The organism is Agromyces sp. S2-1-8, assembly GCF_021129215.1.
Classification (GTDB): Bacteria; Actinomycetota; Actinomycetes; order Actinomycetales; family Microbacteriaceae; genus Agromyces; species Agromyces chromiiresistens.
Genome location: NZ_JAJOLP010000001.1, coordinates 2792653 through 2849765, shown reverse-complemented (window position 1 = coordinate 2849765; position 57113 = coordinate 2792653). Strand labels below are relative to the sequence as shown.

Sequence of the window (57113 nt, the reverse complement as noted above, 5' to 3'; positions counted from 1 at the left end):
GCCGCGCTCCGCGAGCTCGGTGCCGAGATCGCGATCGGGCACGACGCCGCGAACCTCGGCGACGCCGAGGCGGTCGTCGTGACCGGCGCGCTCTGGCAGGACAACCCCGAGTACCAGCTGGCCCTCGAGCGCGGGCTGCCCGTGCTGCACCGCTCGCAGGCGCTCGCCTGGCTGATCTCGGGCCAGCGCCTCGTGTCGGTCGCCGGCGCCCACGGCAAGACCACGTCGACCGGCATGATCGTCACCGGCCTCCTCGCGCTCGGGGCCGATCCGAGCTTCGTGAACGGCGGCGTCATCGACGGGCTGGGCGTCTCGTCGTCCGCAGGCGAGGGCGAGCTCTTCGTCGTCGAGGCCGACGAGTCCGACGGCTCGTTCCTCCTCTACGACACCGCCGTCGCGCTCATCACGAACGTCGATCCCGACCACCTCGACCACTACGGCTCGCGCGAGGCGTTCGAGCAGGCGTTCGTCGACTTCGCCGACCGCGCCTCGGAGTTCGTCGTGATCTCCTCCGACGACGCCGGTGCGCAGCGCGTGCACGAGCGGCTCGGCCACGCGAACGTCGTCACGTTCGGCGAGGCGGCGGATGCCTCGGTGCGGGTGCACTCGATCGAGACCGACGGCCCGGTGGCCTTCGTCATCGCCTACGACGGTGTCGACTACGCGGCGAGGCTGCGCATCCCGGGCAAGCACAACGCGATCAACGCCGCAGGCGCGTTCGCCGTGCTCGTCGGGCTGGGCTTCGAGCCGGCCGCCGCGCTCGAGGGCATCTCCCGCTTCACCGGCACCGGTCGCCGCTTCGAACTCCACGGCACCGTGGGCGGCGTGAGCGTCTACGACGACTACGCGCACCACCCGACGGAGGTCGCGGCGGCACTGGCCGCGGCGCGCACCGTCGTCGGCGACGGACGCATCATCGCCGTGCACCAGCCGCACACCTACAGCCGCACCCAGGCCTTCGCGAAGGAGTTCGCCGAGGTGCTCGAGGAGTTCGCCGACGAGACCGTCGTGCTCGACGTGTACGGTGCCCGCGAGGATCCGGTGCCCGGGGTGACGGGCGCACTCGTGAGCGAGCGGTTCGCCGATCCCGAGAAGGTCGCGTTCATCGCCGACTGGCAGGCGGCCGCCGACCACACGGCGAAGATCGCCCGCGACGGCGACTTCGTCATCACCCTCGGCTGCGGTGACGTCTACCGCATCGTGCCGCAGCTGCTCGGATCGCTCGAGCGGGAGCGCGGGTGACGGCGGGCCGCGCGTGAAGCGGCCGCAGGGCTTCGACGGACGCACGCCGCGGCGCCCGAGGCGAACGCCGGCGCCCGAGCCGCGGGGCGGTGCGGACGCCCCCGCGGCGGGAGCCGATCCGCTCGGCGCCGTACGAGCGCCCGCGCCCGCCGGCGCGGCCGGTCCGTCGCTCCGCTACGGCGGGAGGGACGCAGCCGACCGCGTCACGACCGAGCCGATCGTCGTGGTCGAACCTTCCGTGACGATTCCCGTGGGCGGTGCCGTCCGAGCACCGGGCGCCGCGGCGCCCGAGGTCGAACCCGGGCCGGCTGCCGCGACGGCGGACCATACCGGCGATCGGCCGGCCGATGCGAAGTCGGCCAGGCGCGCACTCGCGGCCGCCGAGCGCGAACGCCGGCGTTACGAGAAGCAGGAGGTGCGCCGGTTCACGAAGCGGTCGCGCCGTCGTCGGCTCACCTGGTGGATCGCGGGCGGAGCGGTCGCGGCCGTGACCGTCGGCATCGTCGCGGGCGCGTACTCGCCGCTCATGGCGTTGCGCGAGGTGCGCGTCGAAGGAGCCTCGCGCATCCCCGCCGACTCGATCGCGGCCGCGTTCGACGGCCAGCTCGGCACCCCGCTGACCCTCATCACGGGCGAACAGGTGCATGCGGCACTCGCGGACTTCCGGCTCATCGAGACGTACTCGGTCGAGACGATCCCGCCCGGCACGCTCGTGGTGCGGATCGTCGAGCGCACGCCGGTCGGCGTCATCGAGGCGAAGGGCGGCGGTCTCGAGCTCGTGGACGCGGCCGGGGTCGTCATCGACCGGCCGGCCGAGCGTCCCGACGGGCAGCCGCTCATCGAGGTCGACGGGGGCGTCGGCTCCGAGGGCTTCAAGGCCGTCGCCGCGGTCGTGCGGAGCCTCCCCGCCGAGGTCCGCAGCCAGCTCGTCGGCGCCTCGGCGGAAACTCCCGACGACGTGCGGCTCGAGCTCGCGGGCGGGGTGCCGGTCGTCTGGGGCGGCGCGAACGACTCCGGTCTCAAGGCCGACGTGCTCGCGACGCTCATGAAGGCGGCGCCGCCCGACACGGTGCCCGGCTACGACGTCTCGTCGCCGGAGGCTCCGATCACGGGTTGACGCGGGGCGCCGGAGGGTTCGCGAGGGGCCCGGGCGACCATCTCGACGGTCGGATCGCGACACGCCGGGCTCGCCTTGCTCGACGCGCCCGCGCGGCGACCTACCGTCGTCTCAGGAATTGCATACTCAGCAAAACTTTAACCTTCGACTAGAGGTTCAGGGTTCAGAGTTCGCACGGAAGGCCGGACATGTCGACAAACCAGAACTACCTCGCCGTTATCAAGGTGGTCGGTATCGGCGGCGGCGGCGTCAACGCCGTCAACCGCATGATCGAACTCGGCCTGCGCGGAGTCGAATTCATCGCGATCAACACCGACGCACAGGCGCTGCTCATGAGCGACGCCGACGTCAAGCTCGACGTCGGCCGCGACCTGACGCGGGGTCTCGGCGCCGGCGCCGACCCCGAGGTCGGCCGTCGCGCCGCCGAGGACCACGCGGAGGAGATCGAGGAGGCGCTCGCGGGCGCCGACATGGTCTTCGTCACCGCGGGCGAGGGCGGCGGCACCGGCACGGGGGGTGCCCCGGTCGTCGCGCGCATCGCCAAGTCGATCGGCGCGCTCACCATCGGTGTCGTCACGAAGCCCTTCGGCTTCGAAGGCAAGCGGCGCCAGACGCAGGCCGAGCAGGGCGTCGCGCGCCTGAAGGAAGAGGTCGACACCCTCATCGTGGTGCCGAACGACCGTCTGCTCGAGATCAGCGACCGGGGCATCTCGATGCTCGAGGCGTTCTCGACCGCCGACCAGGTGCTCCTCGCCGGTGTGCAGGGCATCACCGACCTGATCACGACGCCCGGCCTCATCAACCTCGACTTCGCCGACGTCAAGTCGGTCATGCAGGGGGCCGGCTCGGCCCTCATGGGCATCGGCTCGTCGAGAGGCGCCGACCGCGCGATCAAGGCCGCCGAACTCGCGGTCGCGAGTCCGCTGCTCGAGGCGTCGATCGACGGAGCGCACGGTGTGCTGCTCTCGATCCAGGGCGGCTCGAACCTCGGCATCTTCGAGATCAACGACGCCGCCCGCCTCGTGCAGGAGGCCGTGCACCCCGAGGCGAACATCATCTTCGGCGCCGTCATCGACGACACCCTCGGCGACGAGGTGCGCGTGACCGTCATCGCCGCCGGCTTCGACGGCGGTGAGCCCAATGCCAAGCCCGTCGAGGCGCGCCGCTCGAACTTCGTGCCGGCGGCGGCCGCGGCGGTCGGCGTGCCGGTCGCGGCCGGCGGGGCGGCCCTCGGCGAGTCGCTGAGCGATGAAGCGGCCGACGTCATCGCGGAGATCGACATCGACGAACTCGTGGAGACCGCCAATTGGGGCGAGGCGTCGACGTCGACCGCCGACCAGATCGTGACCGACCCGGCATTCGACGACGGAGACGACGACCTCGACATCCCCGACTTCCTGAAGTGAGCGGAGCTTCTCGAGTGCGCGCGGCACGGACGGGCCGGGGGCGAGCCGCGTGAGCGGGCTCGGTTTCCGGCTCGCCGCCGTGCAGGCGGCGATCTCGGACGCCGCGGCCGACGCCGGCCGCGAGGCATCCGAGATCACGACCATCGTGGTCACGAAGTTCCAGCCCGCCTCGCTCGTGCGCGATCTCGCGACCCTCGGCGTGCGCGACGTGGGGGAGAACCGCCACCAGGAGGCTCAGGCGAAGGCCGCCGAGCTCGCGGAGCTCGGCCTGCACTGGCACTTCATCGGCCAGCTGCAGAGCAAGAAGGCACGGCAGGTCCGCACCTACGCGTCGGCCATACACTCGATCGACCGGCGTGCGCTCGTCGACGTGCTGCGCTCCGACGAGACCTCCGTCGACTGCTTCGTGCAGGTGAACCTCACGGATGATCCGGGCCGCGGCGGCGTCGCCCCGGCGGAGCTCGAGGCGCTCGTCGAGCACGTGCTCGAGACCCCCGGCCTCGTGCTGCGCGGGTTGATGGCGGTGGCGCCGCTCGACGAGCCGGCACGGCCCGCCTTCGCCCGCGTCCGCGAGCTCTCCGAGCGCGTCGTGCGCCTCGCGCCCGACGCGACCGACCTGTCCATGGGGATGAGCCACGATTTCCGCGACGCGATCTTGGAGGGTGCGACACACCTCCGGATCGGAACGGCAATCACCGGGAACCGGCCGACCGCCGGTTAGCCTCGAAGAGACGGAACACAGACGGAGGCATCGATGTCGAACCCGCTCAAGAAGACCATGGTCTACCTCGGACTCGCCGATGAGGAGCTCGAGGAGGAGGCGCCGCACGCCGCCGCCTCGCCGGGCCCCGCAGCTGCGGCTCCCGCCCCGGTCGTCCACGCGGCGCCCGCACCGGCGCCGAAGATCGGGGCTGCAGTCACGCCGCTCCGTAAGCACCACGTACAGCCGAGCACCCCGCAGGTGGAGATGAACGAGATCCTGACCGTGCACCCGCGCCAGTACCGTGACGCGCAGGTGATCGCCGAGTCCTTCCGCGAGGGAGTCCCCGTGATCATCAACCTCTCGCAGATGTCCGACGGCGACGCCCGTCGGCTCATCGACTTCGCCAGCGGCCTCTCGCAGGGTCTCTACGGCAAGATCGAGCGCGTCACGAGCAAGGTGTTCCTGCTGTCGCCGTCGCACGTCGTCGTCTCGGGCGAGAGCGGCGACGCCGAGGGCGACGTCGACGCGTCGTTCTTCACGCACGCGTAGCCGTCGGTGGGCGCGCTCTCGATCGTCTGGAACGTCCTCTACGCACTGCTGCTCATCTACTTCTTCGTGATGTGGGGGCGGTTCGTGCTCGATCTCGTGCGGACGTTCAACCGCTCCTGGCGGCCACGCGGGTTCTGGCTCGTGGTGGTCGAGGCCGTGTATTCCGTCACCGATCCGCCGGTCAGGTTCTTCCGCCGTGTCATCCCGCCGATCCGCATCGGCCAGGTCGCACTCGATCTCGGGTGGAGCCTGGCCATGCTGGTCGTCATCGTCGCCATGACCGTCGTGTCGTGGCTGGCCGCGGCGTCCGCCGTCGGCTGAGCATCTCCTGCGAGCGTGACCGGTGAAGTCGAACGCGGCTCACGACTCGCAGTCGGTGTTTGCTACCGTTAGCAGAACGTGATCGAACCGTTCGACAGATTTGAGGGTGGGAAGCCATGGCGCTAACTCCGGAAGATGTGGTCAACAAGCGCTTCCAGGCGACGAAGTTCCGGGAGGGCTACGACCAGGACGAGGTCGACGACTTCCTCGATGAGGTGGTCGTCGAGCTGCGCCGGCTGAACCAGGAGAACGACGAGCTTCGCCAGCGCGTCGCCGCCGCCGAGGCTCGCGCCGCCGAGGCCGCGAGTGCCCCGGCCCCGGCCGCTCCCGCGCCCGCCGCCGTCTACACGGAGCCCGCCGCACCGCCGCCCACGGTCGCCGTGCCGACGCAGCCGGCAGCGCCGCAGTCCGAGCTCGACGAGCAGACGTCGACGACGAACCTGCTCCAGCTCGCCCGCCGCCTCCACGAGGAGCACGTGCGCGAGGGCATCGAGAAGCGCGATGCGCTCATCGCCGAGGGTCACGCGACCGCGGCGCGCGTCGTCGCCGAGGCCGAAGCCAAGCAGCGTCAGCAGATGGGCATCCTCGACCAGGAGCGCGTGGCGCTCGAGAAGCGCGTCGACGAGTTGCGCACGTTCGAACGCGACTACCGCGCCAAGCTGAAGAGCTACATCGAGGGTCAGCTGCGCGAGCTCGACACCGCCGCCCCGGTGCAGGTGTCGGGCAACCAGGGCTTCTCGGCCCCCGCCGAGCAGCCTGCTCCGACCTTCCAGGGCTTTGGCGGCTGAGCGGGCCGCGAAGGTCGGCACCACCACCGCCCTGCTGGTCCTGGCCGGCGCCGCACTCGCGGCGTACGGCCTCGACCAGTTGAGCAAGTTCCTCGTCGTCTCGAACCTCACCGAAGGCGAGGTCGTGCCGGTGCTGGGCTCCGTGCTCCAGTGGCAGTTCGTGCGGAACCCCGGCGCGGCGTTCTCGCTCGCGAGCGGCATGACCTGGATCTTCACGATCCTCGCAGCGACCGTCATCACGTTCATCATCTGGTTCTCCCGCCGTATCCGCTCCGTCGCGTGGGCGCTCGTGTTCGGGCTCCTGCTCGGCGGGGTGCTCGGCAACCTGACCGACCGGCTCTTCCGAGAGCCGAGCTTCGGGCTCGGGCACGTGATCGACTTCATCTCGACGCCATGGCTGCTGCCGGCGATCTACAACGTCGCCGACATGGCGATCGTGTCGAGCATGGTGCTGTTCATGATCCTCACCATCCGCGGTGTCGGGCTCGACGGCACGCGCGAGACGCGCGCGCCGAAGACCGACCGGGCGGATGCCTCCGGAACGACCGCGCTCGACGGCGACGCTCCGTCGGGCGAGACCACGGCCGCGGGCGACGCCGACGGGCCGCGTGCGGCCGCCGTCGCCGAGGCCTGATGGAACATCGCTCGCTGCCCGTGCCCGACGGGCTCGACGCCACGAGGGTCGACGCCGGCCTCGCGAAGCTGCTCGGCTTCTCCCGCACGCTGGCGGCGGAGATCGCGGAGTCCGGCGGCGTGCTCCTCGACGGCGTCGTCGTCGGCAAGTCCGATCGCCTGCGCGCCGGCAGCTGGCTCGAGGTGAGCTGGGAGCCGCCGCGCACCCTCGCCGTCGAACCGATCGCGGTTCCCGAGCTCGGCATCGTGCACGACGACGACGATCTCGTCGTCGTCGACAAGCCGGCGGGCGTCGCCGCGCACCCCTCGCTCGGCTGGAACGGCCCGACGGTCGTCGGCGCGCTGGCCGCGGCCGGGTTCCGCATCTCGACGTCGGGCGCGCCCGAACGACAGGGTGTGGTGCACCGCCTCGATGCCGGGACGAGCGGCCTCATGGTCGTGGCGAAGTCCGAGCGCGCCTACACGGAGCTCAAGCGGCAGTTCCACGACCGCGAGGTCGAGAAGATCTACCACACGGTCGTGCAGGGGCACCCCGACCCGCTCGCCGGCACGATCGACGCGCCGGTCGGTCGCCACCCGCGGTCGGAGTGGAAGTTCGCCGTGACCGCCGACGGCAAGCACGCCGTCACGCACTACGAGACGATCGAGGCGTTCCCGTACGCCTCGCTCCTCGAGGTGCACCTCGAGACCGGCCGAACGCACCAGATCCGCGTGCACATGGCGGCGCAGCGCCACCCCTGCGCGGGCGACGCGATGTACGGTGCCGACCCGACGCTCTCGGCACGTCTCGGACTCACGCGGCAGTGGCTGCACGCGCACGAGCTCTCGCTCACGCACCCGGGCACGGGGGAGTGGACGACGTTTTCCTCCGCCTACCCGGCCGACCTCGCGCACGCGCTCGACGTGCTCCGCGGCGACTGACCTCCGACCCGCGAACGACACGCCGACGAGCGTCACCGGGTCGCCGTACACTCGAAGCACCGACCCAGATCCACCCCGATGAGGAGCCCCGTGGCCGCCGATTCATTCGTCCATCTGCACGTGCATTCCGAGTACTCGATGCTCGACGGCGCAGCTCGAGTGGGTGAGCTGATCAAGGCGGCCCAGGGGTACGAGATGCCGGCGGTGGCGGTCACCGACCACGGCAACGTGTTCGGCGCCTACGACTTCTGGAAGCAGGCGACCGACGCCGGCATCAAGCCGATCATCGGCACCGAGGCGTACCTGACGCCCGGCACCCATCGCAGCGACAAGACCCGCATCCGTTGGGGCAACGGCGGCGGCGACGACGTCTCCGGCTCGGGCGCCTACACGCACATGACCCTCCTGTCGGAGACGACCGAGGGCATGCACAACCTCTTCCGCCTCTCGAGCCGCGCGTCGATCGAGGGGTACTACTTCAAGCCGCGCATGGACCGCGAGCTCCTGCAGACCTACTCGAAGGGGCTCATCGCGACGACCGGCTGCCCCTCCGGCGAGGTGCAGACGCGCCTCAGGCTCGGACAGTACGACGAGGCGGTCAAGGCGGCGGCCGAGTTCCGCGACATCTTCGGGGCCGACAACTTCTTCTGCGAGATCATGGACCACGGCCTCGGCATCGAGAAGCGCATCATGACCGACCTGCTGCGCCTCGCGAAAGACCTGGGCCTGCCGCTCGTCGCGACGAACGACCTCCATTACACGCATGCGCACGACGCCAAGAGCCACGCTGCGCTGCTGTGCGTGCAGTCGGGCTCGACGCTCGACGACCCCAACCGGTTCAAGTTCGACGCCGACGACTTCTACCTGAAGACCGCGGCCGAGATGCGACAGATCTTCCGCGACCACCCCGAGGCGTGCGACAACACGCTCGCGATCGCCGAGCGCTGCGACGTGCAGTTCAACACGAGCGCGAACTACATGCCGCGATTCCCGGTGCCCGAGGGCGAGAACGAAGAGAGCTGGTTCGTGAAGGAGGTCGAGAAGGGCCTCCACCTCCGGTACCCGAACGGCATCCCGGCCGACGTGCGCAAGCAGGCCGACTACGAGGTCGGCGTCATCAGCCAGATGGGTTTCCCGGGCTACTTCCTCGTCGTCGCCGACTTCATCAACTGGTCGAAGGAGCACGGCATCCGGGTCGGACCGGGCCGAGGGTCGGGCGCAGGTTCGATGGCGGCCTACGCGATGAAGATCACCGACCTCGACCCGCTGCAGCACGGTCTCATCTTCGAGCGCTTCCTGAACCCCGACCGCGTCTCGATGCCCGACTTCGACGTCGACTTCGACGAGCGTCGTCGCGGCGAGGTCATCAAGTACGTGACCGAGAAGTACGGCGAAGAGCGGGTCGCGCAGATCGTCACGTACGGCACGATCAAGGCGAAGCAGGCGCTGAAGGACTCGGGGCGCGTGCTCGGCTTCCCGTTCTCGATGGGCGAGAAGCTCACGAAGGCGATGCCGCCCGCGGTCATGGGCAAGGACATTCCGCTCACCGGCATCTTCGACAAGAACCACCCGCGCTACAAAGAGGCGGGCGACATCCGCGCGATCGTCGAGACCGACCCCGAGGCCAAGACCGTCTTCGAGACGGCGCTCGGCATCGAGAACCTGAAGCGCCAGTGGGGCGTGCACGCGGCCGGCGTGATCATGTCGAGCGACCCGCTCATCGACATCATCCCGATCATGAAGCGCGAGCAGGACGGGCAGATCGTCACGCAGTTCGACTACCCGGCGTGCGAGTCGCTCGGCCTCATCAAGATGGACTTCCTGGGGCTGCGCAACCTCACGATCATCGACGACGCGCTCGACAACATCGAGGCGAACCGCGGCTTCCGGCCGGTGCTCGAAGACCTCGCCCTCGACGACCCCGAGGCCTACGCCCTCCTCTCGCGGGGCGACACGCTCGGGGTGTTCCAGCTCGACGGCGGGCCGATGCGTTCGCTCCTGCGCCTCATGAAGCCCGACAACTTCGAGGACATCTCCGCCGTCATCGCGCTCTACCGCCCGGGCCCGATGGGAGCGAACTCGCACACGAACTACGCGCTGCGCAAGAACGGCCTGCAGGAGATCACGCCGATCCACCCCGAGTTCGCCGAGTCGCTGAAGGACATCCTCGACACGAGCTACGGCCTCATCATCTACCAGGAGCAGGTGATGGCGATCGCCCAGCGGGTCGCCGGGTTCTCGCTCGGCCAGGCCGACATCCTTCGGCGCGCGATGGGCAAGAAGAAGAAGTCCGAGCTCGACAAGCAGTACGAGGGCTTCTCGGCGGGCATGAAGTCGAACGGGTACTCCGATGAGGCGATCGGCAAGCTGTGGGAGATCCTGCTGCCGTTCTCCGACTACGCGTTCAACAAGGCCCACTCGGCGGCGTACGGCGTGCTCAGCTACTGGACGGCGTACCTCAAGGCCCACTTCCCGGCCGAGTACATGGCGGCCCTCCTCACGAGCGTCGGCGACGCCCGCGACAAGCTCGCCCTCTACCTCAACGAGTGCCGCCGCATGGGCATCAAGGTGCTCCCGCCCGACGTGAACGAATCGATCGGATTCTTCGCCGCCGTCGGCGACGACATCCGCTTCGGCCTCGGTGCGGTGCGGAACGTCGGCTTCAACGTCGTCGACGCGATCCGCGGCGCCCGTGAGAAGGAGGGGCGGTTCGAGTCGTTCCACGACTTCCTGAAGAAGGTGCCGATCCCCGTCGCGAACAAGCGCACGGTCGAGTCGCTCGTGAAGGCGGGGGCCTTCGATTCGCTCGGCCACACGCGTCGCTCGCTCGTCGAGATCCACGAGGGCGCCGTCGAGTCGGCCGTGAAGGAGAAGCGCGCCGAGGAGAACGGCGACGTCGGGTTCGACTTCGACAGCCTCTTCGACGAGCACGAGAAGGAGGCCGCGCCCTCGCTGGTCCCCGACCGGCCCGAATGGACGAAGAAGGACAAGCTCGCCTTCGAGCGCGAGATGCTCGGGCTCTACGTGTCCGACCATCCGCTGGCCGGCCTCGAGGTGCCGCTCGCCAAGCACGCCTCGACGACGATCACCGACCTCATGGGATCCGACTCCACGCAGGACGGCGACACGGTCACCGTCGCGGGCCTCGTCACGAGCGTGCAGCACCGTATCGCCAAGGCCTCGGGCAACCAGTACGGCATGATCCAGGTCGAGGACTTCTCGGGCGAGATCACCGTCATGTTCATGGGCAAGGCCTACCAGGAGTTCGCACCGGGCCTGCAGGCCGACACGATCGCCGTGGTACGGGGCCGGGTCAGCATGCGCGACGACGGCATGAACCTGCACGCCTTCAGCGTCTTCACGCCCGACCTCGGCCAGGGCGAAGAGAGCGGCCCGGTCATGATCTCGCTGCCCGACCAGCGGGCGACGACCGAGACGATCACCGCCCTCGGCGAGGTGCTGAGCCGGCATCGAGGCGATACCGAGGTGCGGCTGAAGCTCGTGCGCGGGCGGTCCGCACGCGTCTTCGAGCTGCCGTACCCGGTGAACGTGAGCGCCGACTTCTACGGCGAGCTCAAGAGCCTGCTCGGCCCGAACTGCCTCGTGTGACGCCGGCCCGCCGGGCGGCGGGCGCCGCTCGGTAGGCTTGAGCCACCATGCTGCGAACGATCGACCTCCGCGCGACCCGCCCATCGACGAGCGAACTGCTCGCGCTCGTGCCCCGGGCGGCGACCGACGTGTCGGCCGCGCTCGAGCCCGCGCGCGCCCTCATCGAGGCCGTCCGAGCGCATGGCGAGTCGGCGCTCCTGGAGCAGGCCGAGCGCTTCGACCGGGTGACTCCGCCGTACGTGCGAGTGCCCGCCGACGAGCTCGCAGCTGCGCGCGACGGCCTCGCGCCCGAGATCCGGGCCGCGGCCGAACGCACGATCGAGCGGGTGCGCGCCGCGAGCTCCGCCCAGGTGCCCGCCGCCCGGCGCACCGAGCTCGGTGCGGGCGCCGTCATCGAGCAGCGCTGGCAACCGGTCGGCAGGGTCGGCCTGTACGTGCCGGGCGGCAAGGCCGTCTACCCTTCGAGCGTCGTCATGAACGTCGTGCCCGCACAGGCGGCCGGCGTCGCATCGATCGCGCTCGCCTCGCCGCCGCAGGCGGAGTTCGGCGGGCGCGTGCACCCGACGATCGCGGGCGTCGCCGCCCTGCTCGGCATCACCGAGGTCTACGCGATGGGCGGCGCCGGCGCGATCGGTGCCTTCGCGTACGGCGTGCCCGCCCTCGGGCTCGAGCCGGTGCAGCTCGTCACCGGGCCCGGCAACGTCTACGTCGCGGCGGCCAAGCGGGTCGTCCACGGGGTCACCGGCATCGACGCGGAAGCGGGACCGACCGACATCCTCGTCATCGCCGATGATGCGGCTGACGCCGATTTCGTGGCCGCCGACCTCATCAGCCAGGCGGAACACGACGAGCTCGCCGCTGCGGTGCTCGTGACCGATTCGCCCGCGTTCGCCGAGCGGGTGCTCGACCGGCTCGCGGCGCGATCGGCCGCGACGAAGCACGGCGACCGCGTGCACCAGTCGCTCACCGGCGCGCAGTCGGCGCTCGTCCTCGTCGACGACCTCGAGCAGGCGGCGGCGTTCGCGAACGCCTTCGGGCCCGAGCACCTCGAGATCCAGGTCCGCGACGCCGACGCCGTGCTCGCCCGCATCGAGAACGCGGGTGCGATCTTCATCGGCCCCTACTCGCCGGTGAGCCTCGGCGACTACGCCGCCGGCTCGAACCACGTGCTGCCGACCGGCGGTCAGGCCCGTTTCGCGGCGGGATTGTCGGCCGCGACCTTCCTGCGTCCGCAGCAGGTCGTGCGCTACGACGAGGCCGCGCTGCGCGAGGTCGCCCCGGTGATCGCCGCCCTCTCGACCGAGGAGGACCTGCCTGCTCACGGCGAGGCCGTGGCGGCTCGCTTCGACGCGGAGTGAGGCGCCCGCGCGCCGCTAGGCTGGGGTCACCATGTACTGTCCCTTCTGCCGCCACCCCGATTCGCGCGTCATCGACTCCCGCACGAGCGACGACGGACTGTCGATCCGCCGCCGCAGGCAGTGCCCCGAGTGCGGGCGTCGGTTCTCGACGACCGAGACGGCGAGCCTCGTCGTCATGAAGCGCTCGGGTGTCGTCGAGCCGTTCAGCCGCGAGAAGGTCGTGCTGGGCGTCAAGAAGGCGTGCCAGGGTCGCCCGGTGACCGATTCCGACCTCGCGGTGCTCGCGCAGAAGGTCGAGGAGACGATCCGTTCGACCGGTGCGTCGCAGATCGAGGCGAACGACATCGGCCTCGCCATCCTTCCGCCGCTCCGCGAGCTCGACGAGGTGGCGTACCTGCGCTTCGCGAGCGTCTACCAGGCGTTCGAGTCGCTCGACGACTTCGAGGCGGCGATCGAGCAGTTGCGCGAGGAGCACGGCCGGTTGCCCGCCCGGCCGGTCGAGTGACGTCGCCGTGCCTCGCGACGGGTACCCTGAATCCGGCATGTATCGACTCCTCTTCTCCCTCTTCCTCACGAAGCTCGACCCCGAAGACGCGCACCACCTCGCGTTCAGCGTGATCCGGGGCCTGCCGACGCTCGGCCTCGGACGGCTCGTCGAGCGGTTCACCGCCCCCGACCCGTCACTCGCGGTCGAGACGCTCGGGCTCCGATTCCCGTCGCCGTTCGGCGTGGCCGCGGGTTTCGACAAGGACGCTCGCGCGGTCATCGGTCTCGGCCAGCTCGGCTTCGGGCATGTCGAGGTCGGCACGATCACGGCGATCGCGCAACCGGGCAACGAGCGGCCGCGCCTCTTCCGGCTGGTGAAGGACCGGGCGCTCATCAACCGCATGGGGTTCAACAACGGCGGGGCGGATGCTGCGGCCGGTCGCCTCTCGCGGCTGTCGCGCCGCTCGCACCGGCCCGTGCTCGGTGTCAACATCGGCAAGAGCCGGGTGACCGCCGTCGAGGACGCCGTGGGCGACTACGTGCGCAGCGCGAAGCTGCTCGCCCCGTACGCCGACTACCTCGTGGTCAACGTGAGCTCTCCGAACACACCCGGCCTCCGTGGGCTGCAGGAGCTCGACGCCCTCGCACCGCTCCTCGAGACCGTGCGCGAGGCCGCGGGAACCACCCCGCTCCTCGTGAAGATCGCGCCCGACCTCGCCGACTCGGAGGTGGAGCGCATCTGCGAGCTCGTCGTGCGGCTCGGCCTCGACGGCATCATCGCCACGAACACGACGATCTCCCGCGAGGGACTCACGACCGAGGCATCCGCGATCGAAGCCATCGGTGCCGGCGGCCTCTCGGGTGCCCCGCTCGCCGCCCGCTCGCTCGAGGTGCTGCGCGTCGTGCGCCGCAGCGTGCCCGACGACCTGTGCGTGATCTCGGTCGGCGGCGTCGAGACGGCCGCCGATGTGCAGGACCGGCTCGACGCAGGTGCGACGCTCGTGCAGGGGTACTCGGCCTTCATCTACCGCGGGCCCTTGTGGGCGCGGCAGGTCAACCGCGGACTCGCGTCGTTCCGGCGGTCTCGCGACCGGGCGGTCGCCCGCTAGCGCTCCGACCAGGTGTGCGCGACGAGCGGAGCGCTCAGACGACGCCGACCTCGGCGAGCCGATCGGCGATCGTCGAGCCGTCGCTCGCCGAGACCCATGGCACGTCGGTGCCGTGCTCCTCGGCCTTGGTGCGTCCGCCGGCGAGCACGGCCTCACCGGTCGAGAGCCGGCGGATCGCGATCGCGGCGACGCGATCGGGATGCTCGGCGGCGAAGCGGGCGTAGAGCTCCTCGTCGTGCTGGCCGTCGTCGCCGATGAGCAGCCAGCGCACGTTCGGGAACTCCTCGGCGAGGCGACGGAGATTCTCGGCCTTGTGCTCGCGGCCGCTGCGGAACCAGCGATCGTGAGTCGGGCCCCAGTCGGTCAGGAGCAGCGGGCCGGCGGGGAACAGGTTGCGCGAGAGGAAGCGCGTGAGGGTGGGTGCGACGTTCCACGCGCCCGTCGACAGGTAGATGACGGGGGAGCCGGGGTGCGAGCGGGCGAGCCGCTCGAACAGGACGGCCATGCCGGGCGTGGGGATGCGTGCGTGCTCGTCGAGCACGAACGTGTTCCAAGCGGCGACGAGCGGGCGGGGGAGCGCCGTCACCATGACGGTGTCGTCGACATCGGAGATGATGCCGAAGTCGACGTCGGGACCGACGATGCGGATCGGCGCCTCGACGGGCTCGGCGCCCTCGGTGCTGAGGGTGGCACGGTGCCAGCCGGGCGCGAGCGACGCCGGCACGGTCGTGTCGACGACGCCGCCGCGGTCGGCGAGCACCTCGATGCGCTGGCCGCCGACGTCGATGACGACCGGAACGTCGCCGACCGGCACGCTCGTGAAGCTGCGCCAGCCCCGGATGCCCTGTTCGCCGCGCTTGCGGCGGCGCTTCGAGCGTTCGTCGGCGGCCACCGGCTTCGACAGCAGCACGCGGCAGAACACGCGCACCCATTCGGTCGAGCCGTATCCCGTGTACGGCACGACGGTCGGCACATGCCCGCGACGACGGGCGCCGCGGGAGCGCACGTCGTGGAACCAGTCCTCGATGCGCGCGGCGCGATGCCGGACCTGGCGCTCTCGAGAACCGTGCGGGGTGGGGGAGCTCGCCGGCATCCACTCAGTCTGTCATGCACGGGGGACACGTCGCGAAACGGCGGGTGCACGCCCGGGCGTTCGACGCCCGGTAGAGTGGTCCGAGCAACTGAGGAGGTTCCGTGCCGAACATCGACCTGATCCTCGGGGCCGATCCGAGCCGGAGGCGCTCGGTCCGCACCGAGCCGACGCAGCGTCGGTCCAGCCAGCGCCTCGACGCGCTGCTCGATGCTGCCGCCGAGATCGTCGACGAATCGGGGTTCGAGCGCCTGACGACCCAGATGGTCGCCGAGCGCGCAGGCGCCTCGATCGGCACGGTGTACCGCTACTTCCCCGACCGCGTCGCCGTGCTCTACGCGCTGCGCGAGCGCTCGGTGCACCGGTTCCGCGAGCGGGTCGCTGACGAGATGGCGCGCACGACGCTCGAGTCGTGGTGGACGGTCGTCGACGTCGCGCTCGACGTCAGCGCCAAGATGTACGCCGGCGAGCCCGGGTTCAGCGTCGTGCACGCCGCGCAGCGCGAGCTCGCCGAAGGCGATGTCGAGCCCGAGTTCGCGCACCGCATGGCCCGGCTCATCGAGGCCGAGTTCGGCGGCGAGGGCGACCAGGCGGAGCTGCGGTTCCGCCTCGGGGTGGCGATGGAGATCGGCGACGCCCTCATCAGCCGTGCGTACGAGCGATCGGTCGACGGCGACGAGCGGTACCTCGCCGAGGCGAAGCGTCTCGTGCACGACTACCTCGCCGAGCACCTCGGACGGGCCCTCTCCGCGTCCTCAGCCGCCTGACGACTCGCGGGGCGCCCCGTTGCGCTCCGGGCGCGATCGGTGTTTGGCTTGAAGCTGCACATGGCAGCGAACGCCGACGACGGGATTGAGCCAGCATGATCGAGTTCCGCGGCGTGTCCAAGCGCTTCCCCGACGGCACGCTCGCCGTCTCGGACGTCGACATCGTCATTCCGCCGCGCAAGACGACGGTGCTGGTCGGCTCGTCGGGGTCGGGCAAGACCACGCTCCTGCGCATGATCAACCGCATGGTCGACCCGACCGGCGGCCAGGTGCTCATCGACGGCACGGATGTCGCGACCGTCGATCCGGTCGTGCTGCGACGCGGCATCGGCTACGTGATGCAGAACTCCGGGCTGCTGCCGCATCGCAAGGTGATCGACAACGTGGCGACCGTGCCGCTCCTCCGCGGCGTCCGCAAGCGCGAGGCGCACGCGCGGGCGCTCGAACTGCTCGACACCGTCGGCCTCGACCGTTCGCTCGCCGACAAGTACCCGAGCCAGCTCTCGGGCGGTCAGCAGCAGCGCGTCGGCGTCGCCCGCGGGCTCGCGGTCGACCCGAACATCCTCCTCATGGACGAACCGTTCGGAGCGGTCGACCCGATCGTCCGTTCGGAGCTGCAGCAGGAACTGCTCCGCCTGCAGGGCGAACTGGGCAAGACGGTCGTGTTCGTCACCCACGACATCGACGAGGCCTTCCTCCTCGGCGACCAGGTCGTGATCATGCAGCAGGGCGGACACATCTCGCAGGCCGCGTCACCCGCGGAGATCCTCGCGAACCCGGCCGACGACTTCGTCGCCGACTTCGTCGGGGCGAACCGGGGCAAGCGCGTGCTGCACGTGACCGAGGTCGACGGTCGGCGCGTGGTCGTCGACGACGACGGGCGTGCGGCGGGAGTGCTCGCCTCGTGAAGTGGCTCTGGTCGAACCTCGACCTGGTCGGCGAGCTCACCCTCGTGCACCTGGCATTGTCGGTGCCCGCGATCATACTGAGCTTCGTGATCTCCGTTCCGATCGGCTGGGTCGCGCACCGGTACCGGTGGTCGCGCGGCGTGCTGCTGTCGCTGTGCGGCCTGCTGTACGCGATCCCGTCGCTCGCGCTGCTCATCGCGCTGCCGATCTTCACCGGGCAGCGCACGACCTCGCCGATCAACCTCGTCGTCGCGCTGACCCTCTACGGCATCGCCGTGATCGTTCGCACCGCGGCCGACGCCTTCGATGCCGTCGAGCCAGACGTCCGCCAGTCCGCCACCGCGATCGGGTACGCGTCGTTCAGCCGGTTCTGGGGCGTCGAACTCCCGCTCGCGGGTCCCGTGCTGCTCTCCGGCATCCGGGTCGTCATCGTGAGCACGGTGAGCCTCGCGACGATCGGCGCCGTCACCGGCGTGCAGAGCCTCGGCAGTCTGTTCACCGACGGTCTGCAACGCGGGATCCAGGCCGAGATCATCACCGGCATCGTCGTCACGATGGCTCTCGCCATCGGGCTCGACTGGGCGAGTGTGGCCATCGGGCGCCTGGTCATGCCCTGGTGGCGGCCGAGCCGGGCGCAACGACGCCGCAGCCTCGAGCGGGTCGAGCAGGTGGACGCCTCGTGAACCTCCTGCTCGAAGCGGTTGCCTGGATCCTCGACCCCGCCCACTGGACGGGCCCCGGGAGCATTCCCGAGCGGATCGCGCAGCACCTCGTGATCTCGGCGATCGTGCTCGTCATCGCGGCACTCATCGCGCTTCCGCTCGGCGGGCTCGTGGGGCACACCGGTCGCGGCCGCGAACTCGCCGTGATGGTCTCCGGCGGCCTGCGCGCGTTGCCGACGCTCGGTCTGCTGACGCTCGTCGGGCTGTGGCTCGGCATCGGGCTCTCCGCTCCGATCATCGCGCTCGTCGTGCTGGCGCTGCCGCCATTGCTCGCCGGGGCCTACTCGGGTTTCGAGAGCGTCGATCGCCGAACCGTCGATGCCGCACGCGCGATGGGCATGCGCGAGCGCCAGGTCGTGAGCAAGGTCGAGGTGCCGCTCGGCATGCCGATCATCGTCGGCGGCGTCCGATCGGCCACGCTGCAGATCGTCGCGACGGCGACGCTCGCCGCATACATCGCGAACTTCGGGCTCGGCCGCTTCATCTTCGAGGGTCTCAAGACGCGCGACTACGCCGAGATGCTCGGCGGCTCGATCCTCGTCATCCTCCTCGCACTCGTCGTCGACGGGTGCTTCGCCATCATCCAGCGGGTCGTCGTACCCGCCGGCGTGCGGGCCGCCCGCACGCGCGAACCTCGCTCACGACCGACCCGGTCGCGAGCGACCGTGGGGCAACCCATCCAGGAAGGGAACCAGTCATGATCACAGCAGGAAAAGGCCGGCTCGTCGCACTCGCGGCGGTCGCGGTCGGGGCGACAGTGGCCCTGGCAGGGTGCGCATCGAGCGATCCGCTCGACAGCGGATCGGGCGAGACCGACGGCGGCGGCGAGACGCTCGTCGTCGGGTCGCAGGACTACTACTCGAACGAGATCATCGCCGAGCTCTACGCGCAGGCGCTCGAAGCCAACGGGTTCACCGTCGAGCTGCAGCCGCGCATCGGCCAGCGCGAGGTCTACATGCCCGAGATCGAGAGCGGGAGCATCGACGTCTTCCCCGAGTACACGGGCAACCTGCTCCAGTACTACGTCCCCGACACCACGGCGACGACGGCCGACGACGTGTACGCCGAGCTCGAGACCTCGCTGCCCGAGGGGCTGCGCGTCCTCGACCAGTCGCCCGCGACCGACCAGGACTCGTACAACGTGACCAAGGAGTTCTCCGAGCAGAACGACGTCACGAGCCTCGCCGACCTCGCGAAGGTGACCACGCCGCTGACGCTCGGCGGCAACTCGGAGCTCGCGACCCGGCCGTACGGGCCGGAGGGGCTGAAGTCGGTCTACGGCGTCGACGTCGCGTTCACGCCGATCGAGGACTCGGGCGGCCCGCTGACGCTGAAGGCCCTGCAGGACGGCGACGTGCAGCTCGTCAACATCTTCAGTGCGAACCCCGCGATCGCGACGAGCGACCTCGTGACCCTCGAAGACCCCGAGGGCCTGTTCCTCGCGTCGAACGTCGTGCCCGTCGTCAGCGAGAAGGTCGACGACAAGGCCGCCGAGGTCATCAACACGGTGAGCGCGGCACTGACCGCCGACGAGCTCGTCGCCCTCAACGCGAAGAGCGTCGACGACCAGGAGTCGGCCGAGCAGATCGCGAGCGACTGGCTCGCCGAGCAGTCGCTCTTCTGAGTACCGGCGGCTGCGACCGCCGTCAGCGGTCGGAGCCGAGACGCGAGGGGCCGGGTGTCGAGGGATCCGGCCCCTCGCCGTCGGCACGGTCGTCGTGCGTCCGGCGGTCAGGGGCGAACGCGGTCGGAGCCACCGGCGCGGTGTCGAGTGCCCCGGAGTCGTCGGACGCCTCCGCCGCCTCCATGTGCTTCGCCTCCGAGCGGACGATGAGCTTCTTCGCGAGCCACACGAGCGCCAGGAAGACGACGATGACGCCGACGAAGAGGTAGCCCGCCCAGTGCAGCTGGCGGCTCAGCTCCCGGTAGCTGCCGGCGGCGAGCCATCCGACGGTGACATAGGCGAACGCCCACAGGACGCACGCCGGAAGCGTCCATGCGATGAAGCGGCGGTAGCGCATCGTGCTCATGCCCACGGTCAGCGGGATGAGCGAGTGCAGGATCGGCAGGAACCGCGAGATGAAGATCGCCGGCCCGCCTCGACGGTCGAGGTAGCGCTGTGCGCGATGCCAGTGGTCCTCGCCGATGCGCCGGCCGAGGCGCGAGTGCAGCAGGTGCGGGCCGAACCAGTGGCCGATGCCGAAGCCGATGCTCTCGCCGATGAGTGCGCCGATGATCACGGCGAACGCGAGCGCGAAGTACTGCGCGAGGTCCTCGACCCCCGTCGCGGCGACGAGCACGATGGTGTCGCCGGGCACCACCAGGCCGATCAGCACGCTCGTCTCGAGCATGATCCCGACTCCCGCGAGGAGCGTCCTGACGACGGGGTCGACCGATTGCACGGTGTTCAGGATCCAGTCGAGGATCTCGTTCATCGTTCGAGCGTATCGATCGCGGCGTGCGCGCGCGTCAGACCGGCGTCGTATTCGTCAGGACGAGGGCGTACGCCAGTAGGGGGATCGCGACGAGCGCGATCGAGGCCGCGACCACGAGCGGCCGTGAGGGTGCGGGCACTGCACGACGGGGTGCGGGGCCGCCGCGACCGTCGCGGGCCGGGGTCGTGCCGTCGAGCCTCGCGAGACGCGCCTCGAGCATGTCGGCGTCGGCGATGACGCCGTCGTCGCCGAGCCCGGCCGGGCCCGCGTCGGCGCCGACGACGAGCATGGCGCCGCGCAGCGCGTCGTCGCCGGCGACGCGGCGTGCCCGGTCATCGGCGAGCATCTCCGCGAGGAGGATCACGGCGCGCTCCGAGCGGTTCGCGATCGGGAACCACGGCAGTGCGCTGTGCCAGGCGCGGAAGGCGAGCAGCACGAGGTGATGGAGCTGGTCGAGGTGGGCGCGCTCGTGAGCGATCACCGCGGCGAGCTCGGCCGGGCTCAGCGCGTCGACGAGACCGTCGGTCAGCACGGTCGCCGTGCGGATGCCGGGCACGCAGTAGGCGAGCGGGGTCGGGTGCGCGAGCACGCGGGTGCTGGGTTGGCCCGGCATCGGGTCGCCGAGCAGGGCGATGAGCTGGTGCTGGCGCCGTCGCTCGCGTTCGGCGCGAACAGCGGTGAGGGCGAGGTTCAGCGCGAGGTGCAGGGCGAGACCGGCGGCGAGCGTGATGGCGGCGAGCTCGAGCACGTCGAACTCCGGCGGGATCGGGCCGGTGAGGAGCACGGGTACGAGGGCGTTCCAGGCGCCGACGAGCGAGCCGGCGGGCGCCGCGCCGTAGACGAGGAGGCAGCCGATCATCGAGAGTCCGCCGGCGATCGCGATCGACTGCCAGAGCACGAGGGCGGCAGCCGGCGATCGCGACGGCCAGGCGGCGCGCGAGAGCGCGACCGGGATCGGCCAGGCCAGCGCGAAGGCGAGCACGCCGAGCACCGCGGCGACGGCGAGCATCGTCAGTGGTGCGCGAGCTCGTCGAGGAGCCGGCGGAGCGTCGCGGCCTCGCCGTCGCTCACCGTGCCGACGAAGCGGGCGAGGGCGGCGTCACGGTCGCTCGCGCGGTCGAGCACCTCGTGCATGAGCTCCGCCGTGTGCTCTTCTCGGGAGAGCAGCGCCTGGTAGTGGTGCGGACGGCGCTCGCGCGTGCGGCTCACGAAGCCCTTGCGCTCGAGCCGCGAGAGCACCGTCAGCACGGTCGTGGTCGCCACCGTGCGGCCGGAATCGCCGCCGCGCACGGCCAGCGCGTCGCGCAGCTCATTCGCTGTGAGCGCGACGTCGCTCGACCAGAGCACCTCCATCACGGAGCGCTCGAGATCTCCGAGACTCGCCATGCATCCAGAGTACCGCCGTCGGCGGGATTGTTCTACGCTGTGTAGAAGCAAAGTTTTACGCTTTGTAGAAGAATCTCACCGAGATGTTCGGACTCCGCGAAAGGGGTATCCGTGAACGAGCTGCTCGATCCGTTGCTGCTCGCCCGATGGCAGTTCGGGTTGACCACCGTCTATCACTTCCTGTTCGTACCGATCACGATCGGTCTCGCGACGACGGTCGCGATCTTCCAGACCGCGTGGTACCGCACGGGCAAGACCCAGTACCTGCAGGTGACCCGGTTCTTCGGGTCGATCTTCCTCATCAACTTCGCCATGGGCGTCGTGACGGGCATCGTGCAGGAGTTCCAGTTCGGCATGAACTGGTCGGAGTACTCGCGGTTCGTCGGCGACGTCTTCGGCGCACCGCTCGCCCTCGAGGGCCTGCTCGCGTTCTTCTTCGAGGCGACGTTCATCGGCCTCTGGATCTTCGGCTGGGACAAACTGCCCCGCGGCATCCACCTCGCCACCATCTGGTGCACCGCGGTCGGCACGATCGTCTCGGCCTACTTCATCATCGCCGCGAACGCCTTCATGCAGAACCCGGTCGGGTACGAGATGAACGCCGAGAAGGGCCGCGCGGAACTCGTCGACATCTGGGCGCTCCTGACGAACCCCGTCGCCCTCGCCGCGTTCCCGCACACGATCGCCGCGAGCTTCATGGTCGCGGCCGGCCTCATCATCAGCGCGAGCGCGTGGCACCTCGCGCGCAACCAGCACCTCGACTCGATGCGCCCGGCCCTGAAGTTCGGCCTGTGGCTCATGGTCGGCTCGGGGATCCTGACGACCCTCTTCGGCGACCAGCTGAGCCTCGCGATGGTCGCGACCCAGCCGATGAAGATGGCGGCCGCCGAAGCCACCTACGACACGGTCTGCGGGGCCGACGCGTCGTTCTCGCTGTTCACGCTCGGCACCCCCGACGGCACGACCGAGCTCTTCTCGATCCGGGTGCCCTACGTGCTCTCTCTGCTGTCGACGCACACCTTCGACGGCTGCGTCGAAGGCATCAACGATCTGCAGGCCGACTACCAAGCCCTCTACGGCCCCGGCGACTACGCGCCGATCATCTGGGTCACGTACTGGGCGTTCCGCTGGATGATCGGCCTCGGCATGCTGCACGTGCTCGTCGCGGTCGTCGGCCTGTGGCTCACCCGCAAGGGCCGGATGCCTCGGCAGAAGTGGGTCTGGAAGATCGCGATCTGGAGCTTCCCGCTCTCGCTCGCCGCGATGATCGTCGGCTGGATCTTCACCGAGATGGGTCGCCAACCCTGGATCGTGTTCAGCCTGCTGCCGACCGAGTCGGCGGTCTCGCCGAACGTCACCGGGCTCGACGTCCTCATCTCGCTCGTCGCGTTCACGCTCATCTACGGCGCGCTCGCGGTCGTCGAGGTGCGGCTCGTGATCCGCGCCATCAAGCAGGGGCCGCCCGAGATCGGCGAGCCCGACCCCGAATCGGGCCGCGTCGAGCCCGCCGCAACGGTCTACTGAGGAGACGGACATGGATCTCTCAACGCTCTGGTTCTGGATCGTGGCCTTCCTCTTCGTCGGCTACTTCGTGCTCGACGGCTTCGACTTCGGCATCGGCATGTCGCTGCCGTTCCTCGGCAGGGACGACACCGACCGACGGGTGCTCATCAACACCATCGGCCCGGTCTGGGACCTCAACGAGACGTGGGTCATCGTCGCCGGGGCATCCCTGTTCGCCGCCTTCCCCGAGTGGTACGCGACCCTGTTCTCGGGGTTCTACCTGGCGCTCCTGCTCATCCTGCTCGCGCTCATCGCCCGCGGCGTCTCGTTCGAGTACCGCCACCAGCGCCCCGAGTCGAAGTGGAAGGCCTGGTTCGACGGCATGATCGTCGTCGGCTCCGCGGTGCCGGCGCTGCTCTGGGGTGTGGCCTTCGCGAACATCGTGCAGGGCGTGCCGCTCGATGCCGACCACAACTACACGGGCACGCTGTTCGACCTGCTGAACCCGTACGCCCTGCTCGGCGGGCTCACGACGCTCCTCCTGTTCTTCACGCACGGGGTGGTGTTCGCCTCGCTCAAGACCGAGGGCGACCTGCGCGCGCGTGCGCGCAGGCTCGCCACGCGCGCGGGCGTCGTCACGATCGTCGTCGCGGCCGCCTTCCTGCTGTGGACCGGGCTCGCGTTCGGCACTCCCTGGTTCTGGATCCTGGCGGGGATCGCGGCCGTCGCGCTCGTCGGCGGCTGGATCGCGAACCTGCGAGGTGCCGAAGGAGTCGCGTTCGCGCTGCTCGCGATCACCGTCGCCGCCGCAGTGCTCGCGCTGTTCGCGTCGCTCTTCCCCGACGTGATGCCCGCGTCGAACGATCCGGCGAACAGCCTGACGATCGAGAACGCCTCGTCGACGCCGTACACGCTCACGGTCATGAGCTGGGTGGCGCTGATCTTCCTGCCGCTCGTGCTCGCCTACCAGGCGTGGACGTACTGGATCTTCCGCAAGCGGGTGAGCCGCGCGCACGTCGAGGCGGCCGCCCACTGACGAGGACGATGCAGGCGTGAAACCACTCGACCCCAGGCTCGTCAGGCGCTCGCGCGCCGCCCGCGGCTTCCTCGTCGCGGGCGGGGCGCTCGCCGTCGTGCAGGCCGCCGCGACCATCGCGATCGCCTGGGCGATCGCCGGGCTCGTCTCCGGGCTCATCGACGGAATGCCGATCGACGAGGTGCGCCTCCTCCTCGCGCTGCTCGTCTGCGGTGCGACGGTGCGCGCCCTGGGCGCGTGGGGATGGGAGGTGGTCGGCTCGAGCGGTGCGATGCGCGTGAAGGGCGAACTCCGGTCCGACCTGCTGGCCGCCCTCGAGCGGCGCCCCGCGGGCATCGCCGGATTCCCCACGGCACGGATCGCGACGCTGCTGGGCCCTGGCGTCGACGCGCTCGACGACTACTTCGGCCGCTACCTCCCGCAACTCGTCCTCACCGTGGTCGCGACCCCGGCGTGCATCGCCGCGGCGTGGATCGCCGACCCGCTGTCGGGGCTCGTGCTCGTCATCGTGCTGCCGCTCACCCCCGTGTTCATGGCGCTCATCGGCATGGCGACCGAGCGTGTGCAGCGACGCCAGTGGGACAGCCTGTCGACGCTGTCACGGGGCTTCCTCGAAGTCGTCGGCGGCCTCTCGACGCTGCTGCTCTACGGGCGCGCACAGCGGCAGGTGGGGCGCATCCGCGCGGTGACCGACGACTACCGGAAGCACACGATGAAGGTCCTGCGCGTGACCTTCCTCTCGGGGTTCACGCTCGAGCTCGCCGCGAGCCTCTCGGTCGCCCTCGTCGCGGTGTCGATCGGGCTGCGGCTCGTCTCGGGCGACATGGCGCTCGCCGCCGGCATCTTCGTGCTCGTGCTCGCACCCGAGGTCTTCCTTCCGCTGCGCAACGTCGGCGCTGCGTTCCACGCCTCGGCGGCGGGGGTCACCGCGGCCGCCGACGCGTTCGAGCTCCTCGAGGCGGCCGAGGGCGCCGGCGACGAGGCATCCCCGATCCAGCACGCTCCCGGATCGGGAGCCCGCGGCCGTTCCACCGCCGGCGAGGGCCTGGCCCTCGCCGGGGTCACGGTGCGGCGCGATGAGCGCGTCGTGATCGACGGCCGCTCGTTCGCGGTGCCGACGGGACGACTCGCCGCCGTCGTCGGCGAGAGCGGCAGCGGCAAGTCGACCCTGTTCGCGGCACTGCTCGGCTTCGTGCCGCACGAGGGCGTCATCGAGCTGGAGGGCCGCGAGCTCGACGGGCACGGGTTCGACCGCATCGCCTGGGCGGGCCAGACGCCGACACTCGTCGCCGGCACCGTCGAGATGAACGTGCGACTCGGCGACGAGTCGGCCGATCCGGCGTTCCTCGACACGGCGCTGCGGGTCGCGGGCGTCGACGTGCCCGCAGATCGCCGACTCGGCCCGGGCGGCAGCGGACTGTCGGGCGGCCAGGCGCAGCGGGTCGCCATCGCCCGGGCGGTGCACCGCCTGCTCGCCCGCGACCTGCCGTTGCTGCTCCTGGATGAGCCCACGTCCGCTCAGGATGCGAGCCGCGAGGCCGAGCTCGCCGCCGAGCTCCGGGGGCTCGCCGCGACCGGGCGCATCGTGCTCGTCGCCACGCATCGGCCCGAGCTCATGGCGGTGGCCGACGTCGTCGTCTCCACGGAGGCCGCCCATGTCTGATCGCACCCGATCCGTGCTCCGCACGAGCATCCCGCCGCTTCGCCGGCTGCTCCCGTCGGTGCTGTTCGGCGCAGCGTCCGGCGGATCGGTCGTGGCCCTCATCGCATGTTCCGCCTGGCTCATCGCCCGCGCGGCCGAGCAGCCGCCGGTGCTGTACCTGTCGCTCGCGATCGTGGGCGTGCGCGCGTTCGCGCTCGGCCGCGCGGTGTTCCGCTATCTCGAGCGGCTGACCGGACACGATGCGGCGTTCCGCCAGCTCGCCGAGATCCGGACCGGCGTCTTCGAGCGCATGCTGCCGGTCGCGCCCGACGGCATCGCGGACCTTCGACGCGGGGAGCTCCTCGCGCGATTCACCGGCGACGTCGACGAACTGCAGAACGTGCCGCTTCGCGCGGTGCAGCCCGTCGCGAGCGCATCGGTCGTCCTCGTCGCGGCGGTCGTCGGCGTCTCGTCGGTCTCGCCGGGCTCGGCGCTCGCGATCGCCGGATGCCTCGTGGCCGGCCTCGGTGCGACGGTGCTCGTCCAGCGCGCGGTCGCAGCCCGGGCCGAGCGGCGACTGGCGCCCCTTCGCGGCGAGCTGCAGGCCGCAGTGGTCGAACACGTGCAGTCGCTCGACATGCTCGTCGCCTTCGATGCGGCCGCCGCGAGCCGTCGGCGCATCGAGCGACTCGGCGAGCGCCTCGCACAGCACACGCGCGCGAACGCCTCGGCCGCCGGCGCCGCTGCGGCGCTCATGGCGGCGATCGGCGGCTTCGCGGTGGCGGCGAGCCTCACGGCGGGTCAGTCGCTGCTCGCCGAGGGGCGCATCGACGGCCCGACCTTCGCGGTGCTGTGCCTCGTGCCGCTCGCGATCGCCGAGATCGCCGCGGCCCTGCCGCCGGCGGTGACCGCGTGGCGCCTCGCCCGGGTGAGCGCCGAGCGGGTCGCGAGCGCCGTCCCCGACGAGGTCCCCGCCGAGCTCCCGGCCGCGCCGCTCGAGCCCGACGTCGTGCCGGCGACCGACGGGCCGCCCCGCCTGACGCTCCGAGCCGTGGGCGCCGCATGGCCCGGCTCGCGGGGTGCCGCGCTGTCGGGCATCGATCTCGAGCTCGCACCGGGGGAGCGGGTGCTCGTGCGCGGACCCTCCGGGTCGGGCAAGACGACCCTCGCGCACGTGCTCGTGCGGTTCCTCGACGTCGCCGACGGCTCGTACCTGATCGACGGGGTGGACACGGCGCGGCTCGACCCGTCCGAGGTCCGCCGCCTCGTCGGGCTCGTCGAGCAGTCGCCGTGGCTCTTCGACGAGGACGTTCGCCAGAACCTGCTCTTCGCCCGCGACACCGCGAGCGACGACGAACTCGTCGACGTGCTCGCACGGGTCGGCCTCGGCGACTGGCTCGCCGAACGAGGCGGCCTCGGAGCGAAGGTCGGCGAGCGCGGCGCGCTCGTGTCGGGCGGCCAGGCGCAGCGCCACGCCCTCGCGCGAGCGATGCTCGCGGGGTTCCCCGTGCTCGTGCTCGACGAGCCGACCGCGAACGTCGATCGCGAGCGAGCCGACTCGCTGCTCCGCGAGCTCCTCGGTGCGGCCGGTGCCGACCGCACCGTCGTCCTCATCTCGCATACGCCGGTCGACCCGTCGCTCGTGGACCGCATCGTCACGATCGACGGCGGCCGTCTCGTCGGAGAGGCTGGCCGCGAGCCGGCGACGCGCGTCGCGCCGTAGGCTGTGTGGATGCCTCCTCGCCTGCGTTCGCGCGCATTGCCGGAGTGGCGCACGCCACGCGCGGTCTTCGCCGACCGCTTCGCGCAGCTCGACCACGTGGTCTGGCTCGACGGGGGCGACGAGGGGTCGAGCGGAGTGAGCGTGCTCGGTGCCGCCCATGCCGGGAGCGACGTCGTCACCGTGGACCTCTCGGCCGGCACCGTCACGATCGCCCGCCCGGCCTCGCCCGGTGATGCCGGCGTCGTGCGGCGCGGGCGCGTCTTCGAGCTGCTCGCCGATGCGCTCGCCCAGCCGCCCGTCGCGCTCGCACCGGGGGCTCAGGCCCCCGGTCCGCTCGGCTGGTTCGGATGGTTCGGCTACGAGCTCGGAGCCGACCTCGAGGGCGTTCCGACCGCGCCGGCCGAGACCCCCGACGCGGCGTTCCTCTTCCTCGACCGGGTGACCCTGTTCGACCACGCCCTGCGCGAGGTGCGCCTGCTCTGGATCGAATCACCCGACGCCGACGCGTGGGCCGACGAGTGGGCGTCGGCGCTCGAACGGATGCCGGCGGAGCCGGCGGCCGGGCCCGCCAGCGGTGCCGGCCCCGGGGCGGGCGGCGGCGCGAGCCATCCTGCCGCTGCGCCCATCGCCCGCTGGCGGCACGACGCGGCGGCCTACGGTCGGCTCATCGACGAGTGCCAGGCGGCGATCGTGCGCGGCGACGCCTATCAGCTGTGCCTCACGAACCGGGTCGACCTCGACGTGCACCCCGATCCGGCCGAGACCTACCTCGCACTGCGCGCGACGAGCCCGAGCCATCACGGCGGCTACCTCCGGTTCGGCGAGTTCGCCCTGCTCAGCGCGTCGCCCGAGCAGTTCCTGCACATCGAGCCGTCCGGGCTCGTGTCGACGAAGCCGATGAAGGGCACCCGGCCGCGCGACGCCGATCCGGTGCGGGATGCCGCGCTCCGCGACGAGCTCCTCGCGAGCGACAAGGAGCGCGCCGAGAACCTCATGATCGTCGACCTCATGCGCAACGACCTCGGCCGCATCGCCGAGCTCGGCAGCGTGAGCGTCGAGGGGCTGCTCGAGGTCGAGGAGTACCGGCACGTGCACCAGCTCGTCTCGACCGTGCGTGCGCGAATCGTGCCGCCAATGGACGCGCTCGACGTCGTGCGCGCCGCGTTCCCCGCAGGGTCGATGACCGGCGCGCCCAAGCGCAGCGCCATGACGATCCTGCACGAGCTCGAGCAGGGGCCGCGCGGCGTCTACTCGGGCGCCTTCGGCTACCTCGGCGTCGACGGCGGCGCCGACCTCGCGATGGTCATCCGGTCGATCGTCATCGCCCCGAGCGGGGCGTCGATCGGCACGGGCGGCGGCATCACCGCGCTGTCGGTCGCCGAGGAGGAGATCGAGGAGACGCGCATCAAGGCTCGGGCCCTGCTCGCAGCCCTCGGCGAGGCATCCACCCGCCTGGATTGACTAGTCTTGATACCCGAGTGCGCCGCGATCCGGCGCGCCCGAGACCTGCGGGCCGCGCCCGCCGAGCGACACACGATTGAGAGTCACGTGGCACACGATCACGACCCCGCGAACGCCGAGCCCGGCGCGTACGACTTCGCCGCGATCCAGGCGAAGTGGCTTCCCGTGTGGGACGAGCTCGAGCCCTTCCGCGCCGGGGCGGCAGGCGACACGCGGCCGCGCAAGTACGTGCTCGACATGTTCCCGTACCCGTCGGGCGACCTGCACATGGGCCACGCCGAGGCGTTCGGGTTCGGTGACATCGCCGCGCGCTACTGGCGCCACCAGGGCTTCGACGTGCTGCACCCGATCGGCTGGGACTCGTTCGGCCTGCCGGCCGAGAACGCGGCCATCAAGCGCGGAGCCGACCCTCGCGAGTGGACCTACGCGAACATCGCCCAGCAGAAGGCCTCGTTCCGCCAGTACGCGCCGAGCTTCGACTGGTCGCGAGAGCTGCACACGAGCGACCCCGAGTACTACAACTGGAACCAGTGGCTGTTCCTGAAGCTCTACGAGAAGGGCATCGCCTATCGCAAGGCGGGCCAGGTCAACTGGTGCCCGAACGACCAGACGGTGCTCGCGAACGAGCAGGTCGTCGACGGCCACTGCGAGCGCTGCGGTGCGGTCGTCACGAAGAAGGCCCTGACCCAGTGGTACTTCCGCGTCACCGACTACGCCGACCGCCTGCTCGACGACCTCAACCAGCTCGAGGGCACCTGGCCGTCGAAGGTCGTCTCGATGCAGCGGAACTGGATCGGGCGCTCGGCCGGCGCCGACGTCGAGTTCGAGATCGAAGGGCGCGCCGAGCGCGTGCCCGTGTTCACGACCCGTCCAGACACCCTGTACGGCGCCACGTTCATGGTCGTCGCCGTCGACTCGCCGCTCGCGGCCGAGCTCGCCGAGGGTGCGTCGGCCGAGGTGAAGCAGCGCTTCGACGACTACCTCGACTCGGTGCGCGCCGAGAGCGACATCGAGCGCCTCGCGACCGACCGTCCGAAGACGGGCGTCTTCCTCGAGCGCTACGCGGTCAACCCGCTGAACGGCGAGCGCCTGCCGATCTGGGCGAGCGACTACGTGCTGGCCGACTACGGCCACGGCGCGATCATGGCCGTGCCCGCGCATGACCAGCGCGACCTCGACTTCGCACGCACCTTCGGGCTGCCGGTGCGCGTCGTGGTCGACACCAATGCGCCGGTGACGGGCGTCATCCCGGTCATCCCGCTCGACGAGCACGGCGACCCGTACCTGCCCGACGACCTGCCGCCGCTCGATCCCGCGGGTACCGGCACCGCGCTCACCGGCGAGGGCCGCCTCATCAACTCGGGCCCGCTCGACGGCCTCTCGAAGTCGAACGCGATCCGTCGCGCGATCGAGATCCTCGACGAACGCGGCACCGGTCGCGCGGCCAAGAACTTCCGGTTGCGCGACTGGCTGATCTCGCGCCAGCGCTTCTGGGGCACCCCGATCCCGATCATCCACTGCGCCGAGTGCGGCGAGGTGCCGGTACCCGAGTCGGAGCTGCCCGTGCGGCTGCCCGAGGCCGCCGGCCTCGACCTGAAGCCGAAGGGCTCGAGCCCGCTCGGCGCGGCCGAGGACTGGGTGAACGTGGCGTGCCCGAACTGCGGCGGCCCGGCCAAGCGCGACTCCGACACCATGGACACCTTCGTCGACAGCTCCTGGTACTACCTGCGGTACCTGAACGCGAACGACGACACGCAGGCGTTCGACCCGGCGCAGGCCGAGAAGTGGGCGCCGGTCGACCAGTACGTCGGCGGGGTCGAGCACGCGATCCTGCACCTGCTGTACTCGCGCTTCATCACGAAGGTGCTGTTCGACCTCGGCTACCTGAGCTTCACCGAGCCGTTCACCTCGCTCCTGAACCAGGGCATGGTGCTCATGGACGGCTCGAAGATGTCGAAGTCGAAGGGCAATCTCGTCGAGTTCGCCTCCGAGCTCTCGGCGCACGGCACCGACGCGCTTCGGGTCACGCTCGCGTTCGCCGGTCCGCCGGAGGACGACATCGACTGGGCGGATGTCTCGCCGGTGGGTTCCGCGAAGTTCCTGGCGCGCGCGTGGCGCATCGCCGGCGAGGTGACCTCGGCGCCCGGCGTCGATTGGTCGACCGGCGACCGGGCGCTGCGCCGGGTCACGCACCGACTGCTCGCGGATGCCGCGGGGCTGGCCGAGTCGTACAAGTTCAACGTCATCGTGGCGAGGCTCATGGAGCTCGTGAACGCCACGCGGAAGGCGATCGACTCCGGTCCCGGCGCTGGCGACGCGGCCGTGCGCGAGGCGGCCGAGGTGACGGCGATCGTGCTCGACCTGTTCGCGCCCTACACGGCGGAGGACATGTGGCAGCGACTTGGCTACGAGCCGACGGTCGCCCTCGTGCCGTGGCGCAAGGCCGACCCGGCGCTGCTGGTCGAAGACCAGGTGACCGCGATCGTGCAGGTCGACGGCAAGGTGCGCGACCGGCTCGAGGTGTCGCCGAAGATCTCGGCGGAGGAGCTCGAACAGCTCGCACGCGGCTCCGCGGCCGTGGCGCGCACGATCGGGGAGCGCGAGATCGTGAACGTCATCGTGCGCGCGCCGAAGCTCGTCAACATCGCGACGCGGGGGTAGCGCCGACCGCGTCGATCGCACCGTTCGACAGCCCGTCCGGGCGGTGGCCGTGCCACGTTCGGGCGGGCTGTCGGCATCGGCGTCATACGACGCCCGGCGGCGGGACCGCCTGCCAGAATCGACGGATGGACCATCGACCCGAACCCTGGCACGCCGCCCTCACCGCCGTCGCCGCTCGCTCGAAGCCCGGCCGCGCGGTGCCGACCGACGCCCGGCTCGTCCTGCACTTCCACCCCGATTCCGACCTTCACGGCAAGCCCGTGCTGCGGCGCATCCTGGAGGAGGGACGCTACGCCTCGCAGTTCGTCACCGGCACGAGCAACGGCGGGCTGACGGCCGTTCCGGGCGGCGACCGCTGGAACTGGGAGAGCCGCCTGTTCTCCGGCGCGTACGACGCGCACGACGGGGCACTCCGCCCGGCCTACGGCGCGCTGAACCTCGACGGCGACGCGTACGGCGCGGCGCCGCGATTCGGCTCGGCCTACCTGCGCCTCCGGCCGGAGGCCCTGCGGCGTGCGACGTTCACGTATCCCGACAGCGCGTTCGAGCCCGCGCTGTTCGGGGTCGCCGACCGGATGGGGCTGCTCGACGACTACCACGCCGACGTCGTCGATGAACTGCTCAACCGTTACATCGAGGCGCAGGTGCACGGGGGCGTCTCGGTGCCCGACGACGTCGAGGCGATCGTGCTCGACCCGAGCTTCGATGACGAGGCGACCCTTCGCGTCGCCGAGGACGCCGGCCTCGTCATCGAACGCCACCCCGGCTACCGACTCGGACTCGAGACCGTCGAAGCCAACCCGGAGTATCGCGGCGAGGAGGCCGTCGAGGTCGCCCGGCGCATCGCGGTCGACGGCATGCTCACGCCGGCGGTCGTCGGTCGTGCGCGCGTCGCGGGCGGAATCGACCCGCAGCTCGTGAAGTACGTGTGGCACCACCTCGCGCGGTTCGGCCGCGAGTGGCCTCGCGAGGCCGTCGCGGCGTAGGGGTCTCGCCCGGATCGGCGTCGCTCGACCCGTCTGTTCGACGCCGCCTCGCCGGGCCCGTCCGCGGCTCGCCGTCGACTCGTCCTCGACAGGCGCGATCGTCGGCCGAATTCGCACGTCGGCGGCCGATCGTCGCTCGTCCTCGGTCCTCGGCGCATAGCGTGCGGGCATGCCGCCCAACTCCTCGCCGGACCCGTCGGCCGTGCTCGACCCGTCCGCGCGGCGGGCGTCGCCGCGCGTGCGCCTCGGCGTGGGCGCCGCTGTCGCGCTGTTCATCGCGGCGGTCGTCGTCGCCGCGGTGATGTCGTTCGCGGCATCGGGCGGCGGCGAACAGGGCGAGGTCGGGTTCGCGGGCAACGGCGCGTCGGGTGCTGGTGCCTCCGGTGATGCGGCCGCGACGGTCGCGACCGCTGCACCGCCCGTCGTGCTCGTGCACGTGCTCGGCGCGGTCGCGAGTCCTGGGATCGTCCAGCTCGACGAGGGCGCGCGCGTCGTCGACGCGATCGCCGCCGCCGGCGGCCTCACGGCCGAGGCCGACCCGGCCGGGGTGAACCTGGCTCGGGCGGTCGCCGACGGCGAGCAGCTGATCGTGCCGAAGGTCGGCGAGGTGCCGGCCGTCGGTGCCGCCGGCGACGGTGCTGCCGCCGGGGGCACGGGGGCGGGCGGCGCGGGCGACGGCAAGGTGCACCTCAACACCGCCGACGTCGCCGAGCTCGACATGCTGCCGCGCATCGGTCCGGCACTGGCGCAGCGCATCATCGACTGGCGCGAGGCGAACGGACCGTTCACGAGCACCGACCAGCTGCTCGACGTCGCGGGCATCGGCGATGCGGTGTACTCGGGGCTCGTCGACCTCGTGGCGCTCTGACCATGCCCGGTCTGCGGCTCGCCGCCCCGGCCTGCACGGCGTGGGCCGGCGCCTGGCTGGCGGTGCTCTCCCCGGACATCGGGCTCGATGCGGGGGTCGTGGCTGGTGCGACCTGGATGGCGGCGGTCCTCGCGCTCGTCGTCGCGCTCCGCACGCGGCGGCCGATCGCCGCGACCGCGCTCGTCTGCGCGGCGGTCGCCGCGCTCGTGGCGACGAGCGCGTCGGGCGCCCTCGGAGCGCGGAGTTCGTCGCCGCTCGCGACGGCGGCGGCGGAGCGCGAGGGCATCGCGGTGGTCGTCGAATTGACCGCGGCGCCGCGTCGGCTCATGACGATGTGGGGCCCTGCCACCGACGGGGGTGCCGCGACTCCGGCCGCGGCGTCCCCTTCGGCGGTCGATGGGCGTGGCGGCGCAGCGGCCGGCATCGCCGGGCAGACCGCGACCGGGGACGCGCCCCGTCCGCGGGCGACGGCCTCACTGCGTTTCGAGGGCCGGCTGGTCGCGGTCGACGGCCGGGCGACCCGAGCGATCCCGGTGAGCGGTGTCGTCGAAGCCGTGCCCGCCGAGCTCCAGCTCGGTGCACGGCTCGCCTTCACCGGCCGGGCGACCGCATCACCCGGCGCGGAGCGCGCGGCGTTCGACCTGCATGCCGACGGCGACGTCGTCGTCGAGCCGCCGCCGCCGTGGCTCGCGTGGAGCGGCGAGCTGCGCACCCGGTTCGCCGATGCCGCGTCCCGTCTCGACGGCGACGGCGGTTCGCTCGTGCCCGGACTTGCGATCGGCGACACGAGCGCGGTCGGCGCCGAACTCGACGACGACATGAAGGCGAGTTCGCTCAGTCACCTGACCGCCGTCTCGGGCGCGAACTGCGCCATCATCACCGCGGCAGCGTTCGCGGTGGCCGCCGCGGCGGGCCTGCGCCGTGGCATCCGGGTGCTCGTTGCGCTCGTCGCTCTCGCGGCGTTCGTCGTGCTCGTGACCCCCGAGTCGAGCGTCGTGCGTGCCGCGGTCATGGCCGTCGTCGTGCTGGCGGCGCTGGCCGTCGGCCGTCCCGGCGGGGGAGTGGCGGCCCTCGCGCTGGCCGTCGTCGTGCTGCTGGTCGTCGATCCGTGGTACGCGCGCGACTACGGATTCGCGCTGTCGGTCTGCGCGACGGCCGGCCTGCTGCTGCTCGCGGCGCCGCTCTCGACGGCGCTCGCCCGGGTGATGCCGACGCCGCTCGCATTCGTGCTGGGCGTGCCGCTCGCCGCGCAGCTCGCCTGCCAGCCCGTGCTCGTGCTGCTCGACCCGGCGATCGCGGTCTACGGCGTTCCCGCGAACCTGCTGGCGGCACCGGCGGCGCCCGTCGGCACCATCGCAGGACTGATCGGCTGCCTGCTGCTGCCGGTGCTGCCCTCGGTGGGGTTCGCGGCGATGCAGCTCGCGTGGTGGCCGGCGCAATGGATCGCGGTCGTCGCCCACACGGGCGCGTCCCTGCCCGGCGGGAGGCTGGCGTGGCTCCCCGATGCCGCGGGCGCCGTGCTCCTCGGGGTGTGCACGGTACTCGCGCTGCGGCTCGTGATGGGGCCGCCGTTGTCGCGACGCGGTCGCGTGTCGATCGCGAGCCTGCTGGTCGTGACCGTCGCGATCACGGTCGGCCTGGCGGGCGGTGCCCCGCTCGTCGCTCGCGCGACGAGACCCGCGCAATGGGATGTCGCGGCCTGCGACGTCGGGCAGGGAGATGCCGTGCTCGTGCGTTCGAGCACGTCCGTCGCCCTCATCGACACCGGGCCCGACGCGGCCGCGCTCACCAGGTGCCTCGAGCTGTTCGGCGTCGATCGTCTCGACCTCGTCGTACTGACCCACTGGGACGCCGACCACGTGGGCGGAACGCCGGCGATCCTCGGCCGCGCGGGCACCGTGCTGCACGGCCCGCTCGACGGCGATCGCTCGTCACGAGTCCTCGAGCCGCTCGTCGTGTCGGGAGCACGGGCCGTCGAGGTCACCGCCGGCGTGCACGGCACGCTCGGCGTGTCGAGCTGGCGGGTGCTGTGGCCGCAGCCCGAGGCGCAACCCGGCAACGACGCGAGCGTCGTGCTCGACCTCGTCTCGCCCGGCTATCGGGGCGTCTTCCTCGGTGATCTCGGCGAGGAGTCGCAGGATCGCATGCTGCGGTCGGCCACGATCGGCGACGTCGACCTCGTCAAGGTCGCCCACCACGGGTCGTCCGACCAGAGCGACCGCCTCTACGAACGCCTGCACGCGGCGATCGGGCTCGTCGGGGTCGGCGCCGACAACGGCTACGGGCACCCGACCGAGCGGGCGCTCGACCTGCTCGAGCTGGCCGGCACGACGGCGCTGCGCACCGACGAGATGGGATCGATCGCAGTCGACGCGACCGCCGGCGGCTTCGCGGTCTGGAGCGAACGGGCGGGCGGGGTCGGTGGCCGCCCGTAGACTGGAGCGTGGAACGGAGGCACGGGTGGCAGCACGCGGTGGCGCTTCGGCGCGTTCGAAGGTCGCGATCCCGCAACTCGCCTGGCACGCCGTTCGACCTGCGCCGATCGTGCTCGTGACCGGTGCCGAAGACGTGCTCGCCGAACGCGCGATCGGCCTGCTCCGCGACTTCCTGCGGGCCGAAGACCCCGCGCTCGAGGTCAGCGACCTCGAGGCCGACGGGTATCGGCGGGGCGAGCTGCTCACGCTCGCGAGCCCGTCGCTCTTCGGCGAACCTCGACTGATCCGGGTGAGTGCGGTCGACAAGGCGAGCGACGACTTCCTGCTCGACGCGCTCGCCTACCTCGAGCAGCCGGCCGACTCGACGACGCTCGTTCTGCGCCATCGAAGCGGGGTGCGCGGCAAGAAGCTGCTCGACGCGATCCGGGCGGGCACCGGCGGCGGCATCGAGATCGTCTGCGCCGAGCTGAAGAAGGACTCCGAGAAGCAGGACTTCGCGGCGGCGGAGTTCCGAGCGGCCGGCCGCAAGATCGCGCCGGGCGCCCTTCGGGCTCTCGTCGGGGCGTTCAGCGACGACCTCCGCGAGCTCTCGGCCGCGTGCCGGCAGCTCATCGCCGACGCTCCCGGCGACATCTCCGAGGCGGTCGTCGCCCGCTACTACGGCGGTCGGGTCGAGACGAACGCGTTCGCCGTCGCCGATGCCGCGATCGCCGGGCGCCACGGTGAGGCGTTGATCGCGCTCCGGCACGCGCTCGACAGCGGCGCCGACCCGGTGCCGATGGTCGCGGCGTTCGCGATGAAGCTGCGCACGATGGCGAAGGTGTCCGGTTCGCGCGGCGGCGGCGCTCAGCTCGCGTCATCCCTCGGCATGGCGCCGTGGCAGGTCGACCGAGCGCGTCGCGACCTCGTCGGCTGGACCGACGAGGGCCTCGGTGTCGCGATCGAGACCCTCGCCGCGACCGACGCAGCGGTCAAGGGCGCCGAACGCGACCCCGTGTTCGCACTCGAGCGCCTCGTCGGCGTCATCGCCGCCCGCGGTCGCCGCTAGTCGCTCCGAGCCCGCACCGAAGCCTGAGGCCTCGCGTATCGGGGGCGCCGTCGTCGCCCGATTCGAGGCGTGAAGTGCACTCGAGTTCGAGCGTCGAGCGTCGAGTGTCGGGCGACGAGGTGTCGGGCCGCATGACTGGCCTTCGAAGGAGTGCGGCGATGAGGTGAGCACGGCCGGCCACGAGCCGTCCCGGAGACGACGAAGGCCCCGCCGAAGCGGGGCCTTCATGCGAAACTGCTGAGAATCAGAGCGCGGCGGCCTGCTTGGCGATCGCCGACTTGCGGTTCGCGGCCTGGTTCTGGTGGATGACGCCCTTCGACACGGCCTTGTCGAGCTTGCGCGAGGCGACGCGCACGGCGGCGGTGGCCTTGTCCTTGTCGCCCGAGGCGATGGCCTCGCGGGCGGCGCGCACGACGGTCTTGAGCTCGCTCTTGACGGCCTTGTTGCGCTCTTCGGCCTTGCGGTTGGTGCGGATGCGCTTGATCTGCGACTTGATGTTTGCCACGTGTGATTCTTTCGTTCGTGCGGGTACGGGAGGTGCCGTGAACGGTAGAGGGGCCGCCACGGCGTCTCGTGCGGGGTGGGACCCACACGGAAGCCAACACACAACACTACCAGTTCGCCCGGCGGCCCACCAAAGCGGGACTGCCGGGCGGGTCGCAGGACGATCCGACCGCCGGCATCACCCGTGCAGCGGAACCGGGTCGGTCATGGCCGAGGCGCCCTCGTCGCCGAGGACCGACGAGCGCGCGTGCACGAGGTCGCCGCCGACCCATGTCGCAGCGACATCATGGGTGGTCGCCAGCGCGAACGTGCGAGCGAGCACGTCGCCCGCCGACTCCGAGCGCGACAGCACGATGTCGTACGCCGAGCCCGGCGCCGGGCGCACGTGGATCGCGTCGAACTGCATGCCGACGCCGAGATGGCCGACACCGTCGAGCCCGAGCGCCTCGGCTCCGGCGAGCGTCGCGAGGTAGAGGAGATGCGCGGGCTCGAGCTGCACGCCGTCGGGGCCGAGCAGCATCTGCATGAAGTACGCCTGGATGCCGTCCTTGAACAGGCTGAACCCGTTGCCGGCCCCGACATCGGTGCCGAGCGCGACGCGCACGCCGGCGTCGAGATGGCGACGCAACGGGAACAGCCCGCTGCCGAGCGCCGAGTTCGACGTCGGGCAGTGCGCGACCGAGGCGCCCGCCTCCGCCATCCTGGCGAGTTCGGGCACCGTCGAGTGCACGCTGTGCGCGAAGACCGAACGGCGGTTCACGAGCCCGTGGTGATCGTACGTGTCGAGGTAGTCGCGGCGGTCGGGGAAGAGGCTCGCGACCGTGTCGACCTCGGCGGGGTTCTCGTTGAGGTGCGAGGTGAACCAGAGGTCGTCGCGCGAGGCGAACGTGTCGCTGCACGCGGCGAGCAGGTCGTCGGACGCCGACAATGAGAACCGCGGCGTGACCGCATAGCGCAGGCGGCCGCGGCCGTGCCATGCCTCGACGAGGGCGGCCGCTTCCTCACGCGCTCGCTCGGGCGTCGTGTAGAGCCCGTCGAGCAGCATCCGGTCGCCGACGACGAGCCCGCTCGTGATGCGCAGGCCCGACGACGACGCCGCGCCGAAGAACTCGCGCATGGCGCCGGCGAAGTGCGATCCGAACACGAGCGCACTCGTCGTGCCGGCCGCCGCGAGCGCGTTGAGGAACGGCGGGGCGACCTCGCGCGCGTACGCGTCGTCGACGAACCGCGTCTCCTCGGGCAGGGTGTACCGGTCGAGCCAGTCGAGCAACGGCAGGCCGAGCCCCGCCATGGAACGCAGCTGCGGGAAGTGGACGTGCGTGTCGACGAGCCCGGGAAGCAGCACGCCGTCGCGCAGGTCGACGACCGTCGCGTCGGGGTGCCGCCGGGATGCCTCGTCGAATGCGCCGCGGAAGCGGATGACGCCGCCTTCGACGACGATCGCACTGTCGGCGTCGTAGCGCGCCTCGCCGCCCTCGAACGGACTGACGGGCGTGTCGACGACGGTCGCACGGTAGAGCTGGGAGGGAACCATCGTTGGGACCACCTTTCGGCCCCGCCAGCTGATGCGTATCGACGCACCGGCCGGCGTTGCCTGACCGATGCATGGTTCGACACTGAATCTGCAGCGCATCGGTTATCCATGCGAACGATGCGCCGACGACACGCTACGTCGGTTGCCTGCGGAGGGCAAGCATTTCGGGTCGAACGGGTCAGCGGCGCCGGGCGGCGGCGCGCCGTTCGAGCTCGGCGACGGCGCCGAGCACGACCGCGGTGAAGCCGTCGGCCGCGGTCAGGCTCACGAGGTGGGTGGCCCCGGGCACGACGACGAGCCGAGCGTCGTGCGCCGCGCGCAGCAGCCGCCGTTCCTGCAGCCGGAAGTGGTCGTAGCGTCCGTTCACGAACCAGATCGGCACCCGGACGGCGTCGAGCGCCGCCACCGGATCGAGGTGCCCGACGGCCGCGAGCGCGGGGGCCATCACGTCGAGTGCGACGCCGCCTGCGACCACATCGGCGAGCGCGTCGGGCGCGAGGAAGAGGGCGGCGGTCGCGTCGTTCAGCCATCGTCCGCGATCGGGCAGACGGGCGATGGCCGCGGCGATCGACCGGTAGGCGGCGAGACCGGGCCCGCGAGGCACGGTCCCGCACGCGGCCGCGACGAGGCCGTCGAGACGATCCGGATGCCTCGCCGCGAACTCGATCGACAGGTAGCCGCCGAGGCTGAGACCGACGAGCAGACGCGGCGGCGCGGCATCCGGAGCCGTCCCATCGGTCTGCGGCGGGTTCAGCGCCTCCTCGATCACCGCCATCGCGGCGTCGATCGAGAACTCCTCGGCCATGCGCGACCCGTGCCCGGGCAGGTCGACCGCGACGACGTCGACGCCGTGCGCCGTGAGCGCGGCGACCTGCCGCCGCCACATCGTGGCCGAGGTTCGGATGCCGTGCACGAGCACGATGCGGGCGCCGACCATGCTCACCCCGCCCTGATCGCCCCGATCTCACGAGCCCGGGCGACGGCCGCGGTGCGCGAGCCGACGCCGAGCTTCGTGAAGATGTGCACGAGGTGCGACTTGACGGTCGCCTCGCTGAGGAAGAGCGACTTGCCGATCTCGCGGTTGGTGCGACCCTCGGCGACGAGCGCGAGCACCTCGGCCTCGCGCACCGTCAGGCGCTCGCCCGTGGCGCGGGAGGCGTCGAGCTTCGCGGCGAGCTCCGGTGCGAGCGCCCGATCGCCCTCTGCGGCGGCGCGCACGGCCGCGATGAGCGTCTCGGGCGGTGCGTCCTTCAGGAGGTAGCCGCTCGCGCCGGCTTCGATCGCCCCGAGGATGTCGGCGTCGGTGTCGTAGTTGGTGAGCACGAGCACCCTCGGTCCGTCGGGCTCGGCGCGCAGCCGGCGGGTCGCCTCCGCACCCTGCATCGCGCCGGGGAACTGGAGGTCCATGAGGACGAGGTCGACGCCCTTCCGGCCGAGACGCACCGCGTCCTCGGCCGAGGACGCCTCGCCGACGACCTCGAGATCGACCTCGCGTTCGAGCATCGCGCGGATGCCCGCCCGCACCACCGGGTGGTCGTCGGCGAGCAGCAGCCGGATCATGCTGGCACCACCGGGATGCGGATCGACAGCGCCGTGCCCTCGCCGGGCGCGGATTCGACGTCGGATCGGCCGCCGAGCTCTTCGGCGCGCCGCCGGATCGAACGGAGGCCGTACTCGCCGGCAGCGGCCGTCGTGCCGTCCGCGGCGGCTGCCGCGGCGCGTCGGGCGACGGCCTCGACGTCGAAGCCGATGCCGTCGTCGACGATGTCGAGCGCGACCTCGTCGCCGAGGTAGGTCAGCGTGAGCGAGCACGTGCGGGCGTCGGCGTGCTTCACGACGTTCGCGAGCGAGCCCTGGGCGATCCGCAGCAGCGCCGCGTCGACCGCCATCGGCAGCACGACCGGGTCGCCGCTCGTCGCGAACTCGACGCGCGTGTCGGCGCCCGACTGGTGAGCCTGGTCGTCGACGGCCTCGGCGAGCCGGCGGAGCGCGGCGGGCAGCGTCTGCTCGTCGAGCGACGGCGGGGTGAGCTCGCGGATGAACCGGCGCGCCTCGCCGAGATTCTCGGCCGCGGTCTCGCGGGCGAGCACGAGCTTCTGACGCACGCTCTCGTCCGAGACGTCCCGCTCGGCCGCATGCAGCAGCATCTGGATGCTCGAGAGTCCCTGCGCGAGGGTGTCGTGGATCTCGCGGGCGAGCCGCTCGCGCTCGGCGAGCGTGCCGGCCTCGTGGCTCGCGGCCGCGAGTTCCTCGCGCGTCGCGATCAGGTCGAGGATGAGCGCCTGGCGCTCCCTCGTCTCCTGCGCCATCGCGCGGTAGCCGAGGCCGATCACGATCGCGACGCCCGCGCTGATCAGCGGTCCGAGGATCGAGCCGACCTCGTAGCCGAGGTGGCTCGCCGTGCCCCAGACCGAGAGGCCGAAGGTGACGACGACGAGCGGCACAGCGATCGGCGCGGCGAGCACGTGCAGCTCGAGGAAGAACAGCGGGAAGGCGAGGAAGGCGGCGTCGGGGGTGAGCGCCGACATCGCGACCCAGAGCGCGAGGAGCATCACGAGCCAGACGACGCGCGCCCACGTCGGCAGGTGCCGGTGCGCCGTCGCGACCCCCGCGCCGTAGCAGGCGAGGAACGCGATCGCGAGCACCGTGATCGGCACCTCGTCGGTGTCGTCGGAGATGAGCGCCCGCACGATGACGAAGAGCGTGAGCCCGACGACGAGCAGGTGCAGCCCGAGCCGAAGCGCGATGAACACCGGGCGCAGCGCCGATTCGGCCCCGCGCGACGGGTTCGGCAGGGTCGCGCTCATGCTGCGAGCGTAGCCGCGGCGCCCGCCGCGAGGCATCCGTCGAAAGTCGGAAGCCGAATCATGGGAGAATCGACAGGATGTCTCCGAGAGCTGTGAACCCGCCGGTGCCCGCCGCCACCGACCCCGCGTTGATCCGAAACTTCTGCATCATCGCGCACATCGACCACGGCAAGTCGACGCTTGCCGACCGCATGCTGCAGATCACGGGCATCGTGTCCGATCGCGACATGCGGGCGCAGTACCTCGATCGCATGGACATCGAGCGCGAGCGGGGCATCACGATCAAGAGCCAGGCGGTGCGCATGCCGTGGCAGGTCGAGGATGCCTCGGGCGAGAGCCGTGCGTACGCGCTCAACATGATCGACACCCCCGGCCACGTCGACTTCTCGTACGAGGTCTCGCGCTCGCTCGCCGCGTGCGAGGGGGCGATCCTGCTCGTCGACGCCGCCCAGGGCATCGAGGCGCAGACCCTCGCGAACCTCTACCTCGCGCTCGAGAACGACCTCGAGATCATCCCAGTGCTCAACAAGATCGACCTTCCGGCGGCCGAGCCCGAGAAGTACGCGCGCGAGCTCGCCGACCTCATCGGCGGCTCGCCCGACGACGTGCTGAAGGTCTCCGGAAAGACGGGCGTCGGCGTCGAGGAGCTGCTCGACCGGGTCGTCGAGCGCATCCCCGCGCCGGTCGGCAACGCCGACGCAGCACCCCGTGCGATGATCTTCGACTCGGTCTACGACAGCTACCGCGGCGTCGTCACCTACGTGCGCATGGTCGACGGCCAGCTGAACCCGCGCGAGCGCATCCAGATGATGTCGACCCGCGCGACGCACGAGATCCTCGAGATCGGCGTCTCCGCGCCCGAGCCCACGCCCACCAAGGGCCTCGGCGTCGGCGAGGTCGGCTACCTCATCACCGGCGTGAAGGACGTACGCCAGTCGAAGGTCGGCGACACGGTCACGACGGCGGTGAAGCCCGCCGCCGAGGCGCTCGCCGGCTACACCGAGCCGCTCCCGATGGTGTTCTCGGGTCTCTACCCGATCGACGGCAGCGACTATCCCGAGCTGCGTGAGGCGCTCGACAAGCTGAAGCTCTCCGATGCGGCGCTCGTGTACGAGCCCGAGACGTCGGTCGCGCTCGGCTTCGGGTTCCGCGCCGGCTTCCTCGGCCTCCTCCACCTCGAGATCGTGACCGAGCGGCTGCGCCGCGAGTTCGGGCTCGACATCATCGCGACGGCGCCGAGCGTGGTCTACGAGGTCACGACCGAGGACAAGAAGACCGTCACCGTCACGAATCCGAGCGAGTTCCCGACGGGCGCGAAGATCGCCGAGGTGCGCGAGCCCATGGTGAAGGCCGCGATCCTCGCCCCGAAGGACTACGTCGGCACGATCATGGAGCTCTGCCAGTCGCGCCGCGGCAGCCTGCTCGGCATGGAGTACCTCGGCGAGGACCGCGTCGAGATCCGGTACAACATCCCGCTCGGTGAGATCGTCTTCGACTTCTTCGACCAGCTGAAGTCGAAGACGGCCGGGTACGCGAGCCTCGACTACGAGCCGGTCGGCGACCAGGCGGCCGACCTCGTGAAGGTCGACATCCTGCTGCAGGGCGAGCAGGTCGACGCCTTCAGCGCGATCGTGCACCGCGACAAGGCCTACGCCTACGGCGTGCTCATGACCGGTCGGCTGCGCGAGCTCATTCCCCGCCAGCAGTTCGAGGTGCCGATCCAGGCCGCGATCGGTGCGCGCATCATCGCGCGAGAGTCGATCCGTGCGATGCGCAAGGACGTGCTCGCCAAGTGCTACGGCGGTGACATCACCCGCAAGCGCAAGCTCCTCGAGAAGCAGAAGGAGGGCAAGAAGCGCATGAAGATGGTGGGCCGGGTCGAGGTCCCGCAGGAGGCCTTCATCGCGGCGCTGTCGGGCGACACGGAGACCAAGAAGGACGCCAAGAAGTAGCGCGCGGCCCGCCGCGCGCGAAGGAACACGGATGACTCGCAGAAGCACGTTCACCGACCAGTCGGTCACCTACGGGGCGATCGGCGCCACGCTCGACCCCGATTTCCTCCGCTACCCGCCGGTGGGCCTCCGGCCCGCCGAGGACGCGGTACGGCTCGGCTCGGGCCAGGAGCGGTTCGACCGCTCGGCCGAGGCGCTCATGACGTGGGGCATCCAACGGGGAGCCGGGTTCACGATCGCCGACGTGTCGGCCGGCACCGGGGCCCAGTACCCCGGCATCGTGTTCGACCCGACCGGCGCCCCGCTCGCCGACCAGCCCGCGCCCCGCACGGAGGACCGGTTCGGCGCCGACGGCACCCCGTACATCGCCGCGGGCATGACCGCGACGCTCGAGCACAAGCGGCGGTTCGGCACGGCGAAGACCCCCGTGCTCGTCGTCTACGTGATCGACGAACCGAACCGGATCGGCTTCGCCTACGGAACGACGGCGCACGGCGCCGAGACCGGCGAGGAGTCGTTCATCCTCGAGCACCGCGACGACGACACGGTGTGGCTCACCATCCGCTCGATCCTCGCGACCGCGGGCGGCGTGCGCGCCGTGCTCTCGCCGTCCACCCGTCGTCGTCGTCGCGAGCTCACCCGCAGGGAGCTGCGGGCGCTCCACCCCGCCGGCGGCGTGTAGGCGTGGGCTCGGCGCTGCCGCTCGGCGAACCGGCTCCGGCCGACGGCCTGCTGCCGGCCCAGGCGGCCGCGGGCGCCGCGGACCGCGCGTTCGGCGTCTACGTGCACGTGCCGTTCTGCCGGGTGCGGTGCGGGTACTGCGACTTCAACACGTACACGTCCGACGAGCTGCGCGGCGCCCGGCAGGCCGACTACGCGGGCCAGGCGATCGACGAGATCAGGATGTCGCGGCGCGTGCTCGAGGCATCCGAAGTCCCCTCCCGCCCGGTCGAGACCGTGTTCTTCGGCGGCGGCACGCCCACCCTCCTGCCCGCCGCCGACCTCGTCGAGATGCTCGGCGCCGTGCGCGACGAGTTCGGCCTCGCGCCCGGCGCCGAGGTCACGACCGAGGCGAATCCCGACTCGGTCGGACGGCGAGAGCTCGACGAGCTCGCGGCCGGCGGGTTCACGCGCGTGTCGTTCGGCATGCAGTCGGCGGTTCCGCACGTGCTGGCGGCGCTCGACCGCACGCACGACCCCGAGCGGGTGCCGCAGGTCGTCGAGTGGGCCCGCGACGCAGGGCTCGACGTCAGCCTCGACCTCATCTACGGCACGCCGGGGGAGTCGCTCGACGACTGGCGGCGCAGCCTCGAGCACGCCATCGCGCAGCGCCCCGACCACCTGAGCGCGTACGCGCTCATCGTGGAGGACGGCACGAAGCTCGCCCGGCAGATCCGCCGCGGTGAGCTCGCGACGCCGTCGGACGACCTCGAGGCCGACATGTACGAGCTCGCCGACGAGTCGCTCGCCGCGGCCGGCTACGACTGGTACGAGGTCAGCAACTGGGCGCGCGGCACCCGGCACCGGTCGCGCCACAACCTCGGGTACTGGCGGGGCGACGACTGGTGGGGCGTCGGCCCGGGCGCGCACAGCCACGTCGGCGGCGTGCGCTGGTGGAACGCGAAGCATCCCTCGGCGTACGCCGAACGCCTCGCGAAGGGCATCTCGCCCGCCGTGGGCCGCGAAGTGCTCGACGGACCGACGCGCGAGACCGAGCGCGTGCTGCTCGCGACGCGGATCCGGGAGGGGCTCGAGCTCGCCTCGCTGCACACCGGCGGCCGTCATGCGGTCGCCGGGCTCATCGCAGACGGCCTCGTCGACGCGAGAGCCGCCCTCTCCGGCGTGCTGACGCTCACGCGGAAGGGGCGGCTCCTCGCCGACGCGGTGGTGCGGCGGCTGCTCGACGCTCCGGTGGTCGAGTAGCGCCCGACGACGCGGGGCGCGGATCGAGAACCGGTGCGGACGAGCTCAGTTGACGAACTTGATCGCGATCGGGTAGACGTACGGCTCGCCCTTGTTCGCCGCGATCGCGGCGATGATGCCGAAGACGATCGAGCAGATCCACGCCGCGGCGAGGATGATGAATCCGATCAGGATGAACGCGGTGATCCAGCCGACGACATAGGCGATGAGCAGCGTGATCTGGAAGTTCAGCGCCGTCGCCGCGTGGCCGCGGACGAACGGGCCCTTGTCCTTCAGGATGAGGTAGCCGATCAGCGACGGCAGGACGCCGAAGATGATGCCGCCGATCTGGATCAGCGTCGCCCAGAGCTTCTCGTCGGACGGGCTGAGCGGCTGGTTCTGCTCGTAGGGGTTCACGGGCGGGGGAGGTGGCGGGGTGCCCTCGGACATGGTCTCTCCTTGATCGGGCCGCCGGGCGGCGGCGGGTCGCTGTCATGCTGGCACAGACGAGCGCGCCGCGGAAGAGTTCCCGCGGCGCGCTCGGCAATGCGTCGTCGAACCGGCTACTTGATGAGGCGGATGGCGAAGGGGTACCGGTAGTGCACGCCGTCCTTCGCCTTGAGGTACGCGAGGATCGAGAACACGACGACGGTCACCCAGAGCGCGGTCGGCAGGAGCCACCCGACGTACCCCCAGAACCCGAAGGTCACGAGGGCCAGCACCATGTTCACGATCACGATCGCGACGTACGCGATGATCGCCGTGATCTGGAAGTTGAGGCCCTCCTTCGCCTCGACGTTCGTGAACGGGCCGCGGTCCTTGAACACGAGCCAGATGATGAGCGAGGGCAGCGGGCCGACGATGCCGCCGAGCTGGGCGAGCGAGCCCCAGAGCACGTCCTGGTCGTGGGCGAGGGGGGCGGCCGGCTGCGGCTCGGGGGCGGGGGGCGGCGGTGCGGAGTCGCTCATGGGCATGCCTTTCGGGGGCGGGAACGGTCGGGTGGAGGCGCGGGCCGCGGGAACGGGGGCGGCGCGCGGAACATCCATACGGTAGCGCCCCGGTGGGACCGCGGCAACGGCCGGGTCACGGGATGTCGCGATATGATTGGCACTCCGATCGATCGAGTGCCAAGCCGTGCAGAGGAAGCGAGGGCCATGGTCTCCGAACGCAGTCTCGCGGTGCTCCGCGCGATCGTGCAGGACTATGTCGCCTCGCGCGAACCCGTCGGCTCGAAGACGATCGTCGAACGCCACGCCTTCGGCGTCTCGGCCGCGACCATCCGCAACGACATGGCACTCCTCGAAGAGGAGGAGCTGATCGCGGCGCCGCACACGTCGTCGGGCCGCATTCCGACCGACAAGGGCTATCGCGTCTTCGTCGACCAGCTCACCGACGTGCGTCCGCTGAGCTCGGCGCAGCGACAGGCGATCGAGACCTTCCTCGGCGAGTCGAGCGACCTCGACGAACTGCTCGCCCGCACCGTTCGCCTCATCTCCCAGCTCACGAAGCAGCTCGCGGTCGTGCAGTACCCGAGCTTCTCGAGTGCACGGGTGCGTCACGTCGAGCTCGTCGCGCTCGCACCCTCCCGCGTGCTCTGCATCCTCATCGCCGACTCCGGCCAGGTCGAGCAGCGGCTCGCCGAGCTCGCCGAACCGGTCGACGACGAGACGCTCGCGTCGCTCCGGCACCGCCTCAACGAGCTCGTCGCGGGCACCACGATGACGGATGCCTCGGAGCTGCTGTCGGGCGAGCTCGACGTCGTCGACCGGCGCCACGCCGCGGTGCTGCACACGCTCGCCGCGACGCTCGCCGACCAGGCGCGCCAGCAGCGCAGCGACCGGCTGGTCGTCGCGGGTGCCGCGAACCTCGTGCGCACCGAACAGGACTTCGCCGGGTCGATCCTCGGGGTGATCGAGGCGATCGAGGAACAGGTCGTGCTGCTCAGGCTCTTCGGCGAGATGGCGACCGACGAGCACGCCGTCGCCGTTCGCATCGGCCGAGAGAACGCCTCGTTCGGCCTCGGCGAGACGTCGATCGTGTCGAGTGCGTTCGAGATCCCCGGGCGCGACATCTCGCGCCTCGGCGTCGTCGGGCCGACCCGAATGGACTATTCAAACAGCATGGCGGCCGTCCGCGCCGTCGCCCGATACCTCTCCCGCACGCTCGGCGAGAACTGACCAGCCGCCGTCCGAACCGACCGGCGCAACCGAAAGGACAAGCCCTCCGTGGCCGACCACTACGAGGTCCTCGGCGTCTCCCGCGACGCCACCCCCGACGAGATCAAGAAGGCGTACCGCCGCCTCGCGCGAGAACTCCACCCCGACGTGAACCCGGGCGCCGAGGCATCCGAGCGCTTCAAAGAGGTGACCCACGCGTACGACGTGCTGAGCGACCCCAAGCAGCGCCAGCAGTACGACCTCGGCGGCGGCCAGGGCGGCTTCGGCGGCCAGAACTTCGGCGGCTTCGGCGACATCTTCGAGACGTTCTTCGGTGCCGGCCAGCAGAGCCGTGGCCCGCGGTCGCGGCGTGAGCGCGGCCAGGACGCCCTGATCCGCGTCGAGGTCGGCCTCGACGAGGTGATCTTCGGCACCCACCGCGACATCGAGGTCGACACGGCCGTGCGCTGCGAGACCTGCCAGGGGTCGTGCTGCCAGCCGGGCACCTCGCCCGTCACGTGCGACATCTGCCACGGCAGCGGCCAGATCCAGCGCCAGGTGCGCTCGCTCCTCGGCAACGTGATGACCTCGAGCCCGTGCGGCACCTGCCGCGGCTACGGCACGATCATCGCCACGCCCTGCATCACCTGCCAGGGCCAGGGGCGCGTGCGCGCACGTCGTACGGTGCCGGTCGACATCCCTGCGGGCGTCGACACGGGTGTTCGCCTGCAGATGCCGGGCTCCGGCGAGGCCGGCCCCGCCGGTGGACCGAACGGCGACCTCTACCTCGAGATCAAGGTCAAGAACCACGAGGTGTTCAGCCGCAACGGCGACGACCTGCTCGCGACCCTCGAGGTCGCGATGACCGACGCCATCCTCGGAACGGACGCGACGATCCCCGGTCTCGACGGCGACGTCGAGCTCGAGGTGAAGGCCGGCACGCAGAGCGGCGAGATCCTGACCGTGAAGGACCGCGGGGTCACCAAGCTCCGCGGCAACGGCCGCGGCGACCTCAAGATCGGCGTGCAGGTCGTCACGCCGACGAAGCTGTCGTCGAAGGAGCGCGATCTGATCTCGCAGTTCGCGGCGTCGAAGCGGTCGCCCGAGCCCGAGCTCAGCCACTTCCAGCAGGGGCTGTTCGCCCGGCTCCGCGACCGGTTCCTCGGCTGAGCGGAGTCCGCAGATGAGCAGCCTGTACCTCGACGAGTCCCTCGACCTCGGCGCGCTCGCCCCGGGCGCGGAGGTGCGGCTCACGGGCGACGAGGCGCGGCACGCCGTCACCGTCGCGCGCATCCGCACGGGCGAGCGCATCGCGATCGGCGACGGGCGCGGGGTGATCGTCCGTGGCTCGGTCGTCGCGACCGAGCCCCGCGAGCTCGTGCTCGTCGCCGACGAGGTCGCCGTCGAGGAGCGTCCCTCCCCGGCGATCACGCTCGTGCAGGCCCTCGCGAAGGGCGACCGCGATGAGATGGCCGTGCAGGCGTCGACCGAGCTCGGCGTCGACGCCGTCGTGCCGTGGGCCGCCGCCCGTTCGGTGTCGCGGTGGGAGGGCCCGAAGGCCGAGAAGGGCAGGCGCCGCTGGGCCACCATCGTGCGCGAGGCCGTCAAGCAGTCGATCCGCGCCTGGCAGCCCGAGGTCACCGAGGTCACGACGACGGCCGGGCTGCCCGCGCGGCTGGCCGGAACCCGGGTGCTCGTGCTCGAGCCGACCGCACGTATGGCGCTCACCGAGCTCGAGCCCGACGGCCGCGACCTCGCGCTCGTGGTCGGGCCCGAGGGCGGCATCGCGCCCGACGAGCTCGACCGCCTCGTCGCCGCCGGCGCCGAGACGGTGCGCCTCGGCGCATCGGTGCTCCGCACCTCGACCGCCGGTCCCGCGGCGATCGCCGTGCTGAGCGTCCGGCTCGGGCGGTGGTGAGCGATCCCTCGCTACGATGGTGGAATGACCGACTCGCGCGCTGAACCGACCGTCTTCGAACGCATCGTCGCGCGCGAGATCCCGGCGCGCATCGTCGCCGAGTCCGAGCGCGTCATCGCGTTCCACGACATCGCGCCGCAGGCGCCGGTGCACGTGATCGTCACGACGAAGGCGGGCGACTACCGCGACGTGGTCGAACTCGCCGCGGGCGACCCCGAGCTGCTGGCCGAGCTCGTCGGCCTGGCTCGCGACGTCGCGGGCGACCTCGCCGACGGCGAGTTCCGCCTGGTGTTCAACACCGGTGCCTCGGCCGGCCAGACCGTGTTCCACGTGCACGCGCACGTCCTCGCGGGCGGGCTCGAGGAGGGCACGCTTGCCGGAGCCTGAGTCGACGGAGTCCGCGGTGCCGACCGGGCCGGAGGGGGCGGCGACCGGCGTCGACGAAGAGCGCCTGCGCATCGACGGGGTGCAGATGGTGCGCCTGCTGGGGCCCCAGGACCGACTGCTGACCTCCGTCCAGCGCGAATACCCGGGCGTCGAGGTGCACGTCCGCGGCAACGAGATCGCGATCCGCGGCGCTGCCGACGAACGTCGCCGGGTACGCCGGCTGATCGAGGAGCTGCTCGAACTGGTGCGCCGCGACCAGGACCCGACCCCGACCGAAGTGAGGAGCTCAGCCCGCATGCTCGACGCCGACCCCGACGCGAAGCCCTCCGACCTGCTCGGCCAGGTGATCGTCTCCAGCCGGGGCAAGACCATCCGGCCGAAGACCGAGGGCCAGCGCGCCTACGTCGACGCGATCGACGAGAACACGATCGTCTTCGGCATCGGCCCCGCAGGCACCGGCAAGACGTACCTGGCCATGGCGAAGGCGGTGCAGGCGCTGCAGCGCAAAGAGGTCAATCGCATCATCCTCACGCGCCCCGCGGTCGAGGCGGGGGAGCGGCTCGGGTTCCTGCCCGGAACGCTCACCGACAAGATCGACCCCTACCTGCGGCCGCTCTACGACGCCCTCAACGAGATGATGGACCCCGAGCTCGTGCCGAAGCTGCTCGCCTCGGGCACGGTCGAGGTCGCCCCGCTGGCGTACATGCGCGGACGCACCCTGAACGACTCGTTCGTCGTGCTCGACGAGGCGCAGAACACGACGCCCGAGCAGATGAAGATGTTTCTCACCCGACTGGGGTTCGGATCGAAGATGGTCGTCACCGGCGACGTGACGCAGATCGACCTCCCCGGCGGCGCGAGCGGACTGCGCCTCGTCACGCGCATCCTCGATCGCATCGACGACATCCACTTCGCGCGCCTCACGAGCGACGACGTCGTGCGCCACACCCTCGTCGGACGCATCGTCGACGCGTACACCGAGTTCGACCAGCGGCAGCAGGCGCAGCGCTTCGAGCGCGCCGAGGCCCGCGAGTTCGCGAATCGCGCCGAACGGCGCGGTCACGCCGGTCCCCGCGACCACCTGCCGAGAAAGGGCACGTCTTGAGCATCGAGATCAACAACGAATCCGCGATCGAGGTCGATGAGGCCGCGATCCAGCGGCTCGCGGTCTACGCGCTCGACGCCATGCACGTCCATCAGGACGCCGAGCTCGCGATCGTGCTCGTCGACGAGGGCGCGATGGAGCAGCTCCACGTCCAGTGGATGGACGAGCCCGGCCCGACGGACGTGCTGAGCTTCCCGATGGACGAGCTCCGCCCGGGCACGGAGGAGGCGCCGACTCCGCCCGGGCTCCTCGGCGACGTCGTGCTGTGCCCGCAGGTGGCCGAGTCGCAGGCTCGCACCGCCGGTCACTCGCTGCTCGACGAGCTCCTGCTACTGACGACGCACGGCATCCTGCATCTGCTCGGCTTCGACCACGCCGAGCCCGACGAGGAGAAGGAGATGTTCGGCATCCAGCGCGACATCCTCGTCGGCTTCTCGATGCAGGAGCGCCGCCGCTGACCATGCTGCCCTGGCTCTTCCTCGCCGCGGCGTTCGTGCTCGTCGCCTTCGGCGGGCTGATGGCCGCGGTCGACGCGGCCGTCGGCGTCTCGAGCCGGGCCGACCTCACCGACCTCGCGATCGGGTCGCGCGCCCGGCGCTCACTGCTGGCGATCGCCGACGACACGGGGGCGCACGTCAACGCCGTCAACTTCGTGCGCATCGTCGCGGAGACGACCGCGGCGGTGCTCGTGACGCTCGCGTTCACCTTCTTCATCGAGGACATCTGGCTCGTGCTGCTGTGCGCCGCCTTCATCATGACGGCCGCGTCGTTCGTGCTCGTCGGCGCAAGCCCGCGCAGCGTCGGACGCGCGCACGCACCCATGGTGCTGCGGCTCACGGCCCCGCTCGTGCACTTCCTGCGGGTGCTCATCGGACCGCTCGCGGGGGCGCTCGTGTCGCTCGGAAACCGGGTGACGCCCGGGCGCCTGCGGTTCGCGGGGGTGTCGAGCGAGGAGCAGCTGCTCAGCATGGTCGACGAGGCCGCCGAGCTCGACGTCCTCGAGGAGGGCGATCGCGAGCTCATCCACTCGATCTTCGAGTTCAACGACACCGTCGTGCGCGAGGTCATGGTGCCCCGCACCGACATGGTGACGATCGACGCGACGGCGCACCTGCCGCACGCGATGGCGCTCTTCCTCAAGGCGGGGTACTCGCGCATCCCGGTGATCGCGCGCGACGCCGACGACGTCACGGGCATCCTCTATTTGCGCGATCTCGCGAGACTCGGGTTCGAGCGTCCGCTCGACGCCGAGGAGGTCACCGTCGGCGAGCTCGGGCGGCCGGCGACCTTCGTGCCCGACTCGATGAAGGCCGACGCGCTGCTCAGGCAGATGCAGCTCGAGTCGACCCACCTCGCGATGGTCGTCGACGAGTACGGCGGCATCGCCGGTCTCGTGACCCTCGAAGACCTCATCGAGGAGCTCGTGGGCGACATCTCCGACGAGTACGACCGTGAGGCGGCGCAGGTCGAGCCCCTCGGGAACGGCCGGTACCGGGTGAACGCCCGGCTCCCGATCGACGAGCTCGGCGAGCTGTTCGGCCTCGACCTCGAGGACGAGGACGTCGACTCGGCGGGCGGGCTGCTCGCGAAAGAACTCGGCCGGCTGCCGCAGCCCGGCGAACGAGCCGGCGTCTCGGGCCTCATCCTCGAGGCCGAGCGCACCGAGGGGCGGCGCAAGCGCATCTCGACGATCCTCGTCGAGGCCGACCAGGCCCTCATCGACGCCCACGCCGCATTCGACGGGGGCGAGACCGTGGAGAGGAACCATCGTGACTGAGTACCGTGCCGGATTCGTGTCGTTCGTCGGCCGGCCGAACGTCGGCAAGTCGACGCTCACGAACGCGCTCGTCGGCGAGAAGGTCGCGATCACGAGCTCCAAGCCGCAGACGACCCGACGCGCGATCCGCGGCATCGTGCATCGGGAGCACGGCCAGCTCATCCTGGTGGACACGCCGGGTCTGCACCGGCCGCGCACCCTCCTCGGCGAGCGGCTCAACACCCTCGTGCAGTCGACGCTCGGCGATGTCGACGTGATCGCGTTCTGCGTTCCCGCGAACGAGGCGATCGGCCCGGGCGACCGATTCATCAACGAACAGCTCGACCAGTACCCGCGCGCGAAGAAGGTCGCAATCGTGACGAAGACCGACGCCACGTCGAAGGCCAAGGTCGCCGAGCAGCTGCTCGCCGTGTCCGAGCTGCGCGACTGGGCCGCGATCGTCCCGGTCTCTGCCCCGCGAGGAGAACAGCTCGACGTGCTCGTGGCCGAGTTGCTCGCCCTCATGCCCGAGTCCGACCAGCCGCTCTACCCGGCCGAGGCGCTCACCGATGAGGACATCACCGACCGCATCGCCGAGTTCGTGCGAGAGGCCGCGCTCGAGGGCGTGTCCGACGAGCTGCCGCATTCGATCGCGGTGACGGTCGACGACATGATCGAGCGGGACGACAAGGATCTCGTCGAGGTGTACGCGAACCTCTTCGTCGAGCGCGACAGCCAGAAGGGCATCATCATCGGCAAGGGCGGCGCCCGGCTCAAGGAGGTCGGTGCGGCCGCGCGCGGGCAGATCGAGCAGCTGCTCGGGCGCAAGGTCTACCTCGCCCTCCACGTGAAGGTCGCGAAGGACTGGCAGCGCGATCCGAAGCAGCTCGGCCGCCTCGGCTTCTGAGTCGAGCATGCGACGGGGCGGGGATGCCTCGGAGGGCGTGCGATCGGGGCGCCGTCTCTCGTACCACTCGAGGATGATTCCGCGCCGCTGAGCCCCTCTCGGCGCAGTCGAGCGCGTACGGTGGATCGGTGCCCACCAGGATCAGCCGTGCGAAGCTCACGACCGACATCGTGCTCGCCGGCGTGTTCGCGCTCGTGTGCCTGCCGTTCGCGCTGCTCGGCGGCGTCTCGGACGTCCTGATCCTCGTGGTGTTCGCCGGGGCGCTCGCGGTGCGCCGCTACGACCCGGGCTGGTCGCTCGCGATCGCGTGGGTCGCGGCGCTCGCCCAGATGCTGCTGCTGCGCGACCTGCAGCTCTACGACGCGGCGGTCCTCGGCGTGCTGTACTCGACCGCGGCGCACGGCGGGCGCGTCGTGAAGTGGCTCGGGCTCGGCTCGGCCGGGGTCGGTGCGGTGCTCGCGACCGCCTATCTCGCGTGGGTGAAGCCGCTCATCGACGGGGCGACGTTCGCGGCGCCGCAGGACACGATCGGCACGGTGATCCTGACCGGCGTGCTCTTCGTCGCGTCGATCGCGGTCCTCGTGCTCGCGTGGACCGCCGGCCTCCTCGTGCGGGCCGTCCGCGACACGCGCGAGGTGCGGCGTCGAGAAGAGGTGGCGAACCGCGAGCGCGAGCTCGCCGAGTACCGCTGGGTGGTCGAGCAGGAGCGCAACCGCATCGCCCGCGACATGCACGACGTCGTCGCCCACTCGCTCGCGGTCGTGATCGCGCAGGCCGACGGTGCGCGGTTCGCCGCCCGCACGAAGCCCGAGTCGGCGGTCGATGCGCTCGGCACGATCGCCGGGGTGGCGCGGGGCGCGCTCGGCGACGTGCGCCTCCTGCTCGCCGAACTCCGCCATCACGAGACCGAGTCGCCGCAACCCGTGCTCGACGATCTCGGCGTCCTGCTCGACCAGGTCCGCGCGGCCGGGCTCGACATCCGCCTCGACGAGCACGGGGTCCGCCCCGAGCTCGGCACGGGGCAGCAGATCGCCGTCTACCGCATCGTGCAGGAGGGCCTCACGAACGCGCTCCGGCACGGCGACGCAGCACAGCCGGTGCAGCTCGCGCTCCGGTGGGACGACGCGGGGGTGACCGTCGAACTCGTGAACGCCCGCCGGGCCGACGTGCCGCCGCCCGACTCGCACGCGTTCCGCCACGGCATCCCCGGGATGCGCGAACGCGCGCAGCTCGCCGGCGGTACCCTGCAGGCGGTGGCAGGCGACGACGGACTCTTCCGTCTCACCGCCCGCATCCCCGCCCGAACCGGAAGGACCGCATGAGCATCCGCGTCGCCCTCGTCGACGACCAGGCCCTCTTCCGTGCCGGCGTGCGCATGCTCGTCGAGTCCCAGCCCGACCTCGAGGTCGCGGGCGAGGCGGGCGACGGTGTCGCAGCGGTCGCCCTCGCGGCATCGGTACGGCCCGACGTCGTGCTCATGGACGTGCGGATGCCGCTCGCCGACGGCATCGCCGCCACCGAGCGCATCCTCGCCGACGCGGATCGCGAGGGGCGCACGGCCCCGCGCATCCTCGTGCTCACCACCTTCGACCTCGACGAGAACGCCGCACGGGCGATCCGCGCCGGCGCGAGCGGCTTCGTGCTGAAGGACGCCGACCCCGAGTTCCTGCTGGCGGCGATCCGCACCGTGCACCAGGGCAACCAGGTCATCGCCGCGTCGGCGACCCGGGCGCTGTTCGCGCATGTGGGGGCCGGCTCCGGGCTGCGTCCCGCACCGCCGGCGTGGGGCGACCTGACGCCCCGCGAGCGCGAGATCTTCGCACTCGCTGCGCGGGGACTCTCGAACAGCGAGATCGCGGCGGGCGAATTCCTCTCGGAGGCGACGGTGAAGACGCACGTCAGCCGCATCCTCGCGAAGCTCGGCCTGCGCGATCGGGTGCAGCTCGTGGTGTTCGCGTACGAGCACGACCTCACCGAACCCGCTGCGGGCTGACGCCAACGTCATCCTCGAGGATGACGCGGGCGCGACTGCAGCCGGACGAGGCAGCCCCCGGGCATCCGTAGCGTCGAAGACATGCAGATCCAACCCTCCGACCTCGGTCTCATCGCCCGCGTCGCCGGCCTCGTCAAGCGCTACGGGCAGGGCGCCGGCACCGTCACCGCCCTCGACGACGTCTCGCTCGGTCTCCGTCGCGGCGAGTTCACCGCGATCATGGGGCCGAGCGGCTCCGGCAAGTCGACCCTCATGCACATCATGGCCGGCCTCGACTCGCCGAGCGCGGGGCGCGTCTGGCTCGGCGACACCGACATCACCGAGCTCGGCGACTCGGCCCTGACGGTGCTGCGCCGTCGCCGCATCGGGTTCGTGTTCCAGTCGTTCAACCTCGTGCCGACGCTCGACGTCCGCGGCAACGTGCTGCTGCCGTTCGAGCTCGACGGCCGGCGCCCGACGAAGGACGAGCAGGAGTGGACCGACGAGCTCTTCGCCACCCTCGGCCTCGGTGATCGGCTGACGCACCGCCCGCACGAGCTCTCCGGCGGCCAGCAGCAGCGCGTGGCGATCGCCAGGGCGCTCGCGACGCGCCCCGATCTCGTCTTCGCCGACGAACCCACGGGCAACCTCGACTCGCGCACCGGCCGCGAGGTGCTCGGGCTCCTCGCGGCGGCGAGTGCGACCTACGGCCAGTCCATCGCGATGGTGACGCACGACCCGGTCGCCGCGAGCCACGCCGACCGCATCCTCTTCCTCGCCGACGGCCGTATCGTACGCGATTCCGGCCGGTCGACGCCCGAGGAGATCTCGGCATTCATGCTCTCGATGGAGCTGGCCTCCTGATGCGCACGCGATTCCGGGACCAGTGGCCGACGCTCGTGGTCGCGACGATCGCCGGCACGTTCGGCGTGCTGCTCCTGCAGGTGACCGGCCTCCTGGCCGCGGCGATCCGGGCGGACGACGTCACGGGCGAGAGCGACACCGTCGCACTCATGCTCAGCGTGCTCGCGACGGTGTTCATCGTCATCGCCGTGTACGTGAGCGCGATCGTCACCACGAACACGGTCGCGACGGTCGTCGCGGGACGCACTCGCGTGATCGCGCTTCTTCGTCTCATCGGCTCGAGCGCACGCGCCCAGCGCGCGCAGATCGCGAAGGAAGGGCTCGTCATCGGCTTCGCGGGTGCGGCGATCGGCATCCTGCTCGGCACGGCATCGGCGTACGGCCTCGCCCGTTCCGCGGTCGCGAGCGGGATGCTGCCCCAGACCGAGTACGACTA

Annotated in this window: 54 protein-coding genes (2 of these 54 only partly in view); 43 read left to right on the top strand and 11 right to left on the bottom strand. The window is 71.3% G+C overall.

Annotated elements, in window-relative coordinates; translation table 11 throughout:
* From murC to LR269_RS12970, 13 genes are all read left to right on the top strand, one after another.
* Positions 1-1242: the 3' portion of a UDP-N-acetylmuramate--L-alanine ligase gene (murC, locus tag LR269_RS13030; RefSeq protein ID WP_231431198.1), read on the top strand. Its footprint begins 159 nt before the window's first position; the window shows 1242 of its 1401 coding nt (coding positions 160-1401); its start codon lies beyond the left edge, outside the window; its stop codon occupies positions 1240-1242.
* A 13-nt stretch (positions 1243-1255) separates the two neighbouring features.
* Entirely contained in the window at positions 1256-2359 is a 1104-nt protein-coding gene (locus LR269_RS19015) for an FtsQ-type POTRA domain-containing protein (RefSeq protein WP_231431197.1), read from the top strand.
* A gap of 188 nt (positions 2360-2547) precedes the next feature.
* Positions 2548-3765: a cell division protein FtsZ gene (ftsZ, locus tag LR269_RS13020; protein ID WP_231431196.1), complete on the top strand. Its 1218-nt coding sequence runs from the start codon at positions 2548-2550 to the stop codon at positions 3763-3765.
* 49 nt (positions 3766-3814) lie between these two features.
* Positions 3815-4486 carry a YggS family pyridoxal phosphate-dependent enzyme gene (locus tag LR269_RS13015; RefSeq protein ID WP_231431195.1) on the top strand — a complete coding sequence of 224 codons (672 nt, stop codon included), beginning with the start codon at positions 3815-3817 and terminating at the stop codon, positions 4484-4486.
* A 33-nt stretch (positions 4487-4519) separates the two neighbouring features.
* Positions 4520-5017, top strand: coding sequence for a cell division protein SepF (locus tag LR269_RS13010; RefSeq protein WP_231431194.1), 498 nt, complete (start codon positions 4520-4522; stop codon positions 5015-5017).
* A 6-nt stretch (positions 5018-5023) separates the two neighbouring features.
* Positions 5024-5338 carry a YggT family protein gene (locus LR269_RS13005; RefSeq protein ID WP_231431193.1) on the top strand — a complete coding sequence of 105 codons (315 nt, stop codon included), beginning with the start codon at positions 5024-5026 and terminating at the stop codon, positions 5336-5338.
* 116 nt (positions 5339-5454) lie between these two features.
* A complete protein-coding gene (locus tag LR269_RS13000; RefSeq protein WP_231431192.1) occupies positions 5455-6126 on the top strand; it encodes a DivIVA domain-containing protein in 672 nt (223 codons plus the stop codon).
* On the top strand, positions 6116-6760 hold the full coding sequence (gene lspA, locus LR269_RS12995) for a signal peptidase II (RefSeq protein WP_308191654.1): 645 nt from the start codon (positions 6116-6118) through the stop codon (positions 6758-6760). The genes LR269_RS13000 and lspA overlap by 11 nt, the downstream gene beginning before the upstream one ends.
* Positions 6760-7680: an RluA family pseudouridine synthase gene (locus LR269_RS12990; RefSeq protein ID WP_231431191.1), complete on the top strand. Its 921-nt coding sequence runs from the start codon at positions 6760-6762 to the stop codon at positions 7678-7680. The genes lspA and LR269_RS12990 overlap by 1 nt, the downstream gene beginning before the upstream one ends.
* 78 nt (positions 7681-7758) lie before the next feature.
* Positions 7759-11289, top strand: coding sequence for a DNA polymerase III subunit alpha (gene dnaE, locus LR269_RS12985; protein ID WP_374201122.1), 3531 nt, complete (start codon positions 7759-7761; stop codon positions 11287-11289).
* Between the two features lie 47 nt (positions 11290-11336).
* Positions 11337-12647 (top strand): histidinol dehydrogenase, encoded by a 1311-nt coding sequence (hisD, locus tag LR269_RS12980; RefSeq protein WP_231431190.1) that lies wholly within the window; start codon positions 11337-11339, stop codon positions 12645-12647.
* Positions 12648-12678: 31 nt separating this feature from the next.
* Positions 12679-13152, top strand: a complete 474-nt coding sequence (gene nrdR / locus LR269_RS12975; protein WP_231431189.1) for a transcriptional regulator NrdR — start codon at positions 12679-12681, stop codon at positions 13150-13152.
* Between the two features lie 37 nt (positions 13153-13189).
* Positions 13190-14242 carry a quinone-dependent dihydroorotate dehydrogenase gene (locus tag LR269_RS12970; RefSeq protein ID WP_231431188.1) on the top strand — a complete coding sequence of 351 codons (1053 nt, stop codon included), beginning with the start codon at positions 13190-13192 and terminating at the stop codon, positions 14240-14242.
* Positions 14243-14276: 34 nt separating this feature from the next.
* Here the strand turns inward: LR269_RS12970 and LR269_RS12965 are convergent, their stop codons facing one another.
* Entirely contained in the window at positions 14277-15335 is a 1059-nt protein-coding gene (locus tag LR269_RS12965) for an App1 family protein (RefSeq protein ID WP_231431187.1), read from the bottom strand.
* 101 nt (positions 15336-15436) lie between these two features.
* Here LR269_RS12965 and LR269_RS12960 point away from each other — a divergent pair, with 101 nt between their 5' ends.
* From LR269_RS12960 to LR269_RS12940, 5 genes are all read left to right on the top strand, one after another.
* The gene (locus LR269_RS12960; protein WP_231431186.1) at positions 15437-16099 is read left to right on the top strand and encodes a TetR/AcrR family transcriptional regulator; all 663 of its coding nucleotides are present in this window, start codon (positions 15437-15439) and stop codon (positions 16097-16099) included.
* Positions 16100-16194: 95 nt separating this feature from the next.
* Positions 16195-17007 carry an ABC transporter ATP-binding protein gene (locus tag LR269_RS12955; protein WP_231431185.1) on the top strand — a complete coding sequence of 271 codons (813 nt, stop codon included), beginning with the start codon at positions 16195-16197 and terminating at the stop codon, positions 17005-17007.
* Positions 17004-17690 carry an ABC transporter permease gene (locus LR269_RS12950; RefSeq protein ID WP_231431184.1) on the top strand — a complete coding sequence of 229 codons (687 nt, stop codon included), beginning with the start codon at positions 17004-17006 and terminating at the stop codon, positions 17688-17690. The genes LR269_RS12955 and LR269_RS12950 overlap by 4 nt, the downstream gene beginning before the upstream one ends.
* Positions 17687-18430: an ABC transporter permease gene (locus tag LR269_RS12945; RefSeq protein WP_231431183.1), complete on the top strand. Its 744-nt coding sequence runs from the start codon at positions 17687-17689 to the stop codon at positions 18428-18430. Before LR269_RS12950 ends, LR269_RS12945 begins: the two co-directional genes overlap by 4 nt.
* On the top strand, positions 18427-19353 hold the full coding sequence (locus tag LR269_RS12940; RefSeq protein WP_231431182.1) for an ABC transporter substrate-binding protein: 927 nt from the start codon (positions 18427-18429) through the stop codon (positions 19351-19353). Before LR269_RS12945 ends, LR269_RS12940 begins: the two co-directional genes overlap by 4 nt.
* A 22-nt stretch (positions 19354-19375) precedes the next feature.
* Here LR269_RS12940 and LR269_RS12935 read toward each other — a convergent pair whose 3' ends face one another.
* Genes LR269_RS12935 through LR269_RS12925 form a run of 3 tightly spaced genes read right to left on the bottom strand, consistent with a single transcriptional unit; the run spans position 19376 to position 21550 of the window.
* Positions 19376-20164, bottom strand: a complete 789-nt coding sequence (locus tag LR269_RS12935; RefSeq protein ID WP_308191652.1) for a DedA family protein — start codon at positions 20162-20164, stop codon at positions 19376-19378.
* Positions 20165-20198: 34 nt separating this feature from the next.
* Positions 20199-21173: a M56 family metallopeptidase gene (locus LR269_RS12930; protein WP_231431181.1), complete on the bottom strand. Its 975-nt coding sequence runs from the start codon at positions 21171-21173 to the stop codon at positions 20199-20201.
* Positions 21174-21175: 2 nt separating this feature from the next.
* Positions 21176-21550, bottom strand: a complete 375-nt coding sequence (locus LR269_RS12925) for a BlaI/MecI/CopY family transcriptional regulator (protein ID WP_231431180.1) — start codon at positions 21548-21550, stop codon at positions 21176-21178.
* Between the two features lie 111 nt (positions 21551-21661).
* Here LR269_RS12925 and LR269_RS12920 point away from each other — a divergent pair, with 111 nt between their 5' ends.
* The 10 genes from LR269_RS12920 to holA all read left to right on the top strand — a co-directional run bounded on the left by LR269_RS12920 (position 21662) and on the right by holA (position 36913).
* A complete protein-coding gene (locus LR269_RS12920) occupies positions 21662-23074 on the top strand; it encodes a cytochrome ubiquinol oxidase subunit I (protein WP_231431179.1) in 1413 nt (470 codons plus the stop codon).
* Positions 23075-23084: 10 nt separating this feature from the next.
* Positions 23085-24089: a cytochrome d ubiquinol oxidase subunit II gene (gene cydB, locus LR269_RS12915; protein WP_231431178.1), complete on the top strand. Its 1005-nt coding sequence runs from the start codon at positions 23085-23087 to the stop codon at positions 24087-24089.
* A 16-nt stretch (positions 24090-24105) separates the two neighbouring features.
* On the top strand, positions 24106-25752 hold the full coding sequence (gene cydD, locus LR269_RS12910) for a thiol reductant ABC exporter subunit CydD (protein ID WP_308191651.1): 1647 nt from the start codon (positions 24106-24108) through the stop codon (positions 25750-25752).
* Entirely contained in the window at positions 25745-27454 is a 1710-nt protein-coding gene (gene cydC / locus LR269_RS12905) for a thiol reductant ABC exporter subunit CydC (protein WP_231431177.1), read from the top strand. The genes cydD and cydC overlap by 8 nt, the downstream gene beginning before the upstream one ends.
* A gap of 9 nt (positions 27455-27463) precedes the next feature.
* Positions 27464-28915, top strand: coding sequence for an anthranilate synthase component I family protein (locus LR269_RS12900; RefSeq protein ID WP_231431176.1), 1452 nt, complete (start codon positions 27464-27466; stop codon positions 28913-28915).
* 87 nt (positions 28916-29002) lie between these two features.
* On the top strand, positions 29003-31576 hold the full coding sequence (leuS, locus tag LR269_RS12895) for a leucine--tRNA ligase (RefSeq protein ID WP_231431175.1): 2574 nt from the start codon (positions 29003-29005) through the stop codon (positions 31574-31576).
* 125 nt (positions 31577-31701) lie between these two features.
* The gene (locus LR269_RS12890; RefSeq protein ID WP_231431174.1) at positions 31702-32562 is read left to right on the top strand and encodes a DUF3626 domain-containing protein; all 861 of its coding nucleotides are present in this window, start codon (positions 31702-31704) and stop codon (positions 32560-32562) included.
* Positions 32563-32731: 169 nt separating this feature from the next.
* Positions 32732-33430: a ComEA family DNA-binding protein gene (locus tag LR269_RS12885; protein ID WP_231431173.1), complete on the top strand. Its 699-nt coding sequence runs from the start codon at positions 32732-32734 to the stop codon at positions 33428-33430.
* Positions 33431-33432: 2 nt separating this feature from the next.
* The gene (locus tag LR269_RS12880; protein WP_231431172.1) at positions 33433-35865 is read left to right on the top strand and encodes an MBL fold metallo-hydrolase; all 2433 of its coding nucleotides are present in this window, start codon (positions 33433-33435) and stop codon (positions 35863-35865) included.
* Between the two features lie 25 nt (positions 35866-35890).
* Positions 35891-36913, top strand: coding sequence for a DNA polymerase III subunit delta (holA, locus tag LR269_RS12875; protein ID WP_231431171.1), 1023 nt, complete (start codon positions 35891-35893; stop codon positions 36911-36913).
* Positions 36914-37157: 244 nt separating this feature from the next.
* Here the strand turns inward: holA and rpsT are convergent, their stop codons facing one another.
* The 5 genes from rpsT to LR269_RS12850 form a co-directional block, all read right to left on the bottom strand.
* Positions 37158-37418 (bottom strand): 30S ribosomal protein S20, encoded by a 261-nt coding sequence (gene rpsT, locus LR269_RS12870; protein ID WP_231431170.1) that lies wholly within the window; start codon positions 37416-37418, stop codon positions 37158-37160.
* Positions 37419-37595: 177 nt separating this feature from the next.
* Entirely contained in the window at positions 37596-38951 is a 1356-nt protein-coding gene (gene guaD / locus LR269_RS12865) for a guanine deaminase (RefSeq protein WP_231431169.1), read from the bottom strand.
* A gap of 178 nt (positions 38952-39129) precedes the next feature.
* Positions 39130-39888 (bottom strand): alpha/beta fold hydrolase, encoded by a 759-nt coding sequence (locus LR269_RS12860; protein ID WP_231431168.1) that lies wholly within the window; start codon positions 39886-39888, stop codon positions 39130-39132.
* Between the two features lie 2 nt (positions 39889-39890).
* Positions 39891-40511 carry a response regulator transcription factor gene (locus LR269_RS12855; RefSeq protein ID WP_231431167.1) on the bottom strand — a complete coding sequence of 207 codons (621 nt, stop codon included), beginning with the start codon at positions 40509-40511 and terminating at the stop codon, positions 39891-39893.
* Positions 40508-41758 carry a sensor histidine kinase gene (locus LR269_RS12850; protein WP_231431166.1) on the bottom strand — a complete coding sequence of 417 codons (1251 nt, stop codon included), beginning with the start codon at positions 41756-41758 and terminating at the stop codon, positions 40508-40510. The genes LR269_RS12855 and LR269_RS12850 overlap by 4 nt, the downstream gene beginning before the upstream one ends.
* Positions 41759-41835: 77 nt before the next feature.
* On the opposite strand from LR269_RS12850, the gene lepA reads away from it, so the two are divergent.
* From lepA to hemW, 3 genes are read left to right on the top strand one after another with little or no spacing between them, the layout of a single operon-like run.
* Positions 41836-43710 carry a translation elongation factor 4 gene (lepA, locus tag LR269_RS12845; protein WP_231431165.1) on the top strand — a complete coding sequence of 625 codons (1875 nt, stop codon included), beginning with the start codon at positions 41836-41838 and terminating at the stop codon, positions 43708-43710.
* Between the two features lie 31 nt (positions 43711-43741).
* Complete coding sequence (locus tag LR269_RS12840; RefSeq protein WP_231431164.1) at positions 43742-44392, top strand: DUF1990 family protein; 651 nt, start codon at positions 43742-43744, stop codon at positions 44390-44392.
* Positions 44393-44394: 2 nt separating this feature from the next.
* Positions 44395-45633 carry a radical SAM family heme chaperone HemW gene (hemW, locus tag LR269_RS12835; RefSeq protein WP_231431163.1) on the top strand — a complete coding sequence of 413 codons (1239 nt, stop codon included), beginning with the start codon at positions 44395-44397 and terminating at the stop codon, positions 45631-45633.
* 45 nt (positions 45634-45678) lie between these two features.
* Here the strand turns inward: hemW and LR269_RS12830 are convergent, their stop codons facing one another.
* Both LR269_RS12830 and LR269_RS12825 read right to left on the bottom strand, forming a co-directional pair.
* Positions 45679-46062: a DUF4870 domain-containing protein gene (locus tag LR269_RS12830; protein ID WP_231431162.1), complete on the bottom strand. Its 384-nt coding sequence runs from the start codon at positions 46060-46062 to the stop codon at positions 45679-45681.
* A 113-nt stretch (positions 46063-46175) separates the two neighbouring features.
* Entirely contained in the window at positions 46176-46580 is a 405-nt protein-coding gene (locus LR269_RS12825) for a DUF4870 domain-containing protein (RefSeq protein WP_231431161.1), read from the bottom strand.
* A 186-nt stretch (positions 46581-46766) separates the two neighbouring features.
* On the opposite strand from LR269_RS12825, the gene hrcA reads away from it, so the two are divergent.
* From hrcA to LR269_RS12765, 12 genes are all read left to right on the top strand, one after another.
* Complete coding sequence (gene hrcA, locus LR269_RS12820) at positions 46767-47789, top strand: heat-inducible transcriptional repressor HrcA (RefSeq protein WP_231431160.1); 1023 nt, start codon at positions 46767-46769, stop codon at positions 47787-47789.
* A gap of 48 nt (positions 47790-47837) precedes the next feature.
* Positions 47838-48938, top strand: a complete 1101-nt coding sequence (gene dnaJ / locus LR269_RS12815; RefSeq protein ID WP_231431159.1) for a molecular chaperone DnaJ — start codon at positions 47838-47840, stop codon at positions 48936-48938.
* A gap of 13 nt (positions 48939-48951) precedes the next feature.
* Positions 48952-49686 carry a 16S rRNA (uracil(1498)-N(3))-methyltransferase gene (locus LR269_RS12810; protein WP_231431158.1) on the top strand — a complete coding sequence of 245 codons (735 nt, stop codon included), beginning with the start codon at positions 48952-48954 and terminating at the stop codon, positions 49684-49686.
* Between the two features lie 24 nt (positions 49687-49710).
* Positions 49711-50073, top strand: coding sequence for an HIT domain-containing protein (locus LR269_RS12805; protein WP_231431157.1), 363 nt, complete (start codon positions 49711-49713; stop codon positions 50071-50073).
* Complete coding sequence (locus LR269_RS12800) at positions 50060-51178, top strand: PhoH family protein (RefSeq protein WP_374201121.1); 1119 nt, start codon at positions 50060-50062, stop codon at positions 51176-51178. The genes LR269_RS12805 and LR269_RS12800 overlap by 14 nt, the downstream gene beginning before the upstream one ends.
* The gene (gene ybeY, locus LR269_RS12795; protein ID WP_231431156.1) at positions 51175-51636 is read left to right on the top strand and encodes an rRNA maturation RNase YbeY; all 462 of its coding nucleotides are present in this window, start codon (positions 51175-51177) and stop codon (positions 51634-51636) included. Before LR269_RS12800 ends, ybeY begins: the two co-directional genes overlap by 4 nt.
* A gap of 2 nt (positions 51637-51638) precedes the next feature.
* A complete protein-coding gene (locus LR269_RS12790) occupies positions 51639-52955 on the top strand; it encodes a hemolysin family protein (RefSeq protein WP_231431155.1) in 1317 nt (438 codons plus the stop codon).
* Positions 52948-53841 (top strand): GTPase Era, encoded by an 894-nt coding sequence (gene era / locus LR269_RS12785; protein ID WP_231431154.1) that lies wholly within the window; start codon positions 52948-52950, stop codon positions 53839-53841. The genes LR269_RS12790 and era overlap by 8 nt, the downstream gene beginning before the upstream one ends.
* 128 nt (positions 53842-53969) lie before the next feature.
* Positions 53970-55163, top strand: coding sequence for a sensor histidine kinase (locus LR269_RS12780; protein ID WP_231431153.1), 1194 nt, complete (start codon positions 53970-53972; stop codon positions 55161-55163).
* The gene (locus LR269_RS12775) at positions 55160-55834 is read left to right on the top strand and encodes a response regulator transcription factor (RefSeq protein ID WP_231431152.1); all 675 of its coding nucleotides are present in this window, start codon (positions 55160-55162) and stop codon (positions 55832-55834) included. The genes LR269_RS12780 and LR269_RS12775 overlap by 4 nt, the downstream gene beginning before the upstream one ends.
* An 81-nt stretch (positions 55835-55915) precedes the next feature.
* Complete coding sequence (locus LR269_RS12770) at positions 55916-56677, top strand: ABC transporter ATP-binding protein (RefSeq protein WP_231431151.1); 762 nt, start codon at positions 55916-55918, stop codon at positions 56675-56677.
* A protein-coding gene (locus LR269_RS12765) for an FtsX-like permease family protein (RefSeq protein ID WP_231431150.1) crosses the window boundary here: on the top strand, positions 56677-57113 show its beginning. Its footprint extends 961 nt past the window's final position; only the first 437 of its 1398 coding nucleotides appear in the window; the start codon lies at positions 56677-56679; its stop codon lies off the right edge, out of view. Before LR269_RS12770 ends, LR269_RS12765 begins: the two co-directional genes overlap by 1 nt.

What these genes read in the sequence shown, in the direction of transcription:
- LR269_RS12900 (WP_231431176.1), top strand. Translation starts at nt 27,464, where the DNA reads ATGCCTCCTCGCCTGCGTTCGCGCGCATTGCCGGAGTGGCGCACGCCA.
- guaD (WP_231431169.1), bottom strand. Translation starts at nt 38,951, where the DNA reads ATGGTTCCCTCCCAGCTCTACCGTGCGACCGTCGTCGACACGCCCGTC.
- LR269_RS12970 (WP_231431188.1), top strand. Translation starts at nt 13,190, where the DNA reads ATGTATCGACTCCTCTTCTCCCTCTTCCTCACGAAGCTCGACCCCGAA.
- hrcA (WP_231431160.1), top strand. Translation starts at nt 46,767, where the DNA reads ATGGTCTCCGAACGCAGTCTCGCGGTGCTCCGCGCGATCGTGCAGGAC.
- LR269_RS12790 (WP_231431155.1), top strand. Translation starts at nt 51,639, where the DNA reads ATGCTGCCCTGGCTCTTCCTCGCCGCGGCGTTCGTGCTCGTCGCCTTC.
- LR269_RS12850 (WP_231431166.1), bottom strand. Translation starts at nt 41,758, where the DNA reads ATGAGCGCGACCCTGCCGAACCCGTCGCGCGGGGCCGAATCGGCGCTG.
- LR269_RS12955 (WP_231431185.1), top strand. Translation starts at nt 16,195, where the DNA reads ATGATCGAGTTCCGCGGCGTGTCCAAGCGCTTCCCCGACGGCACGCTC.
- LR269_RS12860 (WP_231431168.1), bottom strand. Translation starts at nt 39,888, where the DNA reads ATGGTCGGCGCCCGCATCGTGCTCGTGCACGGCATCCGAACCTCGGCC.
- LR269_RS12840 (WP_231431164.1), top strand. Translation starts at nt 43,742, where the DNA reads ATGACTCGCAGAAGCACGTTCACCGACCAGTCGGTCACCTACGGGGCG.
- lepA (WP_231431165.1), top strand. Translation starts at nt 41,836, where the DNA reads ATGTCTCCGAGAGCTGTGAACCCGCCGGTGCCCGCCGCCACCGACCCC.
- LR269_RS12880 (WP_231431172.1), top strand. Translation starts at nt 33,433, where the DNA reads ATGCCCGGTCTGCGGCTCGCCGCCCCGGCCTGCACGGCGTGGGCCGGC.
- LR269_RS12885 (WP_231431173.1), top strand. Translation starts at nt 32,732, where the DNA reads ATGCCGCCCAACTCCTCGCCGGACCCGTCGGCCGTGCTCGACCCGTCC.
- LR269_RS12855 (WP_231431167.1), bottom strand. Translation starts at nt 40,511, where the DNA reads ATGATCCGGCTGCTGCTCGCCGACGACCACCCGGTGGTGCGGGCGGGC.
- LR269_RS12965 (WP_231431187.1), bottom strand. Translation starts at nt 15,335, where the DNA reads ATGCCGGCGAGCTCCCCCACCCCGCACGGTTCTCGAGAGCGCCAGGTC.
- hisD (WP_231431190.1), top strand. Translation starts at nt 11,337, where the DNA reads ATGCTGCGAACGATCGACCTCCGCGCGACCCGCCCATCGACGAGCGAA.
- LR269_RS12935 (WP_308191652.1), bottom strand. Translation starts at nt 20,164, where the DNA reads ATGAACGAGATCCTCGACTGGATCCTGAACACCGTGCAATCGGTCGAC.
- LR269_RS12805 (WP_231431157.1), top strand. Translation starts at nt 49,711, where the DNA reads ATGACCGACTCGCGCGCTGAACCGACCGTCTTCGAACGCATCGTCGCG.
- LR269_RS12990 (WP_231431191.1), top strand. Translation starts at nt 6,760, where the DNA reads ATGGAACATCGCTCGCTGCCCGTGCCCGACGGGCTCGACGCCACGAGG.
- LR269_RS12775 (WP_231431152.1), top strand. Translation starts at nt 55,160, where the DNA reads ATGAGCATCCGCGTCGCCCTCGTCGACGACCAGGCCCTCTTCCGTGCC.
- LR269_RS12810 (WP_231431158.1), top strand. Translation starts at nt 48,952, where the DNA reads ATGAGCAGCCTGTACCTCGACGAGTCCCTCGACCTCGGCGCGCTCGCC.
- cydB (WP_231431178.1), top strand. Translation starts at nt 23,085, where the DNA reads ATGGATCTCTCAACGCTCTGGTTCTGGATCGTGGCCTTCCTCTTCGTC.
- LR269_RS12830 (WP_231431162.1), bottom strand. Translation starts at nt 46,062, where the DNA reads ATGTCCGAGGGCACCCCGCCACCTCCCCCGCCCGTGAACCCCTACGAG.
- LR269_RS12825 (WP_231431161.1), bottom strand. Translation starts at nt 46,580, where the DNA reads ATGAGCGACTCCGCACCGCCGCCCCCCGCCCCCGAGCCGCAGCCGGCC.
- LR269_RS12770 (WP_231431151.1), top strand. Translation starts at nt 55,916, where the DNA reads ATGCAGATCCAACCCTCCGACCTCGGTCTCATCGCCCGCGTCGCCGGC.
- ftsZ (WP_231431196.1), top strand. Translation starts at nt 2,548, where the DNA reads ATGTCGACAAACCAGAACTACCTCGCCGTTATCAAGGTGGTCGGTATC.
- LR269_RS12940 (WP_231431182.1), top strand. Translation starts at nt 18,427, where the DNA reads ATGATCACAGCAGGAAAAGGCCGGCTCGTCGCACTCGCGGCGGTCGCG.
- LR269_RS12925 (WP_231431180.1), bottom strand. Translation starts at nt 21,550, where the DNA reads ATGGCGAGTCTCGGAGATCTCGAGCGCTCCGTGATGGAGGTGCTCTGG.
- LR269_RS12890 (WP_231431174.1), top strand. Translation starts at nt 31,702, where the DNA reads ATGGACCATCGACCCGAACCCTGGCACGCCGCCCTCACCGCCGTCGCC.
- nrdR (WP_231431189.1), top strand. Translation starts at nt 12,679, where the DNA reads ATGTACTGTCCCTTCTGCCGCCACCCCGATTCGCGCGTCATCGACTCC.
- dnaE (WP_374201122.1), top strand. Translation starts at nt 7,759, where the DNA reads ATGAGGAGCCCCGTGGCCGCCGATTCATTCGTCCATCTGCACGTGCAT.
- cydC (WP_231431177.1), top strand. Translation starts at nt 25,745, where the DNA reads ATGTCTGATCGCACCCGATCCGTGCTCCGCACGAGCATCCCGCCGCTT.
- LR269_RS13000 (WP_231431192.1), top strand. Translation starts at nt 5,455, where the DNA reads ATGGCGCTAACTCCGGAAGATGTGGTCAACAAGCGCTTCCAGGCGACG.
- LR269_RS12930 (WP_231431181.1), bottom strand. Translation starts at nt 21,173, where the DNA reads ATGCTCGCCGTCGCCGCGGTGCTCGGCGTGCTCGCCTTCGCGCTGGCC.
- LR269_RS13010 (WP_231431194.1), top strand. Translation starts at nt 4,520, where the DNA reads ATGTCGAACCCGCTCAAGAAGACCATGGTCTACCTCGGACTCGCCGAT.